This is a genomic window from Flavobacterium solisilvae, assembly GCF_012911605.1.
GTDB classification, from domain to species: domain Bacteria; phylum Bacteroidota; class Bacteroidia; order Flavobacteriales; family Flavobacteriaceae; genus Flavobacterium; species Flavobacterium solisilvae.
Genome location: NZ_JAAMPT010000202.1, coordinates 1 through 57,671 on the forward strand (window position 1 = coordinate 1; position 57,671 = coordinate 57,671).

Here is a 57,671-nt window from a genome sequence, read left to right on the forward strand (position 1 = left end):
CCTTTAGTATTGCGAATTAATGAATGTTTTGATATGGGATTAAAACAAAAAACCCCGAAAATCATAAGATTTAAGGGGTTTTGAAGTACTTTAAAAAGTATTTTGCGGAGAAAGAGGGATTCGAACCCCCGGACCTGTTACAGTCAACAGTTTTCAAGACTGCCGCAATCGACCACTCTGCCATTTCTCCAATAAGTTGGTACTACTTCCGTAATGCGGATGCAAATATAGCAACCTTTTTTATTTTCCAAAACCTTTTTTGATAAAAAATAAACTATTTTTTCGATTTTTTTATATCCCTTTCATAATCTATTAGTTACCTAAATGTTTTTTTGATTAATAATTTACATATTCTGTAATTTCTAGACCATAACCAATCATTCCAACGCGTTTTGCTTGGGTAGTGTTTGAAATTAATTTGATTTTTGAGATGTCAATATCATGTAAAATTTGGGCTCCAATACCAAAATCTTTTACATCCATTTTAATTTTTGGTGCTTTTAAAGTTCCTTCCGATTGTAATTGTTTTAGTTCGGTTAATCGATTTAATAAATCGGATGAGTTTACTTCTTGATTGATAAACAATATTGCGCCTTTTCCTTCTTCTTGTATGCGTTTAAACATATCGTCAAGTTTTCGGTCAACATCGTTCGTTAATGTGTTCAAAATATCGTTGTTGGATTGTGTTGAGTTAATTCGAGTAAGAATTGCTTCTCCAGTATTCCAACTGCCTAACGTTAATGCTAAATGGACTTGTTTATTAGTAGTTTGTTGGTATGCTCTTAATCTAAAAGCGCCAAAACGTGTTTGAATTTCAAAGTCTTCTTTTTTGGTAATTAGACTATCGTGTTGCATTCTATATGCTACTAAATCCTCAATGGAAACTAGTTTTAAATCAAATTTTTTAGCTACTTCAACCAATTGTGGTAAACGCGCCATTGAGCCATCTTCGTTCATGATTTCCACAATAACACCTGCGGGTTTAAATCCTGCTAATCGTGCAAAATCAATGGCAGCTTCAGTATGACCTGTTCTTCTTAAAACGCCACCTTGTTTTGCTATTAGCGGAAAAATATGTCCTGGTCGAGCTAAATCATACGGTTTTGTACTTTCATCTATCAATGATAAAACCGTTTTTGCTCTATCGGAAGCCGAAATTCCGGTGGTAACTCCATTACCTTTTAAATCTACAGAAACAGTAAAAGCCGTTTCCATATGATCGGTATTGTTTTTTACCATCGTGTGCAAGTCGAGTTCATTGCAACGTTTTTCAGTTAAAGGTGCACAAATCAATCCGCGACCATGTGTAGCCATGAAATTTATCATTTCGGGTGTTACTTTTTCGGCTGCAGCAAGAAAATCACCTTCGTTTTCTCGATCCTCATCATCAACAACTATAATAACTTTTCCTTGACGAATGTCTTCAATGGCTTCTTCTATAGTGTTGAGTTGTATTTTATTGGTACTCATTAGTTGTTGTTTTCTGTTGTAGTTATTATGGATTTCAGGAAATTTCGGTTGTATAAATAGAAAAAGATATAAAACGGAAATCCTGCAAAAAGTAGTGTCAATAAGTTAATGTCTTGCTTTTTATTTGTTATAAAACTAATTTTAGTAAGTGTAAAATGAGATATCAATATGCTAACAAATAAAAGCAAAGCAGGAACAAATGTATAAAGGTAAGCAATCGTATTTTCGGGTTTGCCTAAGAATGTTACAATTGCAATTAATACAATATTTGAAACCAATGCAATTGTACTGAATAACTTATATTTTTTTGTTAACGGTTCAAGTTCTAAAGAATTAATTTTTGGAACTGAAATTGGTTTGCTTTCTGTTTTTTCTTCTACAAAAGTTTCAATTTCGGTTTCAGTTGCATCAGGTGTTTTGATAGCAATTACTTTTTCTTTTTTTGCAGGAAAGAAAGAAGCTATTTTGGCAATAAAATCAGAGAACCAATCCATTTGAATAGTTGCACCTTTATCATCGGTTGCTCTTTTGGTTAAAAAGATAGCTAACGGTAATAAAAGTAAAGTTGAAAGCCAACAACCTAAAAATGGTGTAATTCCGTTTTCTTGGGCTAATTTTTTCCCAAAAGTATTTACGAAGTGAAAAACAATAAAAATCATTACGGCAAATACAATAGGTAAACCTAAACCACCTTTTCTGATGATTGCTCCAAGTGGTGCGCCGATAAAAAACATTAGAATACACGAAAATGCGACTACAAATTTATCATACAATGCAATCCAGTGCATGTTGATGTTTTTTACTTTATTTTCAAATTCATACTTTGAACCGTCAATTGAAAATAAATTTGCATCTAAATTGCTTGCCGTTACTCTAATTATTTGCTCTTTTTCGCTTTTGTTAAAATTTGAAAGTAATTCTTTTTTGTTAAAATCAAGCGGTTCTTTTGTGGTGTCTTTTACTTTATGTGGTTCTTCTTTTGCAAAAGAAATTCCAGTTCTAGCATTGATATTGTCAACATAAGAAGTTAAGTCCTTTTTATAATTTTTGCTCAAAGAATCAAGTGTATATCGCAGTTCACCAACAGTAAGCATGGTATTGGTATTCGTAATTTGTTCTTCGTCAAGTTTTACATTGTTTAATTTTGATAAATCAATGTTGATTACATAGCGATCAAATTCACTTTTGGCAAATGGAATTTTTTCGCGCTCTTCATATTTTTTAGGAGTAATGTCTTCGTAATAATTTCCGTCTTTTAGAACTAATTTTAAAACATTTGATTTTTCACTACTTACTAATTCGCCCGATTTTGCCTTGATAATAGTAGTGTTTCCTATTCCTAAATTGGATTTTTTATGAATGGTAACTTTGTCTAAATATCTTCCTTCGTCACCCGATTTTTTTTCAACCTTGATAGTATAATTTCCAACTTCACTAAATTGTCCTTCGGCTATTGCCATTGCTGGCTTTACCTGAGCAATATTTCTTCTAAAGTTGATGAATTTATATTCGGCATAAGGAATAACGTTATTAGCAAAAATAAAAGCAACTATACTTAAAAAGAGAATGAAAATCGTTAAAAATTTCATCGAACGTTGCAACGATATTCCCGAAGATTTCATAGCAGCAAATTCATAGTTTTCTGCTAAACTTCCAAAAGTCATGATTGATGCCAATAAAACCGATAATGGTAAAACCAGCGGAACAACTCGCGGCATGGCAAAAGATAAAAATTTGATTACCGAAACGAAATCCAAATCTTTTCCTGCTAGTTCACCAATAAATAACCAAACGGTTTGTAAAATGAATATAAATAAAAGAATGACAAATACTGTCGTAAATGTAGAAACGAATAATTTTAATAAGTACTTGTCAAGTATTTTCACTTGGTTTTAATCTAATTTGTTGATGTAGTAATTAGGGTATTTACTGGCAACAAAGGTAAACTGATTTTTTGATAAGGGCTGATTTGTTTTAAAAGAATTAACAGTCAAAGTAGTTTTTGTGCCATTTTTTCCCATTTCAATCACGTTATAAATGTGCTTTGTTTGCGAATCTATACCTAAAAGGATTTCTTTACGAGCATCTTTTGCATTGGTTGGAACCAATTTTATGTACTGAATTTTTCTTCCTTTTACATCTTGAACAATATCCCAGTAATATTTATATCCGCTATTAAAAAAAGTCAACATTTTGGCTGGAGTTATAGCATTATCGCCTTTTTCCTCAACTCCAGCAATAGTAATTTCTTCATCTTCTGGAACGATGGTGTAATTTTTTTTGCCATCAAAAATTTTGGTAATTCCCATAAAGTTTAAGTAATATTTATTGCCGCTAAGAATAACATTTCCTTTACTTTCTTTGTTGATGTTTTCTTTTCCGTTGTATAATGAATATTTAAAATCTATAACAATATTGTCATACGCTTTTATCTTTGCAGTAACTTGATCCAATAAATCTTTAGCTTTTTTGTCTTGAGCGTTCATCGAAAAGCTCAAAAGAAGTACTAAAACTAATGATATTAAATTTTTCATGGTGCTAATTATTTTGTTCATTGTTTAAAAATTGTTCCAAAGAAGCCAAATCAGAAATGTTTACACTTCGCGCTTTACTTCCTTCAAATGGACCAACAATTCCTGCAGCTTCTAATTGATCAATCAATCTTCCGGCACGATTGTAACCCAGTTTCAATTTTCTTTGCAATAATGATGCCGAACCTTGTTGAGCCGTAACAATTATTTCTGCTGCATCTCTAAATAAGCTATCTCTTTCTGAAATATCTATGTCAAGATTTACGCTACTTCCTTCTTCGCCGACATATTCTGGTAGCAAATAAGCACTTGCATAGGCTTTTTGTGAACCAATATAATCTACAATTTTTTCTACTTCGGGTGTATCTACAAAAGCACACTGCACACGAACTAAGTCATTTCCATTAGAAAATAATAAATCTCCACGTCCAATCAATTGATCTGCGCCACCAGTATCAAGAATGGTTCTTGAATCGATCTTAGAAGTTACTCTAAACGCAATTCTAGCAGGGAAATTGGCTTTTATCATACCCGTAATTACATTAACCGATGGACGTTGCGTTGCAATAATTAAATGTATTCCAATGGCACGAGCTAATTGAGCCAAACGAGCAATTGGTGTTTCCACTTCTTTTCCTGCAGTCATAATTAAGTCGGCAAACTCATCGACAACCAAAACGATATATGGTAAAAAGCGATGTCCGTTTTCTGGATTTAATTTTCTGGTTTTGAACTTTTCGTTGTATTCTTTAATGTTTCGAACCATGGCATCTTTTAACAACGAATAACGATTGTCCATTTCGATACAAAGTGAATTCAGTGTGTTTATTACCTTAGAATTATCAGTGATAATTGCATCTTCAACATCAGGTAATTTTGCTAAATAATGACGCTCAATTTTATTGAATAAAGTAAGCTCAACTTTCTTTGGATCGACCAAAACAAATTTAACTTCGGCTGGATGTTTTTTGTATAAAATAGAAGTCAAAACCGCATTCAATCCAACCGATTTTCCTTGACCAGTTGCTCCGGCCATCAATAAGTGAGGCATTTTAGCTAAATCAACTACAAAAGTTTCGTTGGAAATGGTTTTTCCTAATGCAATTGGCAATTCCATTTCGGCTTCTTGAAATTTAGCCGATGAAATAACTGTTTTCATTGGAACCATCGTTGGATTTTTATTTGGAACTTCAATACCAATCGTTCCTTTTCCTGGAATTGGCGCAATAATACGAATTCCCAAAGCTGCCAATGATAATGCAATATCGTCTTCTAAACTTTTAATTTTTGAAATACGAATTCCGGCATCGGGAACAATTTCATACAGCGTAACCGATGGTCCAACGGTTGCTTTAATTTGAGAAATTGTAATTCCATAGTTTTTTAAAGTTTCAACAATTCGGTTTTTGTTGCTTTCAAGTTCTTCTTGGTTGATTGTAATTCCAACTGATGCATATTCTTTTAATAAATCTATCGTTGGAAACTTATAATTTGATAATTCTAAGGTTGGATCAAATTCTCCAAAATCTGCAACCAGTTTTGAAGCTAGATTTTCCGCGATAACATCTTCATCGGCAGCTTTTTCAATAACAAAATCTTCATCGGTTGATACCGAAATCGGTTCAGTAACTTGTGGATTTTCAACGACCAAAGTTGGAGTTGGAATTGGAGTTATTGGTTTTATTGTTGGTTCGAGATTAATTTCGGAAGCATGTTCAATTGTTGGTTTCAAAGCTTCTTTGTTAATTTCAAAATTGGATGTAATCAATGTTGGCTCAGGAATTTCTTCTTCCTCGATTTCTTCTTTAACGGCAAATTCTTCAAGATTGTATTCTTTTGAAGTAGTTGGAGCAACGACATCTTTGTTATCTGTCATGCTTTTTAAATCATCGCTAATATCTTTTCGTTTTTTCTCAAAAAAGGATTTTATCGAGTCAGGAGAAACTTTGATTTTGAAGACAATGTAAACTATAATTGAGAACGCAACGAGTAAAAGTGTTCCAATTTTTCCAAGATAATCTTGAAAAAACAAGTTCATTTCATAGCCAATTGTTCCACCAAGTTCGGGTAACGATGTGGCAAAAAATCCAAAACAAATAGATAAAATGATGATGGCAAACAAATCCCAAAACCAAGTGTTTTTTAATCTTTTTATGGGTAAATCAAGTAGTAAAAAGGTTCCACTTAAAAAGAATAATTTCACAAAAAGAAAAGATGCAGCACCAAAACCTCTGTATATAAATAAATTAGAAACATAAGCTCCAAATTTTCCTAACCAATTTCCAACAACTTCATTTCGGTCACTTAGATCATTAACAGCACTTTGATCGTTTTGTCCGTGAATGAAAAATGAAATGAAAGAAAGCAGTAAAGCAATTGACGATAATACCAAAACAAATCCCAAAAGAACTTTATATTGCTTTAATCTATTGGAGTTTTTGATTGGGTTTTTATCTTTTGGTTCTGTTGTTTCTTTTTTTACTTGTTTTGCCATTAGTACATTTTAATTGCTATAAAAATAGAAATTTAATTGAGAGTTTACATAAATTTTGGAACATAAATCAATAGTCCAATAGCGATTGCTGCCAAAGCTGCAAATAAAACTGCTCCAGCTGCAATGTCTTTTATGAAACCAATTTTGTTATGAAATTCCGGATGAATGAAATCGGCAATTTTTTCAATGGCTGTGTTTAGACTTTCAATTCCTAGAACTAATCCAAAAGCTAGAATTTGCATCATCCATTCCTCGCGAGAAATTTCAAAAACAAATCCAGCAATGATGAGCAAAAGTGCAATGGTAAATTGAACCATCACGCTATGTTCAGTTGTGATTAGTTTGAATGCGCCTTTGAATGCAAATCCAATACTTTTTAATCTTCCGGTAAAAAAGGAGTTGTCTTTTTCGAATTCCATTGGTATGAAATTATAACGAAGCTAGTGCTAATTCATAATTTGGTTCGTCAGCAATTTCAGGAACTTGTTCAGTATATTTCACAGTTCCGTTTTCGTCTAAAACGATAATTACTCTTGAATGTAAACCTGCTAAAACGCTATCGGTAATTTCTAAACCATAGTCTTTTCCAAAACTTCCTGTTTTAAAATCAGAAAGATTGATTACGTTTTCTAAACCTTCTGCGCCACAAAAACGTTTTTGAGCAAAAGGTAAATCACGAGAAATGCAAAGTACTTTAGTGTTTTCTAAAGCGCTAGCTTTTGCATTAAAAGTTCTAACGGATGTTGCACAAGTTCCAGTATCGATACTTGGAAAAATGTTTAATACCAATTTACTTCCAGCAAAATCTGCCAATGAAGCTATAGATAAATCATTTTTTACTAATTGAAATTCAGGAGCTTTTGTTCCAACTTTTGGTAATTCGCCCGAAGTATTTATTGCGTTTCCGCCTAATGTTATTGCTGCCATTTTGTATAATTTTAAAAGGTCAAAAGTAGGGAATTATTTTGGAAATTTAAAAAGCATATTCTATGTTCCATCTCACAAGAAATGATTGTTAACTCTTAATCTAATTATCTCCGTTTTTTATGTAAAGCATTATAAACAAAAAAGTCCTGATGTTTTCAGGACTTTTATAATTTGTACTTAACTAAACGTGTAACGCTCGATTATCTGTAGCTGCTAAAGCTGCTTCTTTAATTGCTTCTGCAAATGTTGGATGTGCATGAGACATTCTAGAAATATCTTCGGCTGATGCTCTAAATTCCATTGCGGTTACAGCTTCTGCAATTAAATCGGCACAACGAGCACCAATCATGTGAACACCAAGAACTTCGTCAGTTTTAGCATCAGCAAGAATTTTTACAAATCCGTCAGTATCACCACCAGCACGAGCTCTTCCTAGAGCTTTGAAAGGAAAACTTCCTGCTTTATATGCAACTCCAGCTTCTTTTAATTGCTCTTCTGTTTTTCCAACCGCAGCAACTTCTGGCCAAGTGTAAACTACTCCAGGAATTAAATTATAATCGATATGTGGTTTTTGACCAGCCAAAATTTCGGCTACCATTACACCTTCTTCTTCAGCTTTGTGAGCTAGCATTGCACCACGAACTACGTCACCAATTGCATAAATATTTGGAACATTGGTTTGCAAATGATCGTTTACTTCGATTTGACCTCTATCAGTAACTTTCACTCCAGCTTTATCTGCATTTAATCCATCAGTATAAGGACGACGACCAACAGAAACTAGCGAATAATCTCCTTCTAAAGTGATGATTTCTCCTTTTGCATTTTCTGCTTTTACAGTAACCGTTTTTCCTTTTCTGTCAACCGATTGTACTTTGTGTGAAGTATAGAATTTCATTCCTTGCTTTTTCAACACTTTTGTTAATTCTTTAGACAATGCAGCATCCATTCCTGGAATAATTCTGTCCATAAATTCAACGACTGAAACTTGTGCACCAAGACGAAGATATACTTGTCCTAATTCAATTCCGATAACGCCACCACCAATAATTACTAAATGTTTTGGAACTTCTGGTAATTTTAAAGCTTCAGTAGAAGTGATTATTCTTTCTTTGTCTAATTTTATAAATGGTAAGCTTGATGGTTTTGAACCTGTTGCAATAATAATGTTTTTAGCTTCGATAACTTCAGATGAACCGTCGGCTTTTGTAACTTTAACATGAGTTGCATCTTCAAATGAACCAATACCTTCAAAAACAGTGATTTTATTTTTGTCCATTAAAAATTTCACTCCGCCAGATGTTTGGTCAACAACGGCTTGTTTGCGAGCAATCATTTTTTCAAGATTTACTTTTACTTTGCCCGAAACTTCAATTCCGTGATCGGCAAAATGTTGTAATTCTTCGTAATGGTGTGATGATGCTAAAAGAGCTTTTGATGGAATGCAACCTACGTTAAGACACGTTCCGCCAAGTGTTGGATATTTTTCTATGATTGCTGTTTTGAAACCTAATTGGGCACAACGGATTGCTGATACATATCCACCTGGACCAGAACCTATAATGACTACGTCAAATGAACTCATGATATTATTTTTTTGTGTGTTTTATGTGTTTTTTTTATAAAAGTCGTACAAAATTACGAATTCAAATTCAATTTCAATATCAAATTCAAAAATCAATTTCAAGTTCAAAAGTCAATTTCGAAAATCAACTTCAAAATTCAATTTCAACTTCAAAAAATTTAATCCCAATCTTGTGCTACAAAACTTATTTTTTCTCCGTTGTCGGAAGTTAGCGTTAAAAAATTACCTTCTACTTCGTAGTTTTTCATAGAAGGAATTTCATTTAGGAAATCAGTTTCTAGTTTCATATTGTTTTGGCAATACATTCTTGTCGCAATTCCTTGCGAAAAAGTGATTGAACTTCTATCTATTTTATAAGAAAAAGATAAATTATTACAACCCATTTTAGATGTTGCTCTTTCAGGATTTGTCAAGTCTAGAAATGCTTTTTGCTCAACAAAATACTCTTTTTTGTAGTCTTTATATTCAACTAACATCCAAACTCTTTTGATGTTTTGAGCATTCTTTTTACTACTGCAAGATATTGTTACAGTGAAAATTAAGAGAAATAGTGATGACTTTTTCATTTTTTCTTTTTACCACAAATTACACAAAGTTTCACAAATTAATTACATTATTATTTGCAATCTTGTCATTCCGTAGGAATCTAAACTCAATTTTGAGATTCCTACGGAATGACAAAATACTTCAAAATTAAAAGTATTAAACCGTAAATGCCGTTGTGTTTTTTACTTCACCAATCATAAATGTGCTGTGTGTACTTCCAATATGTTGCAAGGTTGTGAGTTTGGTAACCATAAATTCGCGGTATTCTTCCATGTCTTTTACGCAAACTTTTAGAATGTAATCATAATCGCCGCTGACGTGAAAACATTCTAGAACTTCATTGAGTTTTATGACTTCCTTTTCGAATTGATTGATGAACTCTTTAGTATGTTGCAATAATTTTAGATGACAGAAAACTACAAATCCTTTATTGATCTTGTTTCTGTTTAAAAGCGCTACGTATTTATCGATAATTCCTTCGCGCTCTAATTTTTTGATACGTTCATAGACAGCAGTTACAGATAAATTAAGTTTTACGGCTAATGCTGCTGTGGTTTTTTTAGTATCGGATTGAAGTAATTCTAAAAGTTTTTTATCGGTAGCGTCCATGTTTTAAGTTTCGAGTTTTTATAAAAATCTAAAATGTTGCTCAATTGATTTCAAAATTAGTTTTTAAATCTAAATTATTTAATTTTTATAGATTTATTTTCTAATTATTTTATTATATATTGTTTGTAAATCTTATAATTTGTTTTTTTGATGAATGTAATTAGTAACGAAATGTTCCTATCCCGAAGCTTCGGGACAGATAGAAGTGGAAATCCTTTTCTTTTTTTCTTTAAAAAAGAAAAGATTGCAACGGATAGCTGGACACGAGCTCCAAAAAAGCAAACTGGCGAAGCAAATAGCTTCTGAAAAAATAATTTCAAAAATCAATATCAAAAACATAAAAAAATGAAAGACTTTAATCCTGCAGATAAAATACAAGATTTACAATATTTTGGAGAGTTTGGTGGTGTAAATCCATCAATTTCAGATAGTTCTACTTATACTTTTCTTTCGGCAAAAACGATGTTTGATACATTTGAAGGTAATGCCGAAGGTTGCTATTTGTACTCGAGACATTCGTCGCCAAGTAATTTATATTTGGATAAAGCGTTGGCAGCGATGGAAGGAACAGAAACGGCAAATGTTTCAGCTTCGGGAATGGGCGCAATTACGCCAACGTTGTTGCAATTGTGTAATTCTGGTGATCATATTGTTTCTAGCCGAACGATTTATGGCGGAACTTATGCGTTTTTGAAGAATTTCACTCCGAAGTTTGGTATCAAAACATCGTTTGTTGACATTACAAAACTAGATGTTGTGGAAGCTGCAATTACTGATAAAACCAAGGTTTTATATTGTGAAACGGTAAGTAATCCGTTGTTGGAAGTAGCTGATATAACATCGCTTTCAAAGATTGCAAAGAAACATAATTTGAAATTGGTTGTTGATAATACATTTTCGCCATTGAGTGTTGCTCCGGCAAAATTGGGTGCTGATATTGTAATTCACAGTTTAACGAAGTATATCAACGGAAGTAGCGATACGGTTGGTGGCGTGACTTGCGCATCGAGAGAATTTATAAATAGTTTGAAAGATGTGAATTGTGGCGCGAGTATGTTACTTGGACCAACGATGGATAGTTTGCGTAGTGCAAGTGTGATGAAAAACTTGCGAACGTTGCACATCAGAATGAAACAACATAGTCATAATGCAATGTATTTGGCTGAAAAATTTGAAAATGACGGAATAAAAACGGTTTATCCTGGTTTGAAAAGTCATCCAAGTCATGAAATTTATGCTTCGATGATAAATCCTGAATATGGTTTTGGCGGAATGATGACCATTGATGTTGGAAGTTTGGATAAAGCCAACGAGTTGATGGAATTGATGCAGGAACGAAATTTGGGTTATTTAGCCGTGAGTTTAGGATTTTATAAAACGTTATTTTCAGCACCTGGAACTTCTACTTCTAGTGAAATTCCTTTGGAAGAACAAAAAGAAATGGGCTTGACTGATGGTTTAATTCGTTTTTCTATTGGATTGGATAATGATATTGAAAGAACGTATCAATCGATGAAAAGTTGTATGATTGAATTGGGAATTTTAGAAAATGTAATGAATTAAGTTTTAAAAAGTTTATATAAAAAATCCGTTTAATTTCTTAAACGGATTTTTTTATGTCTAAAAATTAGATATTTTTTAATTCAATTTACTGTTTTTATAACTGAAACTAAAATAAATAATCAATCCTATGATAAGCCAGATGGTAAAATAAATCCAGTTCCAAACACTAAGTTCTGCCATCATATACAAACAGCAAACCAATCCAAGTAGCGGAATTAAGGAAAGATTTTGTCTCCAAGACCAAACCGCCAAACCAATTAATGTGAAAAGGAAAATCCACATTGGAATTTTATGTTTGAATAGATCAAATCCGGTTTCATATTTCAATGCATTATCAATCGGTAATGATTCTACAATATTTTTATACACTGTTTCATCTTCAGAAAATTTGCTTAAAACATCTTCTAAATCGGCATTTTGATCTTTAATGAGTTTTTCTTCTTGAAAATGAGCCATAATTTCTTTGGCTTCGGTTTCTTTTAAAGAAGTTACAATTGTAGAAGCGTCGTTGATTTGTTTTTCATTGGTAATGAAATCCATAGTGGCTTTTTTATTTATAGTAAAAGCAAAAAACAATCCGACAATCAACAGTAAAGGAAAAATATATTTAGAGTTTGCATAGGGAATTCTGAATTTTCCTCTCGGAACATCTGGTCGGTTTTGTAATACCAAAACTCCGGCACAAACCAATACAAAAGCAAATAATGTTCCGATACTACATAAGTCGGTTACTATGGTAAGGTTCAGAAATAATGCAGGAACGGCAACAACAAATCCGGTTACAATAGTAGCATAAGAAGGTGTTTTAAATCTTGGATGAACTTTAGAAAATCGTTTTGGTAATAATCCGTCACGACTCATGCTCATCCAAATTCTTGGTTGTCCCATTTGGAAAACTAAAAGCACGCTTGCCATAGCCACAACGGCACTTACAGCAATAATTCCTGACATCCATTTTAAATCAAGTTTATTAAAAACAAACGCCAAAGGATCGCCTACATTCAAGTCTTTATAATTTACCATTCCAGTTAATACCAAAGCAATTGCAATATATAAAATAGTACAAATGACAATTGCCCACATCATACCACGAGGTAAATCACGTTGCGGATTTTTACATTCTTCGGCTGTTGTTGAAATGGCGTCAAATCCGATATAAGCAAAAAATACTGCCGAAACACCTTTTAGAATTCCGTTTACACCGTTTGGAGCAAATGGATTCCAATTGTCAGTATCGACATAAAATATTCCAACAGCAATAACGAGCAAAATCACACAAAGTTTTACAACAACCATTAGGTTACTTGCATTTCGCGATTCTTTCATACCACGATAAACCAAATAAGTGATAATGATAATAATAAGTAAAGCAGGTAAATCAGCCACAAAATGAAAAGAACCAAGAGTAGGCGAGGTTGTCCATGCCGTATAAGCTGCTTTTAAATTGTCTGAAAGATTTTCAAACGATTTTCCACCTTGCATTAGTGCTGTTGCTTCATCAAAACCATTCGAAGCCGTGAGGTAATCCATTTGCATCCATTGAGGAATATGCATGCCGCCACTTTCGAGTAAACCAGTAAAATAATCACTCCACGAAATGGCAACTGTAATATTCCCGACAGCATATTCCATAATCAATGCCCAGCCGATAATCCAAGCGATGATTTCGCCAAAAGCTACATAAGAATAAGTATAAGCACTACCCGAAACAGGAACCATAGAAGCAAATTCGGCGTAAGCAAAAGCGGCAAAACTACAAGCAATTGCAGTGAAAATAAATAGAAAAATAACGCCTGGACCGCCATCAGCACTGGCTTTTCCAATCGTACTGAAAATTCCGGCTCCAATAATTGCTGCAATTCCAAAAGCAGTTAAATCACGAGCGGTTAAATGTTTACCTAAAGCGTGATGACCATCTGCTTCGTTTTTTTCAACTTGTTTGAGAATATCCTGAACCGTTTTTCTTCGGAATAGATTGGAAAACGACATAAATTTTAATTTTAAGGTTTTAGTAAAAACAAATATATAATTTTTAATTTAGGTTTTAATAACCGATGAAGTATAGTTAAAAACTATTACACAATAAAAAACAAATAATAAAAAATGATAATTAAAGCATTTTTAAAGATAAATTTGTTAAAGTCAATAATTTCAATTTCTAATTAATTAACAAACAAAATTATACTTATGGAACATTCAAATGACATTAGCAAATGCCCATTTCATCAAAATCAAAAAGGTTTGAGTGATGGTGTTAAAAATCATGATTGGTGGCCAAAATCACTCAATCTTGATATTCTTCATCAGCACGATACTAAAACAAATCCTTTAGGAAAAGATTTTAATTATGCAGAAGAATTTAAAAAATTAGATTTAGAAGCGCTTAAAACCGATTTAAAAAATCTTATGACTGATAGTCAAGATTGGTGGCCAGCCGATTGGGGACATTATGGTGGATTATTTATTAGAATGGCATGGCATTCTGCTGGAACTTATAGAATTTCTGATGGTCGCGGTGGTTCTGGAACAGGAAATTTGAGATTTGCTCCTTTAAACAGTTGGCCTGATAATGGAAATTTAGATAAAGCACGAAGATTATTATGGCCAATCAAAAAGAAATATGGTAACAAAATTTCTTGGGCAGATTTAATGATTTTAGCTGGAAATATGGCTTACGAATCGATGGGATTAAAAACATTTGGATTCGCTGGTGGTCGTGAAGATATTTGGCATCCTGAAAAAGACATTTATTGGGGAGCAGAAAAAGAATGGTTAGCTAAATCAGGTAGTAAAGGAACAAGATATTCTGGAGAACGAGATTTAGAAAATCCGTTAGCAGCCGTAATGATGGGATTAATTTATGTAAACCCAGAAGGTGTTGATGGACAACCTGACCCATTAAAAACCGCTCATGACGTTCGCGTTACTTTCCAAAGAATGGCAATGAATGATGAAGAAACCGTAGCCTTAACAGCTGGAGGTCACACCGTAGGAAAAGCACATGGAAATGGAGACGCTTCTACTTTAGGTCCAGAACCTGAAGCTGGCGCAATTGAAAATCAAGGTTTTGGTTGGTTAAACCCAAAAGGTGGCGGAGCAAATGCAGTAACAAGCGGATTGGAAGGTGCGTGGACAACTCATCCAACGCGTTGGGATAATGAATATTTTACTTTATTATTAAATCACGATTGGGAATTGAAGAAAAGTCCGGCTGGTGCTTGGCAATGGGAACCAATTAACATCAAAGAAGAAGACAAACCAATCGACGCACATAATCCTTCGGTAAAAAGAAATCCAATCATGACTGATGCAGATATGGCAATGAAAATGGATCCAGCTTACAGAGAAATTTCGGAACGTTTTTATAAAGACCCAGCTTATTTTTCGGAAGTATTTGCAAGAGCTTGGTTCAAATTAACCCATAGAGATTTAGGTCCAAAAGAACGATACCTTGGTGCTGATGTTCCAAACGAAGATTTAATTTGGCAAGATCCAATTCCAACTGTTGATTACACTTTATCAGATGCTGAAATTGAAGAATTAAAATCAAAATTATTAAACAGCGGATTAACAAGAACCGAATTAATCAACACAGCTTGGGATAGTGCAAGAACATTTAGAGGTTCCGATTTTCGTGGTGGTGCAAATGGTTCAAGAATTAGATTAGAACCACAAAAAAATTGGGTTGCTAACGAACCTGAGAGATTGCAAAGAGTTTTATCCAAACTAGCCGAAATTCAAGCAGGTTTAAGCAAAAAAGTAAGTCTTGCCGATTTAATTGTCCTTGGCGGAAGTGCGGCAATCGAAAAAGCCGCACAAGAAGGCGGATTTAACGTAAAAGTTCCTTTCCATGCTGGAAGAGGCGATGCTTCGCAAGAAATGACCGATGCTGAATCGTTTGATGTTTTAGAGCCAACAAACGATGCTTTTAGAAATTTTATGAAAGCTAAATATGTAGTTCAGCCCGAAGAATTAATGTTAGATAAAGCACAACTTCTTGGATTAACCGCTTCAGAAATGACTGTTTTACTTGGCGGAATGCGTGTTCTTGGAACAAACTATAACGGAACAAAACACGGAGTTTTCACTAATAACGAAGGTGTTTTGAGTAACGATTTCTTTGTGAATTTAACCGATATGAACTACAGTTGGAAACCTGCTGGCGACAATCTATATAATATTGTGGACAGAAAATCGGGAGCAACTAAATGGACAGCAACAAGAGTAGATTTGGTTTTTGGTTCTAATTCTGTTTTAAGAGCTTATGCCGAAGTCTATGCTCAAGACGATAACAAGGAAAAATTCGTGAACGATTTTATCAATGTTTGGACAAAAGTCATGAATTTAGACCGATTTGATTTGAAATAAGTTTTTCGCGTTAAATAGTTATATTTTTAAAAACCACTTGAAAAGGTGGTTTTTTTGATTTTATGAAAAAAATATAAAATAAAAATTGCTATATCAATAATTAAAATCATAATTTTTTGTCAGAAATTAACGGATAATTTTTTTCTATTAATTAATCATAAAATATAATAAATGTCATGTTTTATTCGTCTTTCTATTTGTAATTTTGCACTAGAAATTAATAACAATTAAAATAAAAAACATGTCATTAGTAGGTAAAAAATTTCCAAACATTACAGTAGATGCAATCTCTCATATGGGAGATAATTTAAGAATTAATGTGCTTGAAGAAGCTACAAAAAACAACAAAAAAGTACTTTTATTTTGGTATCCAAAAGACTTTACTTTCGTTTGTCCAACTGAATTACATGCTTTCCAAACAGCTTTAACTGATTTCGAAAAAAGAAATACTATCGTAATCGGTGCATCTTGTGATACTAACGAAGTTCACTTTGCTTGGCTAAATACGCCAAAAAACAACGGTGGAATAGAAGGAGTTACTTATCCACTTTTAGCTGATACAACAAGAAATTTATCAGCAGCTTTGGATATTCTTGATGCAGAATGGGTTTATGATGCAGATTTGAATGACGAAATCCTTGAAGGTTCAAACGTAACTTTTAGAGCTACTTATTTAATCGACGAAACTGGAAAAATTTTCCACGAAAGCGTAAACGATATGCCATTAGGAAGAAACGTAAACGAGTATTTAAGATTAATCGATGCTTATACTCACGTTCAAACTAAAGGTGAAGTTTGTCCTGCAAACTGGGAAGAAGGAAAAGAAGCGATGAATGCTGATCGTTTAAGCACTGCGGCATACTTAGCTCAAAACTAATAACAATAACAATAACAAATTTCAATTTCAATATCAAAAGTCAATTACAAGTTTAAATTGATTTTTGATGTTGAAATTGACATTGAAATTTTAAAACTATGTTAATCGAATTAAACGAAGATACATTACAAGATTTGGTAAATACCAACAATAAGGTGGTTGTTCAATATTCAGCTTCATGGTGTGGAAATTGCCGAATTATGAAACCTAAATTCAAAAAATTAGCTTCTGAGAATGAAGAAATTACCTTTGTTTTGGTTGATGCAGAGAATTCTCCAGAATCAAGAAAGTTAGCGAATGTTTCTAATTTGCCAACTTTTGCAACCTTTGTTGGAGGAAAATTATTGAACGAAACTCAAACCAATAAAGCAGAAGTTTTGGCTGAATTGGTAAGCGAAATTTCATCAAATTAATACAAAATGAAATTACCAGTAATCAAACATTTGACGCAATTTATTGAAGAAAATGACCAAGATTATCTAATTGAAACCATAGAAGTTCTCGAAGCTTTAACCGAAATTCCATCGTTAAAAGATGAAGAATTAGATGTAATTGGTGAGTTAATTTCCAATATGTACGGCGCTTTAGAAGTCCACAAAATGACCAAAGAAGGCAAAGACAAAAAAGAAGCACTCAACGATTTCATGAAGCGAGTTCTTGGTTCAATCGATAAATAAAACAAAACGTCCCGAATTTTCGGGACGTTTTGTTTAGTGTAAAAATTTAAGTCTTGGAACGAATCGTTTGGAAATTTTTGGTTTCCATTTTCCTGCTTTCCGTTTCAATCTTTTATAGTTTTGTCACATCGAGCGCATCCCGAAGTTTCGGGAGAGATGCTTTTTTGTAAAACTATAAAAGGATTTCCACTGCAATCAGGGTTAGTTAGGATTTGTATTGAATTTCAGTAAACATTTCCTAACAGGTTTAAAAAGCCCAAAACTTATTTCTTCAAAAATTTTCTATAAAGAACAAAACCAATTCCAGCAATCAAAAACACCGACCAAAGTTGCATCACAAAAGCAATAATTCCTTCCAAAATAAACCAACCCGTTTTCAAACTATCCCAAATTTGCAAGCCAATATTCGGACGATATTCATTCACACTTTTTTCATTTGCAATAACTTCTTGTTTTGTCGTTTCTCTTTGATATAAATACAAAGTTACCGTGCTAAAATTCACTTGATCTTCCAAACTTAGATTGTTTAAAATCGTGGCATCGCTTTCAGTGGCTTTGTCCAACGCTTTATCTTCGGCAGTTGTAATATCATTCAGCTTTTTACCTTTGCTATCAATACCTTTTTCCAATCGTTCCTGACTGTTTTTAATCCGTTTTTGCGCCAATTTATTCGATAAAAGTTGTAACGAAACATCATCGGCTTTAATCAATCGACTATCCAAAAAATTAATTTCTTTAACCATCGATTTCAAAACCGTGTCCAATTGCGTATTCGGAACTCTAAACGTAATCGTGTTATCAACTGTATATTGTATTGTTTCCAAAATACTATCCTGACTAATTTTCGTTTCCGATTTTTGATTGATGTTACTTTTTAAATCGGTAAATGTTACAAATCCGCCGTGTTTGGCAATACTGTTTTCAATAGCATAAGTCGATTTGGCAACATCTTTTACTTTGAATTTAATGTCGGCCGTTCGAACAAATTTTCGATTGGAATTTTTGGGTTCCACAGCAGCATTTGACGAAATTGCAATCGCAGAAGTATCGGCAACTTCCATTTTAGCATCAATTTCACTAGCTTCATAATCAGCTTGTTTACACGCAAAGGCAAATCCAAGTAGGAGTAATGCCAAACCCAATTTTGGTAATTTTTTCATTTTTGATTTTTTTAAAAGGTTAATAATAGAAAACAGTTTCTGTGCTTGGTTTTTATCAATAAGCAAAGTGTAGTTTTCTATCAAAAGCAAAAATGAATTACAGGTTTAACATTATTTTAAGCATACTAAAAAGCGTGCCAAACTTAAGAATTGCTTAAAATTATTTTTTTGTCGTAATTTTGAACTCAAAACCAATCATCTTGAGAACGCATTTTTCCAAAGAAATCAATAATCCCGAAGCCTTCAAAAATCAGTTATTAACTTGGTCACAACAGTTTAGAGAAGTTGTTTTTTTGGATTCTAATGAATATCACCAAAAATATTCAAGCTATGATTGTGTTCTAGCCGTTGATGCTTTCACGTCTTTAAAAACTGATTTTCACAATGCTTTTGAAGAAATAAAACAGTATCAACAGCAAACCAAAGATTGGTTGTTCGGTTATTTTTCATACGATTTAAAAAACGATACCGAAAAGCTAACTTCTAATAATTTTGACGGATTGCATTTCCCTGATTTGTTTTTCTTTCAGCCTAAAAAACTGTTTTTATTGAAAGGAAACCAACTCGAAGTTCATTATTTATTGATGTGTGATGATGAATTTGAAATTGATTTTGAAGAAATAAAATTATACAGCGATAATTTTGTCACACTAGTTTATACTGAGCGAAGCCGAAGTACAGTCGAAGTGCAACAACGAATTTCCAAAGAAAATTACCTTTCAAAAGTCAATAAAATGCTGGAACACATTCAGCGTGGTGATATTTATGAAGCTAATTTTTGCATGGAGTTTTTTGCCGAAAATGCAATAATCAATCCGTTGGAAATTTATCAAAAGTTGAATGCCATTTCAAAACCACCGTTTGCTGTTTTCTTCAAAAATAACCAGCAGTATTTGCTTTCGGCTTCGCCAGAACGTTATTTGAAAAAAGAAGGAAACAAAGTTATTTCCCAACCCATAAAAGGAACGGCCAAGCGATTTTCGGATGCAGCATTAGACGAAAAAGCCAAAAATGATTTAGCCGAAAACCCAAAAGAACGTTCGGAAAACATTATGATTGTTGATTTAGTTCGTAATGATTTGTCCAAAACGGCTACCAAAGGTTCGGTTGAAGTAGAAGAACTTTGCGGCATTTATTCCTTTGAACAAGTCCATCAAATGATTTCTACGATAGCATCAAACGTTGCTGAAAATCGTGCTCCAGTTGATATTATCAAATCTACTTTTCCAATGGGAAGCATGACTGGCGCGCCAAAAATTTCGGCGATGAATATTATCGAAAATCTCGAAGAAACCAAACGCGGATTGTATAGCGGTTCGGTTGGATATTTTTCTCCCGAAAATGATTTTGATTTTAATGTTGTCATTCGTAGTATTTTGTACAATGCTCAAAATCAATATCTTTCTTTTTCCGTAGGAAGTGCAATCACTTCAAAAGCTGTTCCCGAACAAGAATATGAGGAATGTTTACTGAAAGCTAAAGCAATGTTTGAGGTTTTACAATAATTAAATGTATTTTTGAACATGCTTCAAAAACTCCAAAATCATATCAATACAAACTTATCTTTTTTAAAAGAAAAGAAACTTTTACTTGCTGTTAGTGGCGGAATTGACAGCATGGTTTTGGTGCATCTTTGTCATCAGTTGAAGTTAGATTTTGCTGTCGCACATTGTAATTTTCAATTGCGAGGAAATGAAAGCGATGATGATGAAAACTTTATGAAATCACAAACAGAAAAATTACAAATTCCAGTTTTTATCCAAAAATTTGACACAAAAAGCATCGCTCAAACACAAAAATTATCCATTCAACTTGCTGCCAGAAAATTGCGCTACGATTGGTTTTATGAATTGATGAATGAAAATGGTTTTGACTATATCTTAACAGCACATCATTTAGATGACAGTTTGGAAACATTTTTAATCAATTTTACTCGTGGTTCTGGATTGGATGGATTAACTGGAATTCCGGAACAAAATGATAAAATTCTTCGTCCGCTTTTGATTTTTTCAAGAAACGAAATCGAAACTTTTGCCCAAGAAAATAACATCGCTTGGCGCGAAGACAGCAGTAATTCATCCGATAAATATTTGAGAAATAAATTGCGACATGATGTAATTCCGATATTGAAAGAGTTAAACCCAAGTTTGCTTTCATCATTTGAAAATACGATTAAAAACCTAAAGCAATCGCAATCTTTAGTTGATGATGCGTCAAAAATGGCTTATGAAAAAGTGGCTTCGGAACGAGAAAATCAAATAGTTTTTAACTTAGATTTACTTTTAGCATATCAAAACTATCAAGCGTATCTTTTCTCTTGGTTATCTCGTTTTGGTTTTACCGATTGGGAAGCTATTTCCGATTTAGTTTCGGCACAATCTGGAAAGCAAGTTATGTCAGATTCTCATGTGCTTTTGAAAAACAGAAATACACTTTTGTTGTTTCTTCGGAAAGAAAATTCGGAAGAAGTAATTTATCAAATCGATAAAGCGCAAAAGCAAGTTAAAGTTCCCTTAAAATTGACCTTTTGTAACGTAAGTGACATTTCGGTTCAACCAACTAATGCTATCTTTGTCGATGCAGAAAAATTGCAATTTCCGTTAACGATTAGAAAATGGAAAGAAGGTGATTTTTTTCAACCTTTTGGAATGAAAGGTAAAAAGAAAGTGAGTAAATTTTTTAAAGACGAAAAATTTTCTATGCTTGAAAAAAAAGAAATTTGGCTACTTTGTTCCAATGATAAAATCGTTTGGATTATTGGAAAAAGACAAGACGACCGATTTAAAATAACAGAAACAACAACTAAAATTTTACAAATTAATTACATCAAGTAATGAATAAACTACTCTTTTCAATCTTCACATTTTTGGCTTTCGCCAATGGTTTTGCCCAAATAATAAATCCCGTAAAATGGACATCTAAAGTTGAGAAACTTTCAGAAACCGAGTTCAACTTAGTAATGGAAGGAAAAATTGATGATGAATGGCATGTTTATTCTCAGTTTACGCCAGCCGATGGACCAATTCCAGCCGAATTCAAATTTAAAGATGCTAAAGGTAATTTTGAATTGATTGGGAAAACAAAAGAAAGTCCGTATAAAAAACAATACAATGATATTTTTGAAGTAGATGAATACTATTTTGAAAAGAATGTTACGTTTACTCAGAAAATAAAAGTAATTAATCCAAACTTGACATCAGTTAAAGTAAAAATTGATTATCAAGTATGTAAAGAAGTCTGTATCAATCAAGATTATACGTTTACATTTGCTTTACCAAAAATAGAAATCGCTCAATCAGATTTACCAGTTGTAACTACTGATACAGCAACTGCTGATACAGCTGAAGTTGTAAAAGAAGAACCAATAAAAGTAGTTGAAACAACACCATCTTCTGAACCTAAACAAGAAGAAGAAAAAGGTTTATGGACAATATTCTTTTTGGCATTTCTTGGTGGTTTTGCAGCGTTGCTAACACCTTGCGTTTTCCCAATGATACCTATGACGGTAAGTTTCTTTACGAAGCAAAGTAAAAATCCGGCACAAGGAAAGCGTAACGCCATTTTATATGGAATTTCGATTATTGCTATCTATGTAGTTTTAGGATTAATAATTAATGCAATTTTTGGAGCCGATGCTTTAAATGCGCTATCAACAAATCCATGGTTTAATATTTTTTTCTTTATTTTATTGCTCATATTCGCAGCATCATTTTTAGGTGCGTTCGAAATCATGTTGCCTAATTCTTGGGCAAATAAAGTGGATAAACAAGCAGATAGAGGTGGAATTATAGGGATTTTATTCATGGCTTTGGCCTTGGCTATAGTTTCGTTTTCGTGTACCGGACCAATTGTTGGAACACTATTAGTAGAATCGGCATCAAAAGGAGGAATAGCACCAATTATTGGAATGCTTGGATTTTCATCCGCTTTGGCATTACCGTTTATGCTATTTGCTTTGTTCCCGAGTTGGTTAAATTCATTACCAAAATCGGGCGGTTGGCTGAATACAGTTAAAGTTTCTCTTGGGTTTTTAGAATTAGCATTAGCATTCAAATTTTTATCCAATGCCGATTTGGTTTTGCAATTACATTTATTGGAAAGAGAAGTGTTTTTAGCGATTTGGATTGCTGTTTTTGGAGCTTGGGCTTTGTATCTTTTTGGGAAAATTACAACACCACATGATAGTCCAGTTTCTTATATTTCCGTAGGAAGATTGTCATTAGCATTATTGGTTTCAGCATTTACAGTATATATGATACCAGGATTGTTTGGTGCACCGTTGAAACTAATTTCAGCATTTCCACCGCCACAAACTTATAGTGAAAGTCCAACAGGATTCTTTGGAAATAATAACGGTTCAATTTCAAAAGAAGGATTACCGGATGGTGCAAAAGTAGGCGAGCACGGAATTATTACATTTACTGATTATGACAAAGGATTGGCTTATGCTAAAGAAGTGAATAAGCCAATATTACTTGATTTTACAGGATTTGCTTGTGTTAATTGCCGTAAAATGGAAATTAATGTTTGGTCGGATGAAAAGGTATTGAGTGTTTTAAAAAATGAAGTGGTTTTGATTTCTTTGTATGTAGATGACAAACGCGAGTTACCAAAAGAAGAACAACACGTTTCAAAAATTACAGGAAACGACATTGAAACCATTGGCGATAAATGGACAGAATTTATTATTACAAAATATAAAACTAATACCCAACCGTATTATGTTTTAACTGATTTGAACGAACAAAAATTAAATGAACCGGTAAGTTATACTCCAAACATCAATGAATATCTGGCTTGGTTAAAAGACGGAATTTCCAAATTCAAATAATCGAATTCTAATTTAGAATAGTCAAATACTCATTTAAAAGGTTGCTTTTGGTAAAACAAACGCAACCTTTTTTGTTTTTTTCTATCTTTATTGTAAATTAAACCTAACCCATTATGAAAAAAATCCAAAACCTTCTGTGGTTGCTTGTTGTAGCAATTACAGTTACTTCTTGTAATCCTGATGAAGGTGGTTCTTCTTCTGGACCAGATGACAACACTTTTACTCAAAACTTTGGAGCAACAGCCAATCGTGATTTTATTGGTCAAGTGGTTGATGCCGATAATAATCCCATTCAAGGTGTAACCATTAAAATTGGTTCTTCAACTACACAAACCGATGTTAATGGTGTTTTTATACTTAATAATGCTTCGGTTTATCAAAAGTTTGCCTATATAACGGCAAAAAAATCGGGATATATTGATGGTTCGCGTTCTTTGGTTCCAACGTCAGGAAAAAATAATGTAAAGATTATGCTTATACCATTTGCGGCACAAGCAACGGTACAATCGGGTGAAGAAAGTGAAGTTTCAATTTATTCAGGAACAAAAGTAAAATTTGACGGTGCTTTTCAGGATGAAAATGGGAATGATTATTCAGGTGCTGTTCAAGTTGCTTTATTTCATTTAACACCTTCTGATACCAATATCAGTAGTTTGATGCCAGGAATGTTATATGCCCAAACTGAAAATAATCAAGAAGCTATTCTGGAAACTTTTGGAATGATCAACGTTGAACTTCGTGGTTCTGGCGGACAAAAATTAAATATCAAATCAGGTCATACCGCTGAAATTACCGTTAGAATTGATGATAGTCAATTGGCTACAGCTCCAAGTACAATTCCGCTTTGGCATTTTGATGAAGCTAAAGGTTATTGGAAACAAGATGGTGTAGCCACGAAAATCGGTAATAAATATGTTGGCGAAGTTTCTCATTTTTCTTGGTGGAATTGTGATGCTTTTGCACAAATGGTTCGCTTAACTGTAACTATTGTCGATAGCAACGGAAACGAAATTTCAAATGCAGGTGTTGGATTAATTGCCAATGGAAATACCTATCCGGTTATGGGTTACACTAATACAGAAGGTCAAGTTTCGGGTTTAATTCCAGCAAATCAAACATTGGTTTTAAACGTGTATGCTTCTTATTATACTTGCGATGCCGATAATATTATTTATACCACAACGATTGGACCTTTTTCATCGGATACCGTTTTACCAAATATTGTAGTTAATTTGACCAGCAACACATTAAGTTCCACTGTTCAAGGAAATTTATTGAAATGCAACGGTTCCAATGTTACTAATGGTTATGTAATCTTAAATCGTTATGGAAACTATTCCGTTTCACCAGTAACTAATGGTGCGTTTAGTTTCAGCGAATTGTATTGTCCAGATGATACTGAGTTTACCTTAAAAGGTGTTGATTTAGAAAACTTTCAGCAAACTGATTCTATCAGTTATAATTTTGTCGTTCCAATAACTAATGTTGGAAATCTTCAAGCCTGTAACTCTATTGATGAATTTATTTCTTATCAAATTGATAATGATCCAACAGTTTTTTTAGTTGATAATATCAATGCAACAACGCAGTCCAATTATTTTTCAATTAATGCGTATAATGCAGTTCAAGGTGGATTAGCTGTTTTTGGAAGTACGATTACACCAGGAACTTATGATACTTCTGTTATTCAAATTGAAGGAAGTCCTGTTGGTTTTATTGGTGCATCAACAACAAACACAGTTCAGTTTCATTTGAACCAATTTGGAGCTGTTGGTGAATATATCGATATGACGTTCAGTGGAACGTATCAAGGTCCAAATAACGAAACACATACTATTACAGGTGTTGTTCATGTTATTCGAGATAATTAATTATTTCCCAATCTATTGTAAAACAAAAATCCCGTTCAGAAATTTTGAACGGGATTTTCTAGTTATAAAATTTGAGTAACTTCTTTTTTCAAATAACTGATAGCAACAGCACTTGCCGAATCGCTTTCAAGTAAACTGCTTAAAACCTTTTCTCTTAATTTATCCGAATTGGTTATGGTTTCATCCAAAGCCGTTTTTCTGATGGTTTGAATAATTGTGTTTTTTGCCGTTAAAATCATTGTCCAACATTCATCAGTAATGTAAATTTGCTGCGTTAAATTGTGCTCATATTCTTGCTCGATATGCTGAATTAACAAATTTTGGTAATCCATTTTGTTATCATTCAATGGAGCAACGCGAATTAAAAGTTTCGAAGGATTGATTCGCTCCAAAAACAAAGTCAATCGTTCGTATGCTTGTAATCGCAATGGTAAAGCGTGTTTTTGATTATCACGCATCAATTGAAAACGTCTTCTGTTGTCTTCGTTTTCAACAAATTTTTGAAAAAAGTAAAAAGCAATTAATCCCGTTACTAATGCTGGAACAACATAAAGTGCTACTTCTAAGATTTTGTCGAAATTCATAATTATTTACGCTTAAAATTGTTGACAAATATAATAGAAATACCTATAAAATGTATTGTAAATCTATAGGAGTAATCATAAATTTGAACTTTCTCAAAAAAGATGATAAACAAATATATTTCACAACTCAACGAAGCACAACAAGCACCTGTTTTTCAAAAAGATGGACCGATGATTATTATTGCTGGTGCAGGTTCGGGGAAAACTCGTGTATTGACCGTTCGTATTTCCTATTTGATGAGTTTAGGCGTTGATGCGTTCAATATTTTGGCACTAACATTCACTAACAAAGCAGCGCGCGAAATGAAAAAACGTATCGCTGATATTGTTGGAAATAACGAAGCTAAAAACCTTTGGATGGGAACTTTTCACTCGGTTTTTGCCCGAATTTTGAGAAATGAAGCCGATAAGTTGGGTTATCCTTCCAATTTTACCATATATGATTCGCAAGATAGCGTTCGATTGATTTCGGCGATTATCAAAGAAATGCAGTTGGACAAAGATGTTTATAAACCGAAACAAGTTTTTGGGCGAATTTCTTCCTATAAAAATTCATTGATAACCGTAAAAGCTTATTTCAATAATCCTGAATTAATGGAACAAGACGCAATGTCTAAAAAACCTCGTTTAGGCGAAATTTATCAGCAATATGTAGAACGTTGTTTCAAAAGTGGCGCAATGGATTTTGATGATTTATTATTGAAAACCAATGAATTACTTAATCGCTTTCCAGATGTTTTGGCAAAATATCAAGACAGATTTAGATACATTTTGGTTGATGAGTATCAAGATACCAATCATTCGCAGTACTTAATTGTTCGTGCTTTATCCGATAGATTTCAGAATATTTGTGTGGTTGGCGACGATGCACAAAGTATTTATGCGTTTCGTGGAGCGAACATCAATAACATTCTGAATTTCCAAAAAGATTATGAAAATGTAAAAACTTATCGATTGGAACAAAATTATCGTTCAACTAAAAATATTGTTGAAGCGGCCAATTCGGTTATTGATAACAATAAAACCAAGTTAGACAAAGTAGTTTGGACAGCCAATGATTTTGGACCAAAAGTAAAAGTACATCGCAGTATTACCGATGGCGAAGAAGGACGATTTGTAGCCAGCGAAATATTTGATTTAAAAATGCGTCATCAATTGCATAACGGGCAGTTTGCTATTTTGTATCGAACCAATGCACAATCGCGTGCGATGGAAGATGCGCTCAGAAAACGAGATATTCCGTATCGAATTTATGGCGGATTGTCATTCTATCAAAGAAAAGAAATCAAAGATGTTTTGTGTTATTTACGTTTAGTAATTAATCCAAAAGACGAAGAAGCATTAGTTCGTGTGATTAATTATCCAGCACGTGGAATAGGCGATACAACGGTTGAAAAACTAACGATTGCAGCCAATCATTACAAGCGTTCCATATTTGAGGTCATGGAACATATCGACAAAATTGATTTGAAATTAAATTCGGGAACCAAAGCAAAGTTGCAGGATTTTGTAACGATGATTAAGAGTTTTCAGGTGATTAATGAAAATCAAGATGCGTTTTATTTGGCAGAACATGTGACCAAAAAAACAGGTTTGGTTCAAGAGTTGAAAAAAGACGGAACACCTGAAGGCATTGCACGATTGGAAAACATCGAAGAATTACTAAACGGTATCAAAGATTTCATCGAAGGTCAAAAAGAAGTCGATGGTGCTCGCGGTGCGTTATCCGAATTTTTGGAAGATGTAGCACTAGCAACCGATTTAGATAAAGATACTGGCGATGACGACAGAGTGGCACTGATGACGATACATTTGGCAAAAGGTTTAGAATTCCCTTATGTTTTTATCGTTGGAATGGAAGAAGATTTGTTCCCAAGCGCGATGAGTTTAAATACCCGAAGCGAACTCGAAGAAGAACGCCGTTTGTTTTATGTAGCGTTAACTCGAGCGGAACATCAAGCGTATCTGACCTATGCGCAATCGCGTTACCGTTGGGGAAAATTAACTGATGCCGAACCTTCGCGCTTTATTGAAGAAATTAAAGATGAGTATTTGGAATATATCAATCCTTCCGATGCTGGCGGTTATCGCTATAAACCATCGATTGATTTGGATATTTTTGGCGATATTGATAAGTCAAAATTACGATTGTCAAAACCATTGGCTGGAACGCCACCAAAAAGTTATGGCGATGAACCGGTTTCTTCGGCAAATATTCGTAAATTGAAACCAGTTTCGGGCAGTGCGCCAAGTAGTGCTAATTTGTTTGACAGTAAATTAACCGTTGGAAATATCGTAATGCACGAGCGTTTTGGAAAAGGTCAAATCGTCAACCTTGAAGGAATAGGAGCAGACCGAAAAGCTGAAATCAAGTTTGAAGTTGGCGGAATTAAAAAACTATTGCTTCGATTTGCAAAGTTGGATGTGATTGGGTAAAAATATTAGATTTTAAATATCAAATATTAAATATCAAATATTAAATATCTAAAATCAAATATCTAAAATCAAATATCTAATATCTAATATCTAATATCTAATATCTAATATCTAATATCTAATATCTAATATCTAAAATCTAATATCTAATATCTAATATCTAATATTTAAAATCTAATATCTAATATCTAATATCTAAAAGGTCTAACAATCTAAGAAGTCTAACAATCAATTTATGGCAGAATTCATTAAAATATACGAAGACAAACCCAGCGAAGCAGCAATTAAAAAAGTAGTTGATGTGTTACGCGATGGCGGATTAGTGATTTATCCAACCGATACTGTTTATGGATTAGGTTGTGATATTACCAATTCTCGAGCTTTGGAACGCATTGCGAAGATTAAAGGAATTAAACTGGAAAAAGCCAATTTCTCCTTTATTTGTCACGATTTGAGTAATCTTTCTGACTATGTTCGTCAAATTGATACGTCTACGTTTAAGATTTTAAAGCGCACTTTACCTGGACCATATACGTTTATTTTGCCAGGAAATAACGATTTACCAAAAGAATTCCGCAAGAAAAAAACCGTTGGTATTCGTGTTCCCGATAATAGGATTGCGCTTGAAATTGTAAAAATGCTTGGCAATCCTATCGTTTCAACTTCCATTCATGATGATGATGAGGTTTTGGAATATTCTACTGATCCAGAACTGATTTTTGAAAAATGGCAAAACAAAGTCGATTTGGTTATCGACGGTGGATATGGCGACAATGTTGGTTCCACGATTATCGATTTATCGGGTTATGAACCAGTTGTCATTCGTGAAGGAAAAGGCGATATTGATATTTTTTAGGATTAAATCTTTATTCCACCTTTGTCAAAGTTCAAAATTTTGACAAAGATTTAAAAGGATAAAAGCGAGTCGTTTGTTAGCGATTCGCTTTTTTGTTTTCCCAATCTGTTTTATTTAATTCAAACCAATCGGTTAAATCACCTTCATAGTCAAAAGTTTCCTGAAAGTTAAAGCCAAGTTTGGACAAAACTTTTTTGGAATTATTGTTTTTTGGATCAGTAATGGCAAATATTTTATCAATATTTAAGTTTTTAAATCCATAATCTATTATTGCGATGCAAAAGTCATTTTAGCAATACGTTCGTTATGTTCTGGTGTTGTGTTCATTTTTTTATTTGCTCTCTCAAATATAAAAAATAATCCCAAAATTTTCCACAAAAAAACTCCATCATAAAGACGGAGTTTTCAATAAATTAGTAGAAAATGATTTAGTGTTTTGGTATTTCATCAAAATTAATCATCCAGTTGATGCCAAATTTATCGGTAAACATGCCAAAATAAGCACCCCAAAATGTTTTTTCCATAGGCATGATGATGTTTCCACCAGCTGAAAGTCCAGCGAAAAGTTTGTCAGCTTCTGTTGCGCTATCGGTGTTGATTGAAACGGAGAAGTTGTTACCAAAAGTGACATCGCCATAACCCGAAGTTGTATCGCTTGCCATCAAAACGGTTTCTTTGCTAATCGGTAAAGAAACGTGCATAATTCGGTTGCTATCTTCTGCTGTCATTTTTGGTGCGTTGTCATCGGCTGGCATGTCTTTAAATTTGCCAAAATGAGCAAATTCGCCACCAAAAACCGATTTGTAAAAATTAAATGCTTCTTCGGCATTTCCATTGAAAGTTAAATAAACGTTTACTGTTGCCATTTTTATTCTAAAGTTTTAATTGGTTTGTATTGTAAAAGTACAAAACTATGTTTTACAATTCATAAAACTCAATAGGCAAATCATCTGGATCAGAAATGAACGTAAAGCGTTTTCCTGTAAATTCATCAATTCTAATCGGTTCAGAAATGATTTGATTTTTATTTAAATGATTGATGATAACTTCAAGATTATCAACCGCAAAAGCTAAATGACGCAAACCCGAAGCTTCTGGTCTTGAAACTCTTTTTGGCGGATTTGGAAAAGAAAATAACTCAATAACATAGTTTCCGTTTAGTGCTAAATCGAGTTTATAGGATTGTCGTTCGGTTCGATATATTTCCTGAATGATGGTTAGTCCCAAAATTTCGGTATAGAATTTTTTGGACACTTCATAATCGGAACAAATAATGGCAATGTGATGAATGTTTTTTAGCATAAAATATCGATTAAAAGTAAAGTGATTTTGTTTTATCGAGTTTTGGAGCTGATTATCGATTTATTGTGTTGAATTAGAATGACTGCTATACTTTTACTTCATAATCATACAAAGAAAAAAGACTTAGTTAAGTTTTCAAAGATAAATGTCAAAAATCAAAATCAAACAAATTGTTTGAAAACCGTTTCGAAAGAGACGGTTTTTTTATTTTTGCGTTTTATGTTTTTTAGAGTGATATTGATTTGTTTAATCTAGATTGTTATATAGTTCTAACCATTCAATCCATTGACCTCGTTTTTTTCTGTAAAAGGCAATCTTTTTATATGGTTTATGTTTTTTTTCAGAAATAATAGAAAAACCAAATAGACAAAACTTATTGTTTCTAAAAAAAATTGGTTTTGAAAAAGAATAAACAAAATACTCTTTGTTTTTCATTTGAATAACCGCACTCGTATCGTTGATTACTACGTTTTCTAATTCTAATTTAAGTGGTTCATTCCTTTTTTGTAAGTAGATTTCAATCTCAGCAAGTGCAATTTTTTCAGATCTATCAAATTGATTAACATTCCAAATATAATTTTCTAAAATAGAAATTTTATTTTTTATGTATTTATATTCACTAATAGTAAGTTTAATAGTTTTAGATGTATTGAGATTGTAATCATGGAATTTCTTTTTATTAATTTTTTCTTCCATTATTTCCCAACCAAAACTTTCATCGGTATAAATTATTGTGTCTTGTGTAGGTAAAACAGAATTAAAGAACGCTGTTTCTATTTCATTTTTTTGAGCAGAACAGAAGCTAATACAACAAATAAAAAGAAAAAAGGAACTTAATTTGATCATTTGATTAACTTTTTATTTTACTATCATTTTAAAAACTTTTTCAATCACATTATTAATATCTTCCGAAAGTTTGGCTTTATAAACTATTACAACATAAACAATGGAAACTAATGCCGATTTCAGCATAATATTAACGATAGGATGAAACGGAAAATCCCAGTAATAAAATCCGAAAAAACAAATCAATCCGATAGCTAAAGCGGAAATTGTTTTAATAGTAAACGGATAGAGTTTCATTTTTAAAACCACAAAAAGTAGTTTGGCAATGCTGTACAGTGTAATTGAAATTAATGTTGCAATTGCTGCGCCATCAATACCATATTTTGGAATAAAAATCATATTGAGTGTCACGGCAAAAAAACCAAGAAATAATCCTAAAAACAATACGGCACGATAATATTTTGAATTGAAAATAATAGCGTTGTTGTTTCCTAAAATCAAATCAAAATACTTAGAAAGTCCAATGATGAAAAACACAAAAACACCACCGCGATAATTTTCGGGTAAAAGCAAATAAATTTGATTGATGTTTACTAAAAGCCCAACATAAACCAATCCGCCAACGATTTGAAGCGTTATTGAAGTTTTTTTGTATAAATCGTTCAGTTCGTCGTGTTTGTTTTCAATCATCAGTTTTGCAGTAATCGGGTAGGTGATTTGATGCATAGCACGACTTGGAACAGCAATTACCGTTGCGATAAAACCTGCTACCGTATAATAGGCAATTTGTTTTAAATCTAAATATTGATTAAGCATCGTTTTATCGATGTCAATTAGTATGTTAGCAACGCTTCCCGAAAGAATTATAAACGAAGAATAAATTATAATAGGTTTAGTATTCGTTGGTAATTTAAAGCTAAACTGAATAGTTTGAACTTTATTGGCATAAAAAAACATAATCAACATACTAGCCAAATAAACATACATTGTTGCTGTAATGAATTGCTCAACGGTTATAAAATTATAATATACGCCAAAGAGGAAAATTGAAATCAGAATTCGCAAACCAACTTCTTTGATGAAATTTCCAAAAACCGATTGCAAATGTACCTTAACCCAAGCATAGAAAATCTCAAAATACGCCATACACAATCCAATAATTGGAATTTGCCAGACATAATCATAAACGATATTATTCTTTTTGGATAAAAATGTTGCAATTTCAGGATAAAAAATGGTGCCAAAGATAAAAATCGGCACAATTGCTAGTAAAGGAATTGCTAAAACAAAACTAAAAAACTGACTTTTTTCTTTTTCGGTTTTGTATTCGGAGAAAAATTTAATCAACGTATTATGAACACCAAATGCCATCAACGGAAAAATAACATTGGCAGATGAAAGGATATAATTCGTTAATCCAAAAAAATCATCACCTAAAAAATGCGGATACATGAACAACGTATTTATCGCACCAATGGCAAAACCAATATAGGTTATGACTGTGTTTTTAATGGATTGGTTGATAACGATGCCCATTTTATTATATTAGATTTCAGATATTAGATATTAAATTTGTGAGCTTTGTGATTTCTTAGTGTTCTTTGTGGTTAAGAAATCAGTTTTGACAATTTCTCTGTCAAACTTTTTCTTGAAAATTGCTGTAAACCAACAGCGTGAACTTTTAAATTTTGTTCTTTATATAAATTGTAATACTTCAAAAGTAACTCTTTTAACTGTTCCAATTCGTCATACAAAAAGAAAACTCCAGTATTAGTTGAAGTGATAATTTCGGCAAAATCAGAACCTTCTGGACCAAGCGCAATAATTGGTCTTTCGGAAACCATGTATTCAAATAATTTTCCAGGAATGATACTTTTAGTATCGTTTGAATTGATTTCGATTAACAATAAAACTTGCGATTTTCGTTGATGTTCCACCGCTTCTTGATGAGAAACATAACCCAAATTCAAAACGTAATCATTCAATCTAAACTCAGAAATAGTATCCAAAACTTCCTGACTGACAGCACCGATTAATTTTAATTGAAAATCTCTTCTGAAATCGGGATTTTCTTTGGTTAATTCTTTCAACACTTTCCACAAAATTCTTGGATTTCGCTCAGAAAGAAACGAACCGATATGTGCCAAAGTAAACTTTTCGTCCAAAGGTTGTTTGGTTACTTTTTCTACGTCATATCCATTAGTAATTACTTCAATGGGTTGTGAAGTTATCGCTTGAAATTCGGTTTTGGTGGTTTTACTTGTTACGATTATAGTATCAGCAGTTGTTAGCACTTCTTTTTCTAATGCTTTGTGTTTTTTCTCCGCAGAAGAAGATAATTTCAACGCTTTGTGATAACCAATGGTTGTCCAAGGATCGCGAAAATCGGCAAACCATGTTACATTCAACTCTTTTTTGAGTTGTAAACCAATTAAATGCAAACTATGTGGCGGACCAGAGGTGACAATGGTATCAATTTGGTTTTCCTCAATATATTTTTTCAAATATTTAACCGAAGGTCTTACCCAAAGAAAACGCGCATCGGGAATGAAAATATTACCTCGAACCCAAAGCAATGTTTTTTCTAAAAACGATTGTTTCTTTTGATTAGGAATAATCCCCGAACTGATTTTTTTGGTTTTATTTTTTCCGAAGAAAGAGGCAAAGCCATAAGGTTCAACGATTTTCTTTTTCAGAATAATCGCTTTCTCTGAAACTTCACTTTGCAAACCATTGTCAATAATCGGATAGGTTGGATTTTCGGGAATATAAACTATTGGTTGAACATTAAAATCGGGTAAATATTTAACAAACTTTAACCAACGCTGAACGCCTGGTCCACCAGCTGGCGGCCAATAATAGGTAATGATTAAAAGTTTTTTTGGTTCAGGTTTCACTTTGTTGATTTTAGATTAAAGATTAACGAATTTTGATTGTAGATTTTTTACTTCATAAATCTACAATCGTTAGTCAAAAATCTTAATTCAATTTCTTCTTTTTTCTCTCAAAATAAACACCACCAATAATCAATAAAATCATTGTAATAGAACTAAACAAAGCAATTGTACTTCCTGTTTTAACAACTTCTGGTTCAAATTTGAATTCGATAGTGTGTTTTCCTTTTGGAATTTCCAAACCACGAAGTGTGTAATTTACTCTATAAATTGAAGCTTCTTTACCATCGATTGTTGCTTTCCAACCATCTTTATAATAGATTTCAGAGAAAACCGCAAAACCATAATTGCTATTATTGGAAGTATATTTTAAATGATTTGGTTTATACAAATCGAGTTTTATTGTAGCTAAACTATCTTTTCTGAATGGTAAAGAAAGTTCATGAGAACTCTCATTTTTATCTTTAAGTTTAACAGCAACTTCTTTTGTATCTAATTTATCCAACGCTTTCATTTCTTCGTCAGCTGAATTTACAGTTTGAATTTTAGAAACAAACCAAGCATTTCCGTTGGCATCAGGATTTATGGTTGCAAATTGTTGTCCTTTTTCATCACTTTGAATGATGTATTTGATGTTCAACATATCCAAAACATTTTTATTGTTTTTGGCAATTTGATAATCAAATAGTTGTTGAATTCTTTTTGGTTTTGCCGCATGATAACCACCAAGCGATTTATGGAAATAAGAAGCTCGCGCGCTACTCATGTTTCCAGCAACTTCAAAAACACGGTAATGAGTTGTGTCTTGAAGAATTTGCATATCAGCTTCTTTGGCTTGGAAAGGTTCGTTCATTTCACGAGCGCTAACAAAATCTTTAGCGTTTACGTAGTTTTTTGCCACAAAAAATAAATCGGCAACCATAAATAAACCAATCAAAATAATGGTATTTCCTTGTGCTAATTTGCCTTTAAAATAGAACCAAAGCAATCCAAAAGCAACCAACATAAAGAAACCCGAACGTAACAAATCAGCTTTGTACAAACTTTCTCGGTCTAATTTTAAAGCATCTATAAAAGCAGTTCCCATTTCACGACCATAAGCTTCTATGTAATAGTTGTCGTTGGCGGTTGTAAATTCAAACATACCTTTGCCTAAGAACAATAGAATAATTAATCCGATGGAAGTTCCAGCAGTATAAAGCAATGATTTTTTACGATTTTCTTCATTTTTAATGAACGATTGTAATCCCATAATTGCCAAAACAGGAACGCATAATTCCAAAATTACTTGTATGGAAGAAACCGCTCTGAATTTATCATACATTGGAACATAATCAATGAAGAAGTCAGTCAAAGCTGGGAAGTTTTTACCCCAAGAAAGAAGTAAAGAGAAAACCGCTCCAGCAACGAAAGCATATTTTATTTTTCGTTTATCATGGAATAATGCTAAAATAGCCAAGAAAAAAACAATCGCACCAATATAAGCTGGCGCAGCAACGATTGGTTGATTTCCCCAATAAGTTGGAACGTTTTCGGCAAATTCTGCAGCTTCGCTTGGCGATGCACCTTGATTTGAAATAAATTCATATAAATGACTGTCTGTTCCCACATTTTCGGCATTGGAACCACCAAATAACCGTGGCGCAATTAGGTTGAAACTTTCGGCAATTCCATAGCTGTATTCTGTAATGTATTCTCGTGAAAGTGCATTATCAGTCGTAACTTTTGAACCATCTGGATTAAAAGTTAGTTCGTTCTTACTTCTCGTACTAAAATCTGCATATTCTTTGGTTGCTAATAAGTTAGTAGCATTGGCACCAATAGCTAAAACGACTGCAATGGCAAATGTTCCAATGATTTTTGGTAATGCTTTTAACTCTTTTTCTTTGAATAATTTGTATAAGAAATAAACCGAAAATACCAGTAAAAACAACAACAGATAATACGTCATCTGGAAGTGATTGGCATTGATTTCCAACGCTACGGCAAGCATCGTTAGAATTCCACCGTGAATAAAATGTTTCCTGAAAACCAATATAAATCCGGCAACAACCAACGGCATGTAAGCAATAGCATGTGCTTTTGCATTATGTCCAACGCCAAGAATAATTATCAGATAGGTTGAAAACCCAAAAGCCAATGCGCCAAAAAACGCTTTCAACGGATCGGTTTTAAAAACTAAAAGTAGCGCATAAAACCCTAAGAAATAAAGGAATAAATAATCGGCTGGTCTTGGTAAAAAACGCAAAGCATCATCTAATTTTCCAATATAATCATTCGGATAATTGGCTCCTAGTTGATAGGTTGGCATTCCTCCAAAAGCAGAATTTGTCCAATAAGGTTCGGCATCATATTTGGCTCTAAAATCGTTTTGTTCTTTTGCCATTCCGGTATATTGAACTATATCCGATTGGTAGATTTTTTTGCCTTGAAGTACAGGATAAAAATAGATTAAGGCAATAACGATAAAGCCAAGAATGGTTAAAAAATGCGGGTAGAACTTTTGAAGTTGCTTCATGTTTTTTGGTTAGGTTTGGTATAGAATTTACTCAATTTCTTCAAAGTCAACATATTCGCCAACAACTTTTTTCTCTCTTGGTTTTTCTTGAGCTTTTTGTTGGGCTTGTTGCTGTTGCTGATACTGTTGTTGCTGTTGTTCAAATTGTTGTGATGCTTTTTCAACTACTTTTTTAGCCAAAACAGGTAAAAAAAGCTTTGCTAAAAACTTGAAAATGTAGTAAAAAGCTATGATATAAAGTATGGTTTTCAAAAAACCGTTAAAAGATGCCGTTTCCATCGTTGAAATAATTTTTGTCAAAAATACGAATTTCAATGAAGTTAAATTAGCTTTCAGTTCTTAAATAAATGATAAATTATATTACTTTTGAACAACGTTAGAACTTATATCTATGAAAAAATATCAAATCTGTCTTTTATTATTATCACCATTATTGTCAATTGCTCAATACACCGACGTAATTAACTCCAATCGACCAGGAAAATCGATGTCGGCATTTTCTGTTGGGGAAACTGTTTTCCAGGCAGAAGCAGGTTTTTTTGGCGCAAGAGAACGATATGACGAAGCACGATATGAAGCCAATGGTTTTGGTTCGGATTTAAGTATTCGATATGGTGCTTTTTGGGAACAATTTGAACTGATTTTGGATTTACAATATCAGCATGATTGGTATCAAGCACCGTTAGTTGACGATACCCGAAGCGGTTTAAGACAAACGGTTCTTGGAGCAAAATATTTGTTGTATGATCCGTTTAAAAATGCGGTTCAGGACAAACCTAATATTTACAGTTGGAAAGCCAATCATAAGAAAAAATTCAGTTTCAAAGATTTAATTCCAGCGATTTCGGTGTATGCAGGTTTTAATCTTAGAATAGGAAATAATCCATTTGTTAGAGATGATGCTTTTATTAGTCCAAAAGGAATGTTGATTACGCAAAATCATTTTGGCAGTCGATGGGTTTGGGTAAACAACGTTATCATAGATAAATTCACAACAGATGATGCTTATCTTGGTTTGGTTTCTACGTTAACTAGAGGATTTAATGCTCGATGGTCAGGATTTTTAGAATTTCAAGGTGTAAAAGGTGATTATTATTCGGATTATTTATTTCGTGGTGGTGCAGCTTATTTGGTTAGAGAAAACATCCAAATTGATGCTTCAATTTCCAAAAATATTAAAGAAACTCCCGATATTGCTGCAGCAAGCATAGGTTTGTCTTGGCGATTTGATGCTAATTATGAAAAAATATATTTGAGAAGCACAAAACCGGTTGACGATAAAGATAAAAAAGGTAAAAAAGACAAAAAGAAAAAGCGTAAAGACGAAGTAGAATTAGAAGAAACAAAACCATAATAATGATTACAATACTTGAAGCCAATTCAAAGCAGTTACTAAAAGATTTCGTAAAATTTCCTTTTGAATTATATAAAAATCATCCTTATTGGGTTCCACCGTTGATTGCGGACGAAATGGAAACGTTTGACAAAGACAAAAATCCTGCTTTTAAAAGTGCGGAAGCTTATTTTTATTTGGCTTATAAAAATGATAAAATTGTTGGTCGAATTGCCGCCATCATCAATTGGAACGAAGTAAATGAGCAGCAGAAAAGCAAAGTTCGTTTTGGTTGGTGGGAAACTATCGATGATGTAGAAGTGACAAAAGCTTTGCTCGAAAAAGTATATGAATTAGGTCGAAAAAATAATTTGGAACATGTTGAAGGTCCAATGGGATTTTCAAATCTCGATAAAGTAGGAGTAATGACCGAAGGTTTTGACGAAATGGGTTCCATGATTACGTGGTATAACTATCCGTATTATGCATCGCATTTGGAAAAATTAGGATACGTAAAAGAAAAAGAATACCTCGAAAACAAGTTTCCTTTTGAAAATGTAAAACCCGAATTTTTTTTAAAAGCCCAAGAACTTATTAAGAAGCGATACCAACTTCGACCGTTGAATTTTACTAAGACGAAAGACATTATGCCTTATGTTGACAAAATGTTTGATTTGTTTAATAAATCCTATGCTTCATTATCGTCTTTTGTTGCGATAACGGATATTCAAAAAGAATATTTCAAGAAAAAATACATCAGTTTTATCAATCCAGAATACATCAAGTTTGTATTAGATAAAGACGATCAAATAGTTGCTTTTAGTATTGTTATGCCAAGTTTTTCAGAAGCCTTACGAAAAGCTAATGGTAAATTGTTTCCTTTTGGGTTTTATCATTTGTTGCAAGCTAGAAAAAGCAGTAAGGATGTTTTGTTTTACTTAATAGGAATTGATCCTGAATACCAAAGTAAAGGAGTTACAGCAATTATTTTCAACGAATACTACAATACTTTTGCAGAAAAAGGAATAAAAAACTGTATTCGAACTCCAGAATTAGCTGATAATCATGCTATTCATAATATTTGGAAGCATTTTAACCCCGAAATTTTTAGACGTCGTTGTACTTTTAAAAAGGATTTATAATCGACCAACTGCATGATGATTGTTTTTAATCGATTAAAGCGTTAGTTCAAAGAGTATTTTAACAATTTCTTTGTGATTAAATTACTTTAGCACTCTATTACCAATGAAAATCAAACTATGAGTTTGAAAATATCGATTATGAAACGGTATATATTAACATCAGGAGTTAGTGAAAAGATTCTTTATAAAAAGAAAGTCACTACCGATTCTGTTACTTATGAATATTATCCTGCTGAAAACGAGGATAAATCATCAAAACCGCACACAATTCCTTATGCAAAACCAATTGCTGTAGGAATGCTGTTTTTGATACTTTTTCTAGTGAATTAAAACCCGCTAAATACTTATTTGATTGATAAAGCTAGTTTTTGTGACTAGCTTTGTTTTTTTGTAGCGAAATGATAATTCCACCAGCTAATGACAGCGCAATAAATCCTAATGATACCCATTCTGGAAATTTAAAATGATGAATAAGCAACATCTTAATTCCAACAAATGTCAAAATTGCGATTAAACTATATTCTAAGTAACTGAAACGTTCCAACATATTTGCCAAAAAGAAGTACATCGAACGCAAACCAAGTATTGCAAAAATATTAGAACTAAATACTAAAAACGGATCGGAAGTAATGGCTAAAATAGCTGGAACGCTATCCATTGCAAAAAGTACGTCCATCAATTCAATCACGATAAGTGCTACAAATAAAGGTGTTGCAAACGTAATATTTCTTTTTTTGATGAAAAACTTTTGTCCTTCCATGTGCATTGTAACCGGAATTACTTTTCGCATGTTTCTAAAAATAAACGATTTCTTTGGATTAAATTGTTCATCTTCACCTTTAAATAGCATTTTGGCAGCCGTAAATATTAAGAATGCTCCAAAAATATAAGTCATCCAACTGAATTTATTAATAAGCAATACGCCAAAATAAATCATCAAACCTCTAAAGGCAATCGCACCAAGAATTCCCCAAAACAAAACTCGGTGTTGGTATTTTTGCGGGATTTTGAACGAAGCAAAGATTACGGCAATTACAAATATATTATCAACACTAAGCGATAATTCGATTAAATAACCAGTGATGTATTTCATCACAGCTAAGTTTGGTGTAAGATTGGTTGGGTTTTCGATATAATTATTTTGGTAAATCCAATAAATCACTCCAGAGAAAAGAAATGAAATTGTAACGAAAATTCCTGTCCATTTACCAGCTTCTTTAGAAGAAATAATATGAGGTGTTTTGTTGAAAACACCTAAGTCTAAAGCGAGGAAAAATAAAATAGCTGCAATAAAAATAATCCAAACTAGCATAGTAAAATATTTTTCTACAAATATAGCTTTTCAAAATTCAATTCCAACAGAAACAACTTCAAAAAACAATTTCAAAATTCAACTTCAACTTTCAAATTTTTTTCCGCACAGTTTGTCATTCCGTAGGAATCCCAAACATTGTTTGTTATTTTGTAGGAAATCTCAAAAAACAACTTCAAAAATCAATTACAATTATTGAAGTTGAATTTTGAAATTGATTTTTGAAGTTGAACTTTATTTTTAATTTTTTTATGAATTTTACCCCTAAAAAAATAGGGTATTTTTATTTTAAATTGAAAATAATTTTATATTTGCATCAAAATAATAGGGTATAACTTTTAAAAATAAATTTTTATGTCAACTTTACGTTTTCAAGCATTAAAAGATGCATCGGGTAGAAAACCGGTAAAATTTGAAGAAGCAGGAAGAAAATCTGATCTTTTTGGTTCAAATGTTTTCAATGACAAAGCAATGAAGCAATATCTAACTTCAGATGCTTATAAAGGTGTAAAAGATGCAGTTCAGCACGGAACAAAAATTGATAGAAAATTAGCCGATTATATCGCAATGGGTATGAAAGAATGGGCACTTTCTAAAGGTGTAACTCATTATACGCATTGGTTTCAACCACTAACAGGAACAACTGCTGAAAAGCATGATGCTTTCTTCGAAACGTCTTATGATGGTTCAGAAGTGGTAGAAAAATTTGGTGGCGGACAATTAGTACAACAAGAACCAGATGCTTCTTCTTTTCCAAATGGTGGAATTAGAAACACTTTCGAAGCTCGTGGATATACAGCTTGGGACCCAACTTCTCCAGCGTTTATTTTTGGAACTACTTTATGTATTCCAACGGTTTTCATTTCTTATACTGGTGAAGCTTTAGATTATAAAACTCCACTTTTACGTGCTTTGAATGCGGTTGATGAAGCGGCTACTGAGGTTTGTAAATATTTTGATAAAAACGTTAAAAAAGTAACAGCAACTTTAGGTTGGGAACAAGAATATTTCTTGGTAGATGCTTCTCTAGCAAATTCTCGTCCTGATTTAGTGATGACTGGAAGAACGTTACTTGGACATACTTCTGCAAAAGGACAACAATTAGACGACCATTATTTTGGTTCAATTCCGTCTCGTGCACTTAATTATATGAGAGAATTGGAAGAAGAATGTATGTTATTGGGAATTCCAGTAAAAACTCGCCATAACGAAGTAGCACCAAATCAATTTGAGTTGGCTCCAATTTTTGAAGAAACAAATTTAGCGGTTGACCACAACTCTTTATTGATGGATGTGATGTCTAAAGTTGGTGAGCGTCATGATTTTAAAGTACTTTTCCACGAAAAACCATTCAAAGGTGTAAATGGTTCTGGAAAACATAATAACTGGTCATTGGCAACAGATACTGGAGTGAATTTACTTTCACCAAGTAAAACCCCAATGAGCAATTTACAATTCTTATCGTTTTTTATTAATACCATTAAAGCGGTTCAAGAATATGAAGAATTAATGAGAGCTTCAATCGCTACTGCAAGTAATGACCATAGATTAGGAGCAAATGAAGCACCACCAGCAATTATTTCAGTATTTATTGGAGAACAATTGACTAAAGTTTTAGCGGAATTAGAAGGTGTTTCAAAAGGAAAACTTTCTCCAGAAGAAAAAACCGATTTAAAATTGAACGTTGTTGGTAAAATTCCAGATGTAATGTTGGATAACACCGATAGAAATAGAACATCACCATTTGCGTTTACAGGAAATAAATTTGAATTTAGAGCAGTTGGTTCTTCTGCAAATTGTGCTAACGCAATGACAACATTGAACTCAATCGTTGCAAAACAATTAAAAGATTTTAAGAGAGAAGTAGATGCTTTAATCGAGAAGAAAGACTTGAAAAAAGACGAAGCAATTTTCAACGTGTTAAGAGAATACATTAAAGAAACTAAAAACATCCTTTTTGAAGGCGATGGTTATAGCGATGCTTGGGAAAAAGAAGCTAAAAAACGTGGTTTGAGTAATCACAAAACTACGCCAGCGGCTTTGAAAGCTAAAGTTTCTAAAAAGGCTTTGGATTTATTTGGTGAATTAAACGTAATGAACCATGTTGAAGTAGAAGCGCGTTACGAAATCGAATTGGAAGAATACACTAAAAAAATCCAAATTGAAGGAAGAGTTTTAGGAGATATTGCTCGTAATCATGTAATTCCAACAGCTATTCGTTATCAAAATACATTGATTGAAAACGTTCGTGGATTGAAAGAAATCTTCGGAAAAGATTTTGAGAAAATTGCAAAGGAGCAAATCTCATTGATTAAAGAAATTTCTGCTCATATAGAAGGAATTAATTCAAATGTTGAAGCGATGACAGAAGCTCGTAAAAAAGCAAACGCCTTAACTGATGCTCAAAAAATGGCCGAAATGTACTGCGATAAAGTAAAACCATATTTCGAAGTTATTAGAGAACACTGTGATAAATTGGAACTTTTAGTTGACGATGAAGTTTGGACGTTGACTAAATACAGAGAGTTATTGTTTACACGATAGTTTCTTAAAAATAGATAGTGAAACCGGTATAATTATTATGCCGGTTTTTTTATTATGTTCTTATACTATTTTTCATTAACTTTCGTTAACTATAGTATGAATATGAAAACACTATTATTTCTTCTGTCTTTTTTTAGTATTACTTCAATTGTTTCTGCTCAAGAACAAATGGTAGTTTATTTTGATAGTAATAAACACGAACCTACTGTAAAAGAAAACCGAAAACTCCAACAATGGATTTTAGAAAATTCTAATTCTAAGATTTTAGCAATCAATGGATACACTGACGAAGATGGAAGTATTGGTTTCAATGATACTTTGGCAAAAAAACGAGTGAATTATATTTACAACGAAATCAAAGACAGAGTAAAAATTAGAGACGATTTTAAAACTCGAAGCTTTGGTAAACAGCACGAACAATCAGCTAATAAAGCAGAAAATAGGAGAGTGACTATTTATTATTTATTAGAAAAAGATTTGGCCAAAGAAAATGAAATCTTAGGCATTGAAGAAGTAAAAGCAGAAGTACCAAAACCTGAAATTGAATACCCTGAAAAAATGATTTTTGATAACCCTAACGGAACAAAATCAGAGTTTAAACTCGATAGAGAGTTTATGAAAAAAATAGGCAATTCGGTTGCAGGAGAGAAACTTAAGGTTGATAATTTAAACTTTATAATCAACACCTTTGCTGTTGCACCCGAGTCGCGAGGAAAACTCTATGAATTACTTTTAGTATTGCAAAACAACCCAAAATTAAAGATTGAAATTCAAGGACATTTGTGTTGTATGCCAACCGATAGATTGGATTTATCAACTAAAAGAGCCAAAGCAATTTATAATTTTTTGATAAACAACGAAATCTATCCTGGCAGATTGTCTTATAAAGGCTTTGGAAGTTCACAGCCAATTTATGCAATTCCTGAAAAGAACGAACATGAACGAGCAGCCAATAGAAGAGTAGAAATTTTAATTGTTTCCAATGATTAAAAGTATAAAGTATTTCCTCTTTTTGATTTCTTGCTTAAGTTTCGGACAAAGTAAAATGGATATTTATTTTGACTTCAATGCCGATGTTCCCAATAAAGAATCAATCCAGCAGCTAGACGATTTTTACAGTAATAAAAACATCGAAGTCATTAAAATTGAAGGTTTTTGTGATAGTATTGATACTAAAAATTACAACAAAGAATTAGCCGAAAGACGAGTAAAAAATATTCTCGATTTGCTAAAGAAAAACAACGTTGCGATTGCTGAAAATGTTTCGTTGATTTCCTATGGAAAAGATTTTGAACTTTCTGAAAATCAATCAGAAAACAGAAAAGTAGTTGTAACCTATTATGATACCGAAAGAGATTTTTTCCCCGAATCGGATATTCCAAAAAGTGAATTACTAAAGCGAATTAAAGAAGAAAAAAAGGCATTATCAGCCAAGTTTCAGAAAGTAAAAACGGGCGATTTTATCAGAATAAATAATATTCATTTTACCTTCAATTCCGAAAAAATCGTTCCCGAATCGTATGCTATTTTGGAAGAATTATATATGATTATGGTTGTTAATCCTAAAATGGTTATTAAGATTAACGGAAATATTTGTTGCAACCCAAATACTTCGGTTACAAAGCTTTCGTATCGTCGAGCGTTGAAGATTTTTAACTTTTTAAAAGACAGAGGAATTAATATCAATCGACTGGCGTATCATGGTTTTGGTAGTGGAAATCCAATTTATCCAATTCCAGAACAAAACGAAGAAGAACGAATTGCAAACCGCAGAGTGGAAATTTTAATTGTAAAAAAATAATGAAATATACAATTGTTTTCTTTTTTGCATTAATAACAAATTGTTTTGGACAAAAACAGTTTGAAGTTTTCTTTGACTTTAATCAAGATGTTCCAAATCAACAATCTATTTTGGATTTCAATCAATGGATTATTCAGAATAAAAACATCGAAGTGTTGAAGTTATCTGGGTTTTGCGATAGCGTTGATACTAGACAATACAATAAAGTTTTGGCAGAAAAACGTATTGAAAGTGTTTTTCAGTTATTAGAAAAAAGTGGCATTAAAATTAGTCAAAATATAGAACGAAATCCTTTGGGTAAAGATTTTAAACAATCAAAAGTTCAAGCAGAAAACAGAAAAGTTACTATTTTTTACAAAGAAGAAGAGCAAAAATCAATCGAAAGTGAACTAACAAAACAAATCAAAAACGCTAAAACAGGTGAAACAATAAAACTGCCTAACATTTATTTCTACAATAATTCTGCCCGTACTGTTCCAAAATCAGAACCAACATTGTATGAATTACTTTGTGCCATGGAAGAAAATCCTAAGCTGAAAATTGAAATTCAAGGACACATTTGTTGTCAATTAGTTACTGATGTTGGCGATGTTTCTACTGCAAGAGCAAAAGCTATCTACAACTTCTTGATTAGAAATAAAATTAGCAGAGAAAGAATGACTTTTAAAGGATTTGGAATCTCAAAACCAGTTCACAAAATCCCTGAAAGAAATGAAGATGAAGCCAATGAAAACCGCAGAGTTGAGATTTTGATTGTTGAAAATTAGAACGTTTTATCCCTATAATAATTAATCAACAAATCCACAAACTTGCTATAGCTATCAATTCCGTCTTCTTGTTGGTTAGACTTTAAATATTGATCATAAAAAGCATGAAAAGCTTTATCAATAAACGTATCATATTGTTTCCAAAAAGCTTCACTTTCTCGGTAGTTTTCAATAATTCCGGGATTGATTTTTTGCTTTAATTGTTCAAATAGTTTTTCATTTTTTGCGGCAATATTTCCTAAACAATATCGCAATGCGTTGGCATAAGCCGAATATTGAAAATACAAATCGTCATTTTTTATTCCGGCAAGAAAACCAATAAAATTACATTCACTTTCACTTCCAAAACCAATTTGATGTGCTATTTCATGACAAACCACATTTGGAAAACCATACATCGGTAATTTATCATTAACCTGAGCTTCATTAGTAAACGGATTAAGATAACCACCAAACCCCATATAAGTTAAAGGTAAACTTAGTAGCGATTTCTTCTGACTTGGAACGGAATAGCTGAAATATGAATGTTGTTTTGCCAAATGCTCATAACCGTTTTGTGTCATTTCAAACACTTGGTTTTGAGTATAAGGATTAGTTACTTTCTTCGTTTTGTCATTCGTAATCTTCAGTTGAATTTCATTCGTTTTGACAATCAGTTTTTTGGTGAAATTCAATAAATCTTCATCAGTATATTCTCGGCTGATTTGCATTTTCTCAAAAAGTGGCACACGATAATAATTCAATGCCCAAAGGAAATGAAACGCAAAATAAATCACCGAAATACAACTCAAAACACTTAGCGTTATATTTTTCCAACCCGTTTTCCTGTTTTTAATCAGCCAATAAATAGCATAAAGTATAGCAATCGAATAAATCAAATCACCAACAGAAAATGGAATCTTACCTAATAAAGTTCGGCTGATTTTAGAAATGTAAACATACAAACCATTGCTGTACCATTTCTCTACAAATTCAGGGAAATAAACTAAAATCTTCAGAAATACTATCTGAAAGACTAAAAATAACGGAAGAATATATTTTCGTTTCACGTCTTAAATTTGCTATAAAAATACTTATATTTAAAAAACTCCGTATTCTTTTTTGTAAATTTGTAATTCAATTTTATGATTTATGACACAAATCACTTTAAATATTCCAGATAACGAACTAGGTTTCTTTTTGAAACTTATAGAAAAATTTAATTACGAACCGTTGATTAATGATTTTTCTGTAAATCAAGAGATGAAAGAGTTGTTAGACGAAAGAAGAAATTCATCTGTTGAGGAAGATTATGTTGCTTGGGAAGAAGTTAAAAAACAAATTCGTTTTAAATCAAACAATGAGTTATAAGATTGTAATTGAACCCAGAGCAATTATAGATATTCAAGAAGCTGTTGATTATTATGATTTTAAACAAATTGGCTTAGGAGAATATTTTTATACCGCTTTAGAAGAACATATCGAAGTTTTAAAAATAAATCCCTTGTTTCAGGTTCGATATAAAGATTATCACGGACTTCCAATCAAAAAATTCCCATTTATAATTTTCTACTTTGTTGATGAAAAGAAGAAAATAGTCTACATAATCTCTGTTTTTAATACTTTTTTAAACCCAAATAAATATCCAAAATAACATACTAAAACAGGATGCACAAAGAAATTAAACTTTGTAACTTTGTCTTTTGAAATTTATAAACCAAACCATTTTCGTGAAATTTTTACCAATCAATTAATTTGTGGAAATTTGTGGAATTTGTGTTAAAATAACAATTTAATGAGCCAAGAAATTAGAAATCTGGAGCCAAAAGCGCTTTGGAATAAATTTGCCGATTTGAATGCCGTGCCACGTCCGTCTAAAAAAGAAGAACGTGTCATTGAATTCATGAAAAACTTCGGAAACAGTTTAGGATTAGAAACTTTTGAAGATGAAATCCGAAATGTAATTATCCGCAAACCAGCAACTCCGGGAATGGAAAACCGCAAAACCGTTGTCTTACAAGGACATTTGGATATGGTTCACCAAAAAAATAATGATACCGATTTTGATTTCCTTACGCAAGGAATTGAGATGTATGTTGACGGCGACTGGGTTCGAGCAAAAGGAACAACACTTGGTGCTGACAACGGACTTGGAGTTGCAGCAATCATGGCAATTCTAGAAAGCAAAGACATTCCTCATCCTGCCATTGATGCACTTTTCACGATTGATGAAGAAACCGGAATGACCGGAGCTTTGAACTTGAAAGGCGGAATTCTAAAAGGAGAAATTCTTTTAAATCTGGATACCGAAGAAGACGATGAAATCGACATCGGTTGTGCCGGTGGAATTGACGTTACCGCTACAAGAAAATACAACGAAGAAGAAACTCCAGAAGGTTCAAAAGGTTATACGATTACGGTAAAAGGTCTAAACGGCGGACATTCAGGAATGGATATTAACAAAGGTTTAGGTAATGCCAATAAGATTATGAACCGTCTTTTATTCGACGGATTTGAAAACTTTGGTCTTCAAATTGCCGAAATCAACGGCGGAAGTTTACGCAATGCTATTCCTAGAGAAAGCGTGGCTAAAGTAATCGTTGCCGGAATGTATGACGAAGCGTTTGTATTTGATATGCAAGAAATCATCAATGATATCAAAGCAGAATACAAAACAATGGAGCCAAATTTAACGATTGAAATCGCAAAATCAGATGTACCGTCAAAAGTAATGGATTTAGGTGTTCAGGAAGGTTTATTGCGAGCAATTTATGCTGCTCATAATGGCGTTTACAGGATGTCGGCTGATATGGCAGATTTAGTAGAAACATCAAACAATATTGCACGTGTTATTGTAAAAGATGGAGAAATATCTATTCAGAATTTAACACGTTCGTCGGTTGAAAGTTCTAAAATGGATTTGGCAAATGGATTGCGTTCGGCTTATGAATTATTTGGTTGCGAAGTAGAATTCAGCGGAAGCTATCCAGGTTGGACACCCAATGTGAATTCTGAAATACTAGATGTATTAGTCAATATCTACGAAAAACAAAATGGTTCAAAACCCAATGTTGTGGCTTGTCACGCTGGATTAGAATGCGGAATTCTTGGAACTAATTATCCAGGAATGGATATGATTTCATTTGGACCAACCATTCATGGTGCACATTCTCCAGATGAAAGAGCTTCAATTTCTTCTTCACAGAAGTTTTGGAAGTTTTACTTGGAGATTTTAGCGAATATTCCCGTGAAGAGTAACTAGTGAATAGTAAAAAGTAAATAGCAAACCTCGTTTAGAAATAGACGAGGTTTTTTTAATAATTTATCTTTTTAAGTTCGTCTTCTGTTGTTTCAAAGATTGTTTCTTTGTTTTCTTGAGTTATAAAAAAATCATTGGGAAGATAAAATTGGGTTAAAGATTTTTCATTATTCAAAACTTCTATTTTGTTTTTAAAAAGATTTGGGTTTTTAAATAAATTTAAGATTAGTTCTTTTGTAGCATTAGGATCTTGATAAACTATTTTTTTTACTTTGTCTGGAACTAAACTATCAAACATATTTTGGTCAATTCGTCTGTTAAAAGCTGGAAAAGAGTAACCTATTATAACTAATATTTCGGTTTCAGATAATACTGAATGTACTTTATTTGAAAAATCATCATTGGAATGTTCCCAAGAATATTTTATATAATTATCAAAATTAGTTTCTCCTTCAGTCAATGCGTTGTATAGAATTTTATTATTTTCCCAATATTCTTCAAAACTTGTAAATCTATTTTCGGTATCACCACTTTTTACATTATAAAATCCTCGATGACCATTCAAATGAAAAACATCATTATCAATTTTATTTTTTTGTATTTCTTTGAATTTAAATAGGTCATTTAATTCTTCATTCTTTATAAACTTACCATTATTAATAAAAAGTTTAAAGGTTTCTTCTAATTGTAAATCATAATTCCAACTAATAAATTTGAAATCACTATTTAGTTTAATTTCATTATTATTGTTTCTATCTAATAATATTGAAAAAAGAGATTTATATCTATTGTCTATTCTTTGATACTTCGGAAATATTGATGGAACAAATTTTTTTTCAAGTGGAAAATGTTTGTCATTAGAAAAATGATAATATCGTTCTTCATGGAAACTTTCCCATAAATCAAAAAAGACACTAACACACATTTTTAGCTTTTTCAATTCATCAGTTTCTCCATTAAGATGAAGTTTTTTTGCATAAGTATCAATGGTGTTATATTCTAAAGCTTTTTTACCAAAATAACCAATATGCCATAAAATTTGTGATTTGTTATCTGTAGGTATTTTAGAATTATCTTCATTTGTGAATTTTAAAGCAACCCCATAAGCATATTTTACAGGATCTATTTCGCGGAAGATTTTTTCAAGCTCAAATTCTGCAATTTTCATCATCATTTCTGCTTGTTTATCTAATATAGGGCAAGCGTTATAACTTGCTCCAGCACCTAATAAATATGTAATTTTTGCCATAAATTTTTTTTTCTAAATATATCATTTAATTCAAACCTTTCCTAAATTCAATTGGCGTAATTCCGGTTTTCTTTTTAAACAATCGGGTAAAATAGGAGTAATCCTCAAAACCCAATTCGTCTCCAATTTGATTAACGGATTTTATCGGATTTACTAAAAGGCGTTTGGTTTCAAGAATAACTCGATTGGTAATAATTTCGGTAACGGTTTGGTTTAATATTTCTTTGCAAATTCTGTTTAAGTGTTTTAAGGTTATATTCATAGCATCGGCATAAAACGATGGCGATTTTTCGGTTTTATAATGTTGTTCTAAAAGCTGTTCCAACTGATGTATTTTGTAATTATACGAATGCGAAACGTGATTAGAAATCGAAAGATATTTTCTGGAAATCTCGATATGAATACAATCCAAAAGATTTAATAATTTGTCTGTTTTCTTTGAAAAATCGGTTTGACTTTCGGAAATCATTAAATCAAAAAAAGGTTTGATTTTAGTGACTTCATTTTCATCCAAAATAATTTCGGGTTGGTTCATCACCGATTGATAAAACGGATAATCTTCCACTTTTTTATTGCCAAAATACAGATTGTACATTTCTTGCGAATAGAAGAAAATGTAACCATCAATGTCTTCGGATAATTGCCAGTTATGAATTTGTCCGGGTTGTAATACGAACAAACTTCCGGGTTTTATTTCATATTTAGCAAAATCAATTTCGTGTTTTCCTGTTCCGTTGGTAAACAAAACCAATAAATAAAAGTTGTGACGATGCGGTTTTTCTATAAAACTGTGCGCTTTTAAATGATTGGTAAACGTGTTGATATACAATTCATTTTTACCTAAATCAGTTTTAAAGTTATGAATGCTATAAATAGGATGTTGTTTCAAAATGTCTTTTTTGTGCTATTATTGGCGAATATACAAAACAATTCAATCAAATAACTGTAGTATCTTTGTCAAAAAAAAATAATGTTCAATAGCTTATACCATATTTTTCGAAACGAATGCCCAAGTTGTCATAAAGGAAAAGTCTTTGCCGACAAGAGTTTTTTCTTCAGCATGGGTTTTCCTAAAATGAATTCCCATTGCAGTTATTGTAACTATAAATTTGAAAAAGAACCGGGATATTTTTTCGGTGCTATGTTCGTCAGTTATGGTGTTGCCGTTTTAGAAGGATTGCTCACTTATTTTTGCATTCGTCCTTTTTTTGATAGTAATTTTGATTTATGGATGTTTCCAATTATTGCCTTTGTTTTGTTAAGTCTGACTTTTTTTAACATTCGATTTTCAAGAATGATTTGGATTTATATGTTCAAGAATTATTCGAATTGATGTTTGGTAATTATAAAGTTAAAAAGCGTTCACAATTGAACTTTTTTTTTATTTAATTTTTATACTTTTAATATAATTTTTACGTTATAAAGAAAAAGCCATTATATGAAAAAAATAGTGTTGTTGGTATTGTTATTGTCTTTGTTTTTTTCTTGTCAAAAAGAAGGCAAAATAGAAAATGTTGAGCGTGCGTTTTACTATTGGAAAGGCAATAGTTTAGGTCAAGAAAACCACAGTCAAATTGAAAAGTTAAAAGTAAAAAAGTTATACGTCAAGTTATTTGAAGTAGATTACAGTGAAACTCGTGGCAATTTCCCTTATGAAAAAAACAGACCAAGTGTTTATGATTTTAAAGAATTAGATTCGGTTGAAGTCGTGCCAACTATTTTTATTAAGAACGGAATTTTTCAGTATAATGACGAAAAGTCTTTGGACAAATTAGCCGATAATATTGTGTTTTTAATCAACAAATACAGTTCATCTGTTGACTATTCAGGAAAAAAGGAACAAATCTTTACTTACAACGAAATTCAAATTGATTGCGACTGGACAAAATCAACCAAAGACAGATACTTTTATTTGCTAAAAAAAATTAAAGCACTTTCGCAAAAAGAATTGAGTTGTACACTGCGATTATACCCGTATAAATATCAAGATATTATGGGAATTCCGCCAGTTGATAAAGCTACTTTAATGTGTTATAACTTAATCAAACCATTATCACAAAAAGACAAAAATTCTATCCTAGATATTGATGAATTAAAAAAATATTTGAACCAAAAGAAATCGTATCCATTGCATTTGGATATTGCATTACCAACATTTTATTGGACACAATTGTATCAAAATAATCGTTTCATGGAATTGATAAACTTGAGTACCAACGAAGTAAAAAGTTTTGCTAAAAACGTGAAACCGCTTTGGTATCAAGTAGAAAAAGACACTAGTATCAACTATCAAACCTATTTAAAACTTGGCGACCAATTAAAATGTGAAGACGTTTCTGTAAGTACTATTCAAGAAGCAATTTCAATTATAAAAAAGAATGTAAGCTTTGATAAGAACACCACAATCAGTTTATTTGATTTAGATAGCAGCACTTTTAAACAATATTCCAATGAAGAAATATCTAGTTTTTACGACGCTTTTACTAAGTAGTTTTAGTAACGTTTTTTCTTGTGGTTATTCGCCTTATGGTGAAGATATTCGATATTCACTTTTTTTGCCCGAATATTTTAAATATACCGATTTCATGGCATTCAATTATAATACTCAATTGTTTGGTTTTGATTATGAATATCAAAATCAATATGAGTCCAATGTAGATGATTGGTACAATTTTGTTCAAAAAAATGTTCCTGTTGAAGACATAAACGAATGTTTGAATACGTTAAAATTGACTGATATTAATATCAATTCTCAGAATAAGTTTCTGCAATATTTATACAAAAACAAATTAAACAATGTTATTCAATATCTTATCATCGCCAAACAATGTGAAGATGTAAACAATTTTGAATATGATGATCCGTGGGAAAGAGGCGAAACAAAAAGAGTTGATATTACGCCGTTTTTCAATAAGTTACAGCAACTAATCGATAAAGAAAGGAGTAACTATCTGAAACGAAAATATGCTTTTCTAACCATTAGAACTGCCTATTATAACGGAAACCGAAATCTGATAAATACACTTTTTGAAAAGCATTTTGCTCAAGGCAAAAAAGATTATCTCTATTATTGGGCATTGTATTTTAATGCATTTCAAAATGAAAATGCAAGCGTTGATATTGCTAATATTATGGCGTATTCTCCGGAAAAAAAATATGCAGCTTACTATTATTTTCATAACCAATTTAATCTTGAAAATGCTTTAGCTCACGCAAAATCAAATCAAGAAATTGCCAATATTTATGCCTATGCATCGGTGCAAAGAATTGAACCCAATTTGGATTATCTAAAAAATATTTATCAAAATAGTAACCAATCAAGAATTTTAGATTTTTTATTGTTGAGAGAAATTAACAAAATAGAGGATTGGATTTATACGCCATATTATACAAACTATTTGCCTTCTATTGAGTTTTCTGACTATTGGTGGAATGAAAATCAAGATATTGTTTACTCTACAGAAAAACTTCGTGAGCGTTCAGAAAAAGATAGAATGTATGCCAAGCAAGTTTTGGATTTTGTGAACTCGGTTGATTATTCCAAAATTAAAGACATTTCGTTGTGGAAAGCCGCTCAAATTCAATTGCTTTTTATGACAAAAGATTATGAAATATGTTTGAGTAAAATTAAGGCATTTGAAAAACAATTTTCAGATGAAAAAGTCTTTGCTCAAATAGAGAAAATAAAAGCGTTGTGCATTATTTCCAATCAAGAAATAGGCAAAGCAATCATTAAAGAAGAAGCCAAACCAATCATACTAAAATACTTAAATGACGAGCGATTTTTGTTTTCGTTAGGAAGAGAATTAGAGTTTAGGAATAATCTTCCAGATGCTATGGCGTTGATTGCGCATGGAAATCAAAAAGGTGATAAATATTTTGGAGATTATTATACAAATACAGTTGAATGGCAAGGCAATCGATTGAAAAATTCAGGAAACCTAAAATATTTTTATGAGTATTTTGATTATCTCGATTTTGTTTACAGTGCCAATGAAATGCAAATTGTAATCAATAAATTAAACACAAAAATAAGCGATGATTTTAGCAAAACAATTTACAGTCAATTATTGAAAGACAAAAATTACCTAACTGATTTATTAGGAACAAAATACATTCGTGAAAATAGATTGGTTCAAGCCGAAAGAACCTTCAAATCGTTAGGAAATAAATATTGGAACGAAAATTATAATTCTTGGGAAAGAGATAATTATGATGATTATTATACGTTTGATCAAAATCCATTTTATGATTTGAAGTACACGGAAAGTTTTATTCCCAAAAGAGAAAAATTTATAGTAACCAAATTATCGGTTACGCAGCATTTGATAAAGTATTTGAAGATTGCCAATAATCCAAAAACCAAAAACCGAGATTACTATTATTTCTTGGTTGCCAATTGTTACTTGAGTATGACACAATATGGAAATTCCTGGATGATGCGACGTTATAATTCAACTACAGATTTTAACGAAGGTAATAACGAATCGTATATTGATGAAATTGAATACCGAAACGGAAATTTAGCTCAAAAATATTATCATTTGGCATTTGAAAACGCAAAGACAGCAAAGTTTAAAGCATTATGCCTTCGAATGGAAGATTATGCAAAAGACAACGTTTTGAGTGATTACCCAAAACTAAAATCCGCTTATCCCGATTATTTTAACGATTTATCCAGTTGTGATAATCTTGAGGACTATTTCAAAGCTCGACGATAAAAAAAACTCCGAAAATTTAGACTGCCCCAAATAGTATCTAACTTTTTGGGGCTTGTTCAATTTGAGTGGTTTTTCAAAACAATTTTTAAACAAACAAAAGTATTAAAAACGGAACAATTAAACCAGCTGCTGCTAGTTTCCAACCTCTTTTATTGAAGGTTTTGTTTCCAACTTTAATCATCAATGCTCCAGTAATAGCGATGATAATTAATGAAATTCCAAAAATATCCGAATAATATATCCACCAATTAGAAGTGTTTTTGTGCAGCTTCATTGTTTGGCTAATAATAGGTGTTTTATTGAAGGAAACAATTTCACCTTTACCGGTTTCCATATCAATTTCAACATCATGTTTCTCGAAAGAAATTTTGAAGTTTCCTTTCTTAACCATTTGACGGCGAAACTTATCTTTAATTCCTAATTCTTTAGCTAAGTTTTCGGCATATTCATCATTAATTTGACTTTCTTCAGGCAATTTTACTTCAATAGATTGCGTTTCAATGGTATATTTTTCGGGATGCCACATTTCTCTGTGGTTCATTAATATTCCAGAAAATGCAAATGATATTATTAATCCGATATAAAAATACCCCAAATCTCGGTGTAAGTTTCTGATGGTTGCTTGTTTCATAATTAAAGTTTATAACGTAATGAAGCTAATATTTGTCTTGGAGCTATTGGGTTTACACTATAATTTTCATGTAAAGTGTAATTTAATTCATTCGTAATATTTGATAATTTACATAATAATGTGAATTTTTTCCATTCATATCCTACCGAAAAATCTATAGTAGCATAACCATCAACAGGAATTTCTCTATCCCAAACTCCGTTAGGATAACTTGGATTAATTTGATTGTTCCATCCAGCAATTCTGTTACCTATATAATTTCCTATTGCTCCAAATGACACATTTTTAAATATCCCGCTTGAAACAGTATAGAAGAAACTCAAATTAGCTGTGTTTTGTGGAGTTCTAGCAACACGATCACCTTCAATAAAACTTCCAGTTGCTCCAGTAGTTTTGGTAAAACGCATATCATTATAACTATATCCAGCAATAATATTAAACTCTTTTGTAGCTCTATAAGCAATATCAAATTCAATTCCTTTACCAGTTGTTTCGCCACTTAAAGCTTTAATATTGGTATTGCTATTTGGATTTCCGTTTACATCAAATTCTGCTGTTTGAGCCAAATTACTATTAATGATTTGATAATAAGTTACATTGGTAGAAAGTTTTCCTTTAAAAAATTCGTTTTTAATTCCAATTTCGTATTGGTCTATAATAGAAGGTTTTATAGCTTCGTTATCAATAGTTACACCAGTGTTTGGCGTAAATGAATTAGAATAACTTGTAAATAAAGTAATTGTTTTTGTTGGTTGATATACTAGTCCAACTTTTGGCGAAAAAGCTCTGTCGTTACGAATAGTTTCTTCGGTTTCGGTATTATCAACTTTATTATGAGTAACTGGTTTTGCTTCTTGATAAGAATATCTAATTCCTAATAACGCTTTAAATTTTTCACCAAATGAAATTAAATCTTGAGCATAAACTCCAAAACGATTAGTTTCTGTTTTAACTATTCTGGTAACTTCTGATGGCAAAACTGGTCCATCAAGTGAAGTATTGTATAAATTTGGATTAAAAATGTTTACAGTATCATAAATTGTTACCGTTGAATTATCTGCTGGATTATAAAATCTAAAAGTATAGTTATCCGCATTAGAAATTTCAGTATCAACACCTGTAAATAATTGGTGTTTAATTTTTCCAGTAGTAAACTTTCCTTGCAAACTTAATTGATTTGCAAAAATTTGTTCTTCGGCTCTTTGTCTTCCATAAGGACGATTCCAATCGCCGTTTGCAGCAGGTTGAATTCTTTCGGTTCCAATAGATGTTCTGTTAAAATCTTGAAACGAAGTATTAAAATTTAATTTCCAATTATTATTAAAATCATGGTTTACCAATACCGAAGTCGACATTTGTTTCGTGTTTCCATCAGACCATTTTGCTCCTAAATAAGCACTTCTTGGCACATCGGCAATTTCTTTTCCAATAGAACCAGTACCAAAATCGGGTGTCCAATCATCATTTAAATAATCACCTTGAATAGTTATTTCAGTTTTATCATTGATTTTAAATAAAAAAGACGGATTTACATAGTATCTTTTTTTGGTTACATAATCACGGAAACTTTCTGAATTTTCATAAGAACCATTAAATCGGAAAGCTATATTTTTATTAATTACTCCATATATATCGGCTGATGGTTTATAAAAACTATAACTTCCTGCTTGCATAGTGATTTCGCCACCTTTTTTAAAATTTGGGGTTTTTGTAACCATATTCAAAATTCCTCCTGGAGCTACATTTCCATATAAAAGTGCAGCACTTCCTTTTAAAATTTCTACTTTATCTAATGACGAAACCTCAGGAATAGAACCACCATTAAAACGGAACCCATTTTTAAACATATTATTAGAAGACATATCGTAACCTCTTGACCAAAATGATTCTTGCGCACCACCACGAGCAGATCCAACATAAATACCATTTGCATTTTTAACAACATCACTCAAACGAATAGATTGTTGTTGAAAAATAATATCTGAACCAATTATTTGAACTGCTTGTGGCAAATCAACTAGTTTTATTCCAGATCTCGAAACTGTAGA

Annotated in this window: 50 protein-coding genes, 1 tRNA gene and 1 pseudogene (1 of these 52 running past the window's edge); 25 read left to right on the top strand and 27 right to left on the bottom strand. The window is 32.3% G+C overall.

Annotated features, from left to right (window positions below; translation table 11 throughout):
- Window positions 1-105 precede the first annotated feature (105 nt).
- The 10 genes and pseudogenes from G6042_RS04795 to G6042_RS04840 form a co-directional block, all read right to left on the bottom strand.
- Window positions 106-190: transfer RNA gene (locus G6042_RS04795), tRNA-Ser, on the bottom strand.
- 146 nt (window positions 191-336) lie between these two features.
- Window positions 337-1,470 carry a 3,4-dihydroxy-2-butanone-4-phosphate synthase gene (gene ribB, locus G6042_RS04800; RefSeq protein WP_169523172.1) on the bottom strand — a complete coding sequence of 378 codons (1,134 nt, stop codon included), beginning with the start codon at window positions 1,468-1,470 and terminating at the stop codon, window positions 337-339.
- A 434-nt stretch (window positions 1,471-1,904) separates the two neighbouring features.
- Window positions 1,905-3,356 (bottom strand): annotated as a pseudogene (locus G6042_RS04805) (LptF/LptG family permease); the annotation flags it as partial.
- 6 nt (window positions 3,357-3,362) lie between these two features.
- Window positions 3,363-4,004 carry a LolA family protein gene (locus G6042_RS04810; protein WP_235933193.1) on the bottom strand — a complete coding sequence of 214 codons (642 nt, stop codon included), beginning with the start codon at window positions 4,002-4,004 and terminating at the stop codon, window positions 3,363-3,365.
- Window positions 4,005-4,008: 4 nt separating this feature from the next.
- Window positions 4,009-6,495: a DNA translocase FtsK gene (locus G6042_RS04815; RefSeq protein WP_169523175.1), complete on the bottom strand. Its 2,487-nt coding sequence runs from the start codon at window positions 6,493-6,495 to the stop codon at window positions 4,009-4,011.
- A gap of 44 nt (window positions 6,496-6,539) precedes the next feature.
- Window positions 6,540-6,914 carry a diacylglycerol kinase family protein gene (locus G6042_RS04820; RefSeq protein ID WP_169523176.1) on the bottom strand — a complete coding sequence of 125 codons (375 nt, stop codon included), beginning with the start codon at window positions 6,912-6,914 and terminating at the stop codon, window positions 6,540-6,542.
- A 10-nt stretch (window positions 6,915-6,924) separates the two neighbouring features.
- Window positions 6,925-7,422 carry a thiol peroxidase gene (tpx, locus tag G6042_RS04825; RefSeq protein ID WP_169523177.1) on the bottom strand — a complete coding sequence of 166 codons (498 nt, stop codon included), beginning with the start codon at window positions 7,420-7,422 and terminating at the stop codon, window positions 6,925-6,927.
- Window positions 7,423-7,603: 181 nt separating this feature from the next.
- A complete protein-coding gene (lpdA, locus tag G6042_RS04830) occupies window positions 7,604-9,007 on the bottom strand; it encodes a dihydrolipoyl dehydrogenase (RefSeq protein WP_169523178.1) in 1,404 nt (467 codons plus the stop codon).
- A gap of 158 nt (window positions 9,008-9,165) precedes the next feature.
- On the bottom strand, window positions 9,166-9,573 hold the full coding sequence (locus tag G6042_RS04835; RefSeq protein WP_169523179.1) for an META domain-containing protein: 408 nt from the start codon (window positions 9,571-9,573) through the stop codon (window positions 9,166-9,168).
- A 136-nt stretch (window positions 9,574-9,709) separates the two neighbouring features.
- Entirely contained in the window at window positions 9,710-10,162 is a 453-nt protein-coding gene (locus G6042_RS04840) for an Lrp/AsnC family transcriptional regulator (protein ID WP_169523180.1), read from the bottom strand.
- A gap of 150 nt (window positions 10,163-10,312) precedes the next feature.
- Between G6042_RS04840 and G6042_RS04845 the strand changes: the two genes are divergently transcribed.
- Window positions 10,313-10,468 carry a hypothetical protein gene (locus G6042_RS04845; protein ID WP_169523181.1) on the top strand — a complete coding sequence of 52 codons (156 nt, stop codon included), beginning with the start codon at window positions 10,313-10,315 and terminating at the stop codon, window positions 10,466-10,468.
- 39 nt (window positions 10,469-10,507) lie between these two features.
- Complete coding sequence (locus G6042_RS04850) at window positions 10,508-11,725, top strand: aminotransferase class I/II-fold pyridoxal phosphate-dependent enzyme (protein WP_169523182.1); 1,218 nt, start codon at window positions 10,508-10,510, stop codon at window positions 11,723-11,725.
- A gap of 75 nt (window positions 11,726-11,800) precedes the next feature.
- Here G6042_RS04850 and G6042_RS04855 read toward each other — a convergent pair whose 3' ends face one another.
- Complete coding sequence (locus G6042_RS04855) at window positions 11,801-13,714, bottom strand: amino acid permease (RefSeq protein WP_169523183.1); 1,914 nt, start codon at window positions 13,712-13,714, stop codon at window positions 11,801-11,803.
- A 198-nt stretch (window positions 13,715-13,912) separates the two neighbouring features.
- Here G6042_RS04855 and katG point away from each other — a divergent pair, with 198 nt between their 5' ends.
- The 4 genes from katG to G6042_RS04875 all read left to right on the top strand — a co-directional run bounded on the left by katG (window position 13,913) and on the right by G6042_RS04875 (window position 17,647).
- Entirely contained in the window at window positions 13,913-16,093 is a 2,181-nt protein-coding gene (gene katG, locus G6042_RS04860) for a catalase/peroxidase HPI (protein WP_169523184.1), read from the top strand.
- 241 nt (window positions 16,094-16,334) lie between these two features.
- Complete coding sequence (locus tag G6042_RS04865; RefSeq protein ID WP_169523185.1) at window positions 16,335-16,970, top strand: peroxiredoxin; 636 nt, start codon at window positions 16,335-16,337, stop codon at window positions 16,968-16,970.
- A gap of 98 nt (window positions 16,971-17,068) precedes the next feature.
- Window positions 17,069-17,383 carry a thioredoxin family protein gene (locus G6042_RS04870; protein ID WP_169523186.1) on the top strand — a complete coding sequence of 105 codons (315 nt, stop codon included), beginning with the start codon at window positions 17,069-17,071 and terminating at the stop codon, window positions 17,381-17,383.
- A 6-nt stretch (window positions 17,384-17,389) separates the two neighbouring features.
- The gene (locus tag G6042_RS04875; protein ID WP_133532905.1) at window positions 17,390-17,647 is read left to right on the top strand and encodes a DUF6952 family protein; all 258 of its coding nucleotides are present in this window, start codon (window positions 17,390-17,392) and stop codon (window positions 17,645-17,647) included.
- Between the two features lie 263 nt (window positions 17,648-17,910).
- On the opposite strand, the gene G6042_RS04880 is transcribed toward G6042_RS04875, so the two are convergent.
- Window positions 17,911-18,807: a DUF4349 domain-containing protein gene (locus G6042_RS04880; RefSeq protein WP_169523187.1), complete on the bottom strand. Its 897-nt coding sequence runs from the start codon at window positions 18,805-18,807 to the stop codon at window positions 17,911-17,913.
- A 197-nt stretch (window positions 18,808-19,004) separates the two neighbouring features.
- Here G6042_RS04880 and G6042_RS04885 point away from each other — a divergent pair, with 197 nt between their 5' ends.
- The 4 genes from G6042_RS04885 (at window position 19,005) to G6042_RS04900 (ending at window position 25,509) form a co-directional block, all read left to right on the top strand.
- Window positions 19,005-20,312, top strand: coding sequence for an anthranilate synthase component I family protein (locus G6042_RS04885; protein ID WP_394352780.1), 1,308 nt, complete (start codon window positions 19,005-19,007; stop codon window positions 20,310-20,312).
- An 18-nt stretch (window positions 20,313-20,330) separates the two neighbouring features.
- Window positions 20,331-21,641, top strand: a complete 1,311-nt coding sequence (tilS, locus tag G6042_RS04890; protein ID WP_169523189.1) for a tRNA lysidine(34) synthetase TilS — start codon at window positions 20,331-20,333, stop codon at window positions 21,639-21,641.
- A complete protein-coding gene (locus G6042_RS04895) occupies window positions 21,641-23,638 on the top strand; it encodes a protein-disulfide reductase DsbD family protein (protein ID WP_169523190.1) in 1,998 nt (665 codons plus the stop codon). Before tilS ends, G6042_RS04895 begins: the two co-directional genes overlap by 1 nt.
- 113 nt (window positions 23,639-23,751) lie before the next feature.
- The gene (locus tag G6042_RS04900; protein ID WP_169523191.1) at window positions 23,752-25,509 is read left to right on the top strand and encodes a hypothetical protein; all 1,758 of its coding nucleotides are present in this window, start codon (window positions 23,752-23,754) and stop codon (window positions 25,507-25,509) included.
- 62 nt (window positions 25,510-25,571) lie between these two features.
- On the opposite strand, the gene G6042_RS04905 is transcribed toward G6042_RS04900, so the two are convergent.
- Window positions 25,572-26,093, bottom strand: a complete 522-nt coding sequence (locus tag G6042_RS04905; protein WP_169523192.1) for a DUF7935 family protein — start codon at window positions 26,091-26,093, stop codon at window positions 25,572-25,574.
- Window positions 26,094-26,198: 105 nt separating this feature from the next.
- On the opposite strand from G6042_RS04905, the gene G6042_RS04910 reads away from it, so the two are divergent.
- Together G6042_RS04910 and G6042_RS04915 are read left to right on the top strand one after the other, a co-directional pair.
- Window positions 26,199-28,529: an ATP-dependent helicase gene (locus G6042_RS04910; protein WP_169523293.1), complete on the top strand. Its 2,331-nt coding sequence runs from the start codon at window positions 26,199-26,201 to the stop codon at window positions 28,527-28,529.
- Between the two features lie 235 nt (window positions 28,530-28,764).
- Window positions 28,765-29,385 carry an L-threonylcarbamoyladenylate synthase gene (locus tag G6042_RS04915; protein ID WP_169523193.1) on the top strand — a complete coding sequence of 207 codons (621 nt, stop codon included), beginning with the start codon at window positions 28,765-28,767 and terminating at the stop codon, window positions 29,383-29,385.
- Between the two features lie 76 nt (window positions 29,386-29,461).
- Here G6042_RS04915 and G6042_RS04920 read toward each other — a convergent pair whose 3' ends face one another.
- The 8 genes from G6042_RS04920 to G6042_RS04955 all read right to left on the bottom strand — a co-directional run bounded on the left by G6042_RS04920 (window position 29,462) and on the right by G6042_RS04955 (window position 37,185).
- Window positions 29,462-29,662: a GNAT family N-acetyltransferase gene (locus G6042_RS04920; protein WP_317168047.1), complete on the bottom strand. Its 201-nt coding sequence runs from the start codon at window positions 29,660-29,662 to the stop codon at window positions 29,462-29,464.
- 151 nt (window positions 29,663-29,813) lie between these two features.
- Complete coding sequence (locus G6042_RS04925) at window positions 29,814-30,251, bottom strand: VOC family protein (RefSeq protein ID WP_169523194.1); 438 nt, start codon at window positions 30,249-30,251, stop codon at window positions 29,814-29,816.
- A gap of 52 nt (window positions 30,252-30,303) precedes the next feature.
- A complete protein-coding gene (gloA2, locus tag G6042_RS04930) occupies window positions 30,304-30,687 on the bottom strand; it encodes an SMU1112c/YaeR family gloxylase I-like metalloprotein (protein ID WP_169523195.1) in 384 nt (127 codons plus the stop codon).
- A gap of 246 nt (window positions 30,688-30,933) precedes the next feature.
- On the bottom strand, window positions 30,934-31,533 hold the full coding sequence (locus G6042_RS04935) for a hypothetical protein (protein WP_169523196.1): 600 nt from the start codon (window positions 31,531-31,533) through the stop codon (window positions 30,934-30,936).
- 12 nt (window positions 31,534-31,545) lie between these two features.
- Entirely contained in the window at window positions 31,546-33,009 is a 1,464-nt protein-coding gene (locus G6042_RS04940) for a lipopolysaccharide biosynthesis protein (protein WP_169523197.1), read from the bottom strand.
- 71 nt (window positions 33,010-33,080) lie between these two features.
- Entirely contained in the window at window positions 33,081-34,370 is a 1,290-nt protein-coding gene (locus G6042_RS04945) for a glycosyltransferase family 4 protein (RefSeq protein ID WP_169523198.1), read from the bottom strand.
- Window positions 34,371-34,452: 82 nt separating this feature from the next.
- Complete coding sequence (locus G6042_RS04950; protein WP_169523199.1) at window positions 34,453-36,885, bottom strand: YfhO family protein; 2,433 nt, start codon at window positions 36,883-36,885, stop codon at window positions 34,453-34,455.
- 27 nt (window positions 36,886-36,912) lie between these two features.
- A complete protein-coding gene (locus G6042_RS04955) occupies window positions 36,913-37,185 on the bottom strand; it encodes a DUF4834 domain-containing protein (protein WP_317168042.1) in 273 nt (90 codons plus the stop codon).
- A 91-nt stretch (window positions 37,186-37,276) separates the two neighbouring features.
- Between G6042_RS04955 and G6042_RS04960 the strand changes: the two genes are divergently transcribed.
- The 3 genes from G6042_RS04960 to G6042_RS04970 all read left to right on the top strand — a co-directional run bounded on the left by G6042_RS04960 (window position 37,277) and on the right by G6042_RS04970 (window position 39,690).
- Window positions 37,277-38,239, top strand: a complete 963-nt coding sequence (locus G6042_RS04960) for a transporter (protein WP_169523200.1) — start codon at window positions 37,277-37,279, stop codon at window positions 38,237-38,239.
- Between the two features lie 2 nt (window positions 38,240-38,241).
- The gene (locus tag G6042_RS04965) at window positions 38,242-39,360 is read left to right on the top strand and encodes a GTP cyclohydrolase (protein ID WP_169523201.1); all 1,119 of its coding nucleotides are present in this window, start codon (window positions 38,242-38,244) and stop codon (window positions 39,358-39,360) included.
- A gap of 138 nt (window positions 39,361-39,498) precedes the next feature.
- Window positions 39,499-39,690, top strand: a complete 192-nt coding sequence (locus G6042_RS04970; protein ID WP_169523202.1) for a hypothetical protein — start codon at window positions 39,499-39,501, stop codon at window positions 39,688-39,690.
- 31 nt (window positions 39,691-39,721) lie between these two features.
- Here the strand turns inward: G6042_RS04970 and G6042_RS04975 are convergent, their stop codons facing one another.
- Window positions 39,722-40,672, bottom strand: a complete 951-nt coding sequence (locus tag G6042_RS04975) for a TerC family protein (RefSeq protein WP_169523203.1) — start codon at window positions 40,670-40,672, stop codon at window positions 39,722-39,724.
- Between the two features lie 354 nt (window positions 40,673-41,026).
- Between G6042_RS04975 and G6042_RS04980 the strand changes: the two genes are divergently transcribed.
- The 4 genes from G6042_RS04980 (at window position 41,027) to G6042_RS04995 (ending at window position 45,784) form a co-directional block, all read left to right on the top strand.
- A complete protein-coding gene (locus G6042_RS04980) occupies window positions 41,027-43,216 on the top strand; it encodes a glutamine synthetase III family protein (RefSeq protein WP_169523204.1) in 2,190 nt (729 codons plus the stop codon).
- Between the two features lie 102 nt (window positions 43,217-43,318).
- Window positions 43,319-44,206 carry an OmpA family protein gene (locus G6042_RS04985; RefSeq protein ID WP_169523205.1) on the top strand — a complete coding sequence of 296 codons (888 nt, stop codon included), beginning with the start codon at window positions 43,319-43,321 and terminating at the stop codon, window positions 44,204-44,206.
- Between the two features lie 55 nt (window positions 44,207-44,261).
- Window positions 44,262-45,017 carry an OmpA family protein gene (locus G6042_RS04990; RefSeq protein ID WP_169523206.1) on the top strand — a complete coding sequence of 252 codons (756 nt, stop codon included), beginning with the start codon at window positions 44,262-44,264 and terminating at the stop codon, window positions 45,015-45,017.
- On the top strand, window positions 45,017-45,784 hold the full coding sequence (locus tag G6042_RS04995; protein WP_169523207.1) for an OmpA family protein: 768 nt from the start codon (window positions 45,017-45,019) through the stop codon (window positions 45,782-45,784). The genes G6042_RS04990 and G6042_RS04995 overlap by 1 nt, the downstream gene beginning before the upstream one ends.
- Here G6042_RS04995 and G6042_RS05000 read toward each other — a convergent pair.
- Window positions 45,781-46,833 carry a DUF3810 domain-containing protein gene (locus G6042_RS05000; protein WP_169523208.1) on the bottom strand — a complete coding sequence of 351 codons (1,053 nt, stop codon included), beginning with the start codon at window positions 46,831-46,833 and terminating at the stop codon, window positions 45,781-45,783. The two genes, G6042_RS04995 and G6042_RS05000, sit on opposite strands and share 4 nt — an antisense overlap.
- 82 nt (window positions 46,834-46,915) lie before the next feature.
- Between G6042_RS05000 and G6042_RS05005 the strand changes: the two genes are divergently transcribed.
- The 3 genes from G6042_RS05005 to G6042_RS05015 all read left to right on the top strand — a co-directional run bounded on the left by G6042_RS05005 (window position 46,916) and on the right by G6042_RS05015 (window position 49,025).
- Window positions 46,916-47,134 carry a hypothetical protein gene (locus G6042_RS05005; protein ID WP_169523209.1) on the top strand — a complete coding sequence of 73 codons (219 nt, stop codon included), beginning with the start codon at window positions 46,916-46,918 and terminating at the stop codon, window positions 47,132-47,134.
- Window positions 47,124-47,417 carry a type II toxin-antitoxin system RelE/ParE family toxin gene (locus G6042_RS05010; protein WP_169523210.1) on the top strand — a complete coding sequence of 98 codons (294 nt, stop codon included), beginning with the start codon at window positions 47,124-47,126 and terminating at the stop codon, window positions 47,415-47,417. The genes G6042_RS05005 and G6042_RS05010 overlap by 11 nt, the downstream gene beginning before the upstream one ends.
- Before the next feature lie 141 nt (window positions 47,418-47,558).
- Window positions 47,559-49,025, top strand: coding sequence for an aminoacyl-histidine dipeptidase (locus G6042_RS05015; RefSeq protein ID WP_169523211.1), 1,467 nt, complete (start codon window positions 47,559-47,561; stop codon window positions 49,023-49,025).
- A 52-nt stretch (window positions 49,026-49,077) separates the two neighbouring features.
- On the opposite strand, the gene G6042_RS05020 is transcribed toward G6042_RS05015, so the two are convergent.
- Together G6042_RS05020 and G6042_RS05025 are read right to left on the bottom strand one after the other, a co-directional pair.
- A complete protein-coding gene (locus G6042_RS05020; protein WP_169523212.1) occupies window positions 49,078-50,271 on the bottom strand; it encodes a hypothetical protein in 1,194 nt (397 codons plus the stop codon).
- 25 nt (window positions 50,272-50,296) lie between these two features.
- The gene (locus G6042_RS05025) at window positions 50,297-51,160 is read right to left on the bottom strand and encodes an AraC family transcriptional regulator (RefSeq protein WP_169523213.1); all 864 of its coding nucleotides are present in this window, start codon (window positions 51,158-51,160) and stop codon (window positions 50,297-50,299) included.
- 186 nt (window positions 51,161-51,346) lie between these two features.
- Here G6042_RS05025 and G6042_RS05030 point away from each other — a divergent pair, with 186 nt between their 5' ends.
- From G6042_RS05030 to G6042_RS05040, 3 genes are all read left to right on the top strand, one after another.
- Complete coding sequence (locus G6042_RS05030) at window positions 51,347-51,604, top strand: DUF983 domain-containing protein (RefSeq protein ID WP_235933195.1); 258 nt, start codon at window positions 51,347-51,349, stop codon at window positions 51,602-51,604.
- A 105-nt stretch (window positions 51,605-51,709) separates the two neighbouring features.
- Window positions 51,710-52,762, top strand: a complete 1,053-nt coding sequence (locus tag G6042_RS05035; RefSeq protein WP_169523215.1) for a hypothetical protein — start codon at window positions 51,710-51,712, stop codon at window positions 52,760-52,762.
- Window positions 52,722-54,992 (top strand): hypothetical protein, encoded by a 2,271-nt coding sequence (locus G6042_RS05040; RefSeq protein WP_169523216.1) that lies wholly within the window; start codon window positions 52,722-52,724, stop codon window positions 54,990-54,992. The genes G6042_RS05035 and G6042_RS05040 overlap by 41 nt, the downstream gene beginning before the upstream one ends.
- A gap of 85 nt (window positions 54,993-55,077) precedes the next feature.
- Here G6042_RS05040 and G6042_RS05045 read toward each other — a convergent pair whose 3' ends face one another.
- Window positions 55,078-55,623 (bottom strand): PepSY-associated TM helix domain-containing protein, encoded by a 546-nt coding sequence (locus G6042_RS05045; protein WP_169523217.1) that lies wholly within the window; start codon window positions 55,621-55,623, stop codon window positions 55,078-55,080.
- A 2-nt stretch (window positions 55,624-55,625) separates the two neighbouring features.
- Window positions 55,626-57,671: the 3' portion of a TonB-dependent siderophore receptor gene (locus tag G6042_RS05050; protein ID WP_169523218.1), read on the bottom strand. The gene runs 177 nt beyond the window's last position; only the last 2,046 of its 2,223 coding nucleotides appear in the window; the start codon falls outside the window, past its right edge — the gene reads right to left on this strand; its stop codon occupies window positions 55,626-55,628.

Coding starts and splice junctions, on each gene's coding strand:
- ribB (WP_169523172.1), bottom strand. CDS start 1,470: ATGAGTACCAATAAAATACAACTCAACACTATAGAAGAAGCCATTGAA.
- G6042_RS04810 (WP_235933193.1), bottom strand. CDS start 4,004: ATGAAAAATTTAATATCATTAGTTTTAGTACTTCTTTTGAGCTTTTCG.
- G6042_RS04815 (WP_169523175.1), bottom strand. CDS start 6,495: ATGGCAAAACAAGTAAAAAAAGAAACAACAGAACCAAAAGATAAAAAC.
- G6042_RS04820 (WP_169523176.1), bottom strand. CDS start 6,914: ATGGAATTCGAAAAAGACAACTCCTTTTTTACCGGAAGATTAAAAAGT.
- tpx (WP_169523177.1), bottom strand. CDS start 7,422: ATGGCAGCAATAACATTAGGCGGAAACGCAATAAATACTTCGGGCGAA.
- lpdA (WP_169523178.1), bottom strand. CDS start 9,007: ATGAGTTCATTTGACGTAGTCATTATAGGTTCTGGTCCAGGTGGATAT.
- G6042_RS04835 (WP_169523179.1), bottom strand. CDS start 9,573: ATGAAAAAGTCATCACTATTTCTCTTAATTTTCACTGTAACAATATCT.
- G6042_RS04840 (WP_169523180.1), bottom strand. CDS start 10,162: ATGGACGCTACCGATAAAAAACTTTTAGAATTACTTCAATCCGATACT.
- G6042_RS04845 (WP_169523181.1), top strand. CDS start 10,313: ATGAATGTAATTAGTAACGAAATGTTCCTATCCCGAAGCTTCGGGACA.
- G6042_RS04850 (WP_169523182.1), top strand. CDS start 10,508: ATGAAAGACTTTAATCCTGCAGATAAAATACAAGATTTACAATATTTT.
- G6042_RS04855 (WP_169523183.1), bottom strand. CDS start 13,714: ATGTCGTTTTCCAATCTATTCCGAAGAAAAACGGTTCAGGATATTCTC.
- katG (WP_169523184.1), top strand. CDS start 13,913: ATGGAACATTCAAATGACATTAGCAAATGCCCATTTCATCAAAATCAA.
- G6042_RS04865 (WP_169523185.1), top strand. CDS start 16,335: ATGTCATTAGTAGGTAAAAAATTTCCAAACATTACAGTAGATGCAATC.
- G6042_RS04870 (WP_169523186.1), top strand. CDS start 17,069: ATGTTAATCGAATTAAACGAAGATACATTACAAGATTTGGTAAATACC.
- G6042_RS04875 (WP_133532905.1), top strand. CDS start 17,390: ATGAAATTACCAGTAATCAAACATTTGACGCAATTTATTGAAGAAAAT.
- G6042_RS04880 (WP_169523187.1), bottom strand. CDS start 18,807: ATGAAAAAATTACCAAAATTGGGTTTGGCATTACTCCTACTTGGATTT.
- tilS (WP_169523189.1), top strand. CDS start 20,331: ATGCTTCAAAAACTCCAAAATCATATCAATACAAACTTATCTTTTTTA.
- G6042_RS04895 (WP_169523190.1), top strand. CDS start 21,641: ATGAATAAACTACTCTTTTCAATCTTCACATTTTTGGCTTTCGCCAAT.
- G6042_RS04900 (WP_169523191.1), top strand. CDS start 23,752: ATGAAAAAAATCCAAAACCTTCTGTGGTTGCTTGTTGTAGCAATTACA.
- G6042_RS04905 (WP_169523192.1), bottom strand. CDS start 26,093: ATGAATTTCGACAAAATCTTAGAAGTAGCACTTTATGTTGTTCCAGCA.
- G6042_RS04915 (WP_169523193.1), top strand. CDS start 28,765: ATGGCAGAATTCATTAAAATATACGAAGACAAACCCAGCGAAGCAGCA.
- G6042_RS04925 (WP_169523194.1), bottom strand. CDS start 30,251: ATGGCAACAGTAAACGTTTATTTAACTTTCAATGGAAATGCCGAAGAA.
- gloA2 (WP_169523195.1), bottom strand. CDS start 30,687: ATGCTAAAAAACATTCATCACATTGCCATTATTTGTTCCGATTATGAA.
- G6042_RS04935 (WP_169523196.1), bottom strand. CDS start 31,533: ATGATCAAATTAAGTTCCTTTTTTCTTTTTATTTGTTGTATTAGCTTC.
- G6042_RS04940 (WP_169523197.1), bottom strand. CDS start 33,009: ATGGGCATCGTTATCAACCAATCCATTAAAAACACAGTCATAACCTAT.
- G6042_RS04950 (WP_169523199.1), bottom strand. CDS start 36,885: ATGAAGCAACTTCAAAAGTTCTACCCGCATTTTTTAACCATTCTTGGC.
- G6042_RS04960 (WP_169523200.1), top strand. CDS start 37,277: ATGAAAAAATATCAAATCTGTCTTTTATTATTATCACCATTATTGTCA.
- G6042_RS04965 (WP_169523201.1), top strand. CDS start 38,242: ATGATTACAATACTTGAAGCCAATTCAAAGCAGTTACTAAAAGATTTC.
- G6042_RS04970 (WP_169523202.1), top strand. CDS start 39,499: ATGAAACGGTATATATTAACATCAGGAGTTAGTGAAAAGATTCTTTAT.
- G6042_RS04975 (WP_169523203.1), bottom strand. CDS start 40,672: ATGCTAGTTTGGATTATTTTTATTGCAGCTATTTTATTTTTCCTCGCT.
- G6042_RS04980 (WP_169523204.1), top strand. CDS start 41,027: ATGTCAACTTTACGTTTTCAAGCATTAAAAGATGCATCGGGTAGAAAA.
- G6042_RS04985 (WP_169523205.1), top strand. CDS start 43,319: ATGAAAACACTATTATTTCTTCTGTCTTTTTTTAGTATTACTTCAATT.
- G6042_RS04990 (WP_169523206.1), top strand. CDS start 44,262: ATGGATATTTATTTTGACTTCAATGCCGATGTTCCCAATAAAGAATCA.
- G6042_RS04995 (WP_169523207.1), top strand. CDS start 45,017: ATGAAATATACAATTGTTTTCTTTTTTGCATTAATAACAAATTGTTTT.
- G6042_RS05005 (WP_169523209.1), top strand. CDS start 46,916: ATGACACAAATCACTTTAAATATTCCAGATAACGAACTAGGTTTCTTT.
- G6042_RS05010 (WP_169523210.1), top strand. CDS start 47,124: ATGAGTTATAAGATTGTAATTGAACCCAGAGCAATTATAGATATTCAA.
- G6042_RS05015 (WP_169523211.1), top strand. CDS start 47,559: ATGAGCCAAGAAATTAGAAATCTGGAGCCAAAAGCGCTTTGGAATAAA.
- G6042_RS05020 (WP_169523212.1), bottom strand. CDS start 50,271: ATGGCAAAAATTACATATTTATTAGGTGCTGGAGCAAGTTATAACGCT.
- G6042_RS05030 (WP_235933195.1), top strand. CDS start 51,347: ATGAATTCCCATTGCAGTTATTGTAACTATAAATTTGAAAAAGAACCG.
- G6042_RS05035 (WP_169523215.1), top strand. CDS start 51,710: ATGAAAAAAATAGTGTTGTTGGTATTGTTATTGTCTTTGTTTTTTTCT.
- G6042_RS05040 (WP_169523216.1), top strand. CDS start 52,722: ATGAAGAAATATCTAGTTTTTACGACGCTTTTACTAAGTAGTTTTAGT.
- G6042_RS05045 (WP_169523217.1), bottom strand. CDS start 55,623: ATGAAACAAGCAACCATCAGAAACTTACACCGAGATTTGGGGTATTTT.